The sequence below is a fragment of the Paenibacillus sp. Soil522 genome (assembly GCF_001428245.1).
Taxonomy (GTDB): Bacteria; Bacillota; Bacilli; order Paenibacillales; family Paenibacillaceae; genus Pristimantibacillus.
Map to the genome: position 1 here is coordinate 230,686 of NZ_LMRV01000055.1, position 57,671 is coordinate 288,356.

At 47.8% G+C, this 57,671-nt stretch carries 59 protein-coding genes and 1 pseudogene (2 of these 60 only partly in view); 54 read left to right on the plus strand and 6 right to left on the minus strand.

Annotated features, from left to right (window positions below):
• The 15 genes from ASG81_RS18710 to cysI all read left to right on the plus strand — a co-directional run.
• Window positions 1-21, plus strand: the 3' end of a protein-coding gene (locus tag ASG81_RS18710; protein ID WP_056637457.1) for a cobyric acid synthase. Its footprint begins 1,596 nt before the window's first position; the window shows 21 of its 1,617 coding nt (coding positions 1,597-1,617); its start codon lies beyond the left edge, outside the window; its stop codon occupies window positions 19-21.
• Window positions 18-728: an adenosylcobinamide amidohydrolase gene (locus ASG81_RS18715; RefSeq protein WP_056637461.1), complete on the plus strand. Its 711-nt coding sequence runs from the start codon at window positions 18-20 to the stop codon at window positions 726-728. The genes ASG81_RS18710 and ASG81_RS18715 overlap by 4 nt, the downstream gene beginning before the upstream one ends.
• A 146-nt stretch (window positions 729-874) precedes the next feature.
• Window positions 875-1,825 carry a magnesium/cobalt transporter CorA gene (gene corA / locus ASG81_RS18720; RefSeq protein ID WP_056637464.1) on the plus strand — a complete coding sequence of 317 codons (951 nt, stop codon included), beginning with the start codon at window positions 875-877 and terminating at the stop codon, window positions 1,823-1,825.
• A gap of 26 nt (window positions 1,826-1,851) precedes the next feature.
• Window positions 1,852-2,676, plus strand: a complete 825-nt coding sequence (locus ASG81_RS18725) for a hypothetical protein (RefSeq protein WP_056637470.1) — start codon at window positions 1,852-1,854, stop codon at window positions 2,674-2,676.
• A gap of 28 nt (window positions 2,677-2,704) precedes the next feature.
• A complete protein-coding gene (hrpB, locus tag ASG81_RS18730; protein ID WP_056637474.1) occupies window positions 2,705-5,233 on the plus strand; it encodes an ATP-dependent helicase HrpB in 2,529 nt (842 codons plus the stop codon).
• 65 nt (window positions 5,234-5,298) lie between these two features.
• Complete coding sequence (locus tag ASG81_RS18735) at window positions 5,299-5,589, plus strand: DUF1294 domain-containing protein (protein ID WP_056637732.1); 291 nt, start codon at window positions 5,299-5,301, stop codon at window positions 5,587-5,589.
• A gap of 81 nt (window positions 5,590-5,670) precedes the next feature.
• Entirely contained in the window at window positions 5,671-7,752 is a 2,082-nt protein-coding gene (locus tag ASG81_RS18740; protein WP_056637479.1) for a HelD family protein, read from the plus strand.
• 183 nt (window positions 7,753-7,935) lie between these two features.
• Window positions 7,936-8,781: an EcsC family protein gene (locus tag ASG81_RS18745; protein ID WP_056637482.1), complete on the plus strand. Its 846-nt coding sequence runs from the start codon at window positions 7,936-7,938 to the stop codon at window positions 8,779-8,781.
• A complete protein-coding gene (locus ASG81_RS18750; RefSeq protein ID WP_056637485.1) occupies window positions 8,778-9,872 on the plus strand; it encodes a nitric oxide synthase oxygenase in 1,095 nt (364 codons plus the stop codon). The genes ASG81_RS18745 and ASG81_RS18750 overlap by 4 nt, the downstream gene beginning before the upstream one ends.
• A 383-nt stretch (window positions 9,873-10,255) precedes the next feature.
• Window positions 10,256-11,404 carry a DUF3900 domain-containing protein gene (locus tag ASG81_RS18755; protein ID WP_056637488.1) on the plus strand — a complete coding sequence of 383 codons (1,149 nt, stop codon included), beginning with the start codon at window positions 10,256-10,258 and terminating at the stop codon, window positions 11,402-11,404.
• Between the two features lie 46 nt (window positions 11,405-11,450).
• Window positions 11,451-11,810 (plus strand): Lin0512 family protein, encoded by a 360-nt coding sequence (locus tag ASG81_RS18760; RefSeq protein ID WP_056637491.1) that lies wholly within the window; start codon window positions 11,451-11,453, stop codon window positions 11,808-11,810.
• 31 nt (window positions 11,811-11,841) lie between these two features.
• The gene (locus ASG81_RS18765; protein ID WP_056637494.1) at window positions 11,842-13,155 is read left to right on the plus strand and encodes a hemolysin family protein; all 1,314 of its coding nucleotides are present in this window, start codon (window positions 11,842-11,844) and stop codon (window positions 13,153-13,155) included.
• 51 nt (window positions 13,156-13,206) lie between these two features.
• Window positions 13,207-13,995, plus strand: coding sequence for an undecaprenyl-diphosphate phosphatase (locus ASG81_RS18770; RefSeq protein ID WP_056637496.1), 789 nt, complete (start codon window positions 13,207-13,209; stop codon window positions 13,993-13,995).
• 268 nt (window positions 13,996-14,263) lie between these two features.
• Window positions 14,264-16,117 (plus strand): assimilatory sulfite reductase (NADPH) flavoprotein subunit, encoded by a 1,854-nt coding sequence (locus ASG81_RS18775; RefSeq protein ID WP_056637499.1) that lies wholly within the window; start codon window positions 14,264-14,266, stop codon window positions 16,115-16,117.
• Between the two features lie 57 nt (window positions 16,118-16,174).
• Complete coding sequence (cysI, locus tag ASG81_RS18780; RefSeq protein ID WP_056637502.1) at window positions 16,175-17,896, plus strand: assimilatory sulfite reductase (NADPH) hemoprotein subunit; 1,722 nt, start codon at window positions 16,175-16,177, stop codon at window positions 17,894-17,896.
• A 77-nt stretch (window positions 17,897-17,973) separates the two neighbouring features.
• Here cysI and ASG81_RS18785 read toward each other — a convergent pair whose 3' ends face one another.
• On the minus strand, window positions 17,974-18,267 hold the full coding sequence (locus tag ASG81_RS18785) for a DUF3817 domain-containing protein (RefSeq protein ID WP_056637504.1): 294 nt from the start codon (window positions 18,265-18,267) through the stop codon (window positions 17,974-17,976).
• 303 nt (window positions 18,268-18,570) lie between these two features.
• Here ASG81_RS18785 and ASG81_RS18790 point away from each other — a divergent pair, with 303 nt between their 5' ends.
• The gene (locus ASG81_RS18790) at window positions 18,571-19,152 is read left to right on the plus strand and encodes a hypothetical protein (RefSeq protein ID WP_056637507.1); all 582 of its coding nucleotides are present in this window, start codon (window positions 18,571-18,573) and stop codon (window positions 19,150-19,152) included.
• Here the strand turns inward: ASG81_RS18790 and ASG81_RS18795 are convergent.
• A complete protein-coding gene (locus ASG81_RS18795; RefSeq protein WP_056637511.1) occupies window positions 19,136-20,548 on the minus strand; it encodes a hypothetical protein in 1,413 nt (470 codons plus the stop codon). The two genes, ASG81_RS18790 and ASG81_RS18795, sit on opposite strands and share 17 nt — an antisense overlap.
• A 121-nt stretch (window positions 20,549-20,669) precedes the next feature.
• Here ASG81_RS18795 and ASG81_RS18800 point away from each other — a divergent pair, with 121 nt between their 5' ends.
• Both ASG81_RS18800 and ASG81_RS18805 read left to right on the plus strand, forming a co-directional pair.
• Window positions 20,670-21,110, plus strand: coding sequence for a DUF6376 family protein (locus ASG81_RS18800; protein ID WP_056637515.1), 441 nt, complete (start codon window positions 20,670-20,672; stop codon window positions 21,108-21,110).
• A gap of 26 nt (window positions 21,111-21,136) precedes the next feature.
• Window positions 21,137-21,412 (plus strand): hypothetical protein, encoded by a 276-nt coding sequence (locus tag ASG81_RS18805; protein WP_327205178.1) that lies wholly within the window; start codon window positions 21,137-21,139, stop codon window positions 21,410-21,412.
• 81 nt (window positions 21,413-21,493) lie between these two features.
• Here the strand turns inward: ASG81_RS18805 and ASG81_RS18810 are convergent, their stop codons facing one another.
• Together ASG81_RS18810 and ASG81_RS18815 are read right to left on the minus strand one after the other, a co-directional pair.
• Window positions 21,494-22,945 carry a SulP family inorganic anion transporter gene (locus ASG81_RS18810; protein WP_056637518.1) on the minus strand — a complete coding sequence of 484 codons (1,452 nt, stop codon included), beginning with the start codon at window positions 22,943-22,945 and terminating at the stop codon, window positions 21,494-21,496.
• 274 nt (window positions 22,946-23,219) lie between these two features.
• Window positions 23,220-23,843, minus strand: coding sequence for a DedA family protein (locus ASG81_RS18815; RefSeq protein ID WP_056637521.1), 624 nt, complete (start codon window positions 23,841-23,843; stop codon window positions 23,220-23,222).
• Window positions 23,844-24,156: 313 nt separating this feature from the next.
• On the opposite strand from ASG81_RS18815, the gene ASG81_RS18820 reads away from it, so the two are divergent.
• From ASG81_RS18820 to ASG81_RS31660, 28 genes are all read left to right on the plus strand, one after another.
• Window positions 24,157-25,560 (plus strand): MDR family MFS transporter, encoded by a 1,404-nt coding sequence (locus ASG81_RS18820; protein WP_056637524.1) that lies wholly within the window; start codon window positions 24,157-24,159, stop codon window positions 25,558-25,560.
• 16 nt (window positions 25,561-25,576) lie between these two features.
• Window positions 25,577-26,518, plus strand: coding sequence for a serine hydrolase domain-containing protein (locus ASG81_RS18825; RefSeq protein ID WP_056637527.1), 942 nt, complete (start codon window positions 25,577-25,579; stop codon window positions 26,516-26,518).
• Window positions 26,519-27,118: 600 nt separating this feature from the next.
• Window positions 27,119-28,444, plus strand: coding sequence for a 5'-deoxyadenosine deaminase (locus ASG81_RS18830; protein ID WP_056637530.1), 1,326 nt, complete (start codon window positions 27,119-27,121; stop codon window positions 28,442-28,444).
• Between the two features lie 66 nt (window positions 28,445-28,510).
• Window positions 28,511-29,614 carry an XdhC family protein gene (locus tag ASG81_RS18835; protein ID WP_056637533.1) on the plus strand — a complete coding sequence of 368 codons (1,104 nt, stop codon included), beginning with the start codon at window positions 28,511-28,513 and terminating at the stop codon, window positions 29,612-29,614.
• Window positions 29,526-30,149, plus strand: coding sequence for a nucleotidyltransferase family protein (locus ASG81_RS18840; RefSeq protein ID WP_162255036.1), 624 nt, complete (start codon window positions 29,526-29,528; stop codon window positions 30,147-30,149). Before ASG81_RS18835 ends, ASG81_RS18840 begins: the two co-directional genes overlap by 89 nt.
• Window positions 30,150-30,436: 287 nt before the next feature.
• Window positions 30,437-31,579 carry a BMP family ABC transporter substrate-binding protein gene (locus tag ASG81_RS18845; protein WP_056637540.1) on the plus strand — a complete coding sequence of 381 codons (1,143 nt, stop codon included), beginning with the start codon at window positions 30,437-30,439 and terminating at the stop codon, window positions 31,577-31,579.
• A gap of 203 nt (window positions 31,580-31,782) precedes the next feature.
• Window positions 31,783-33,318 (plus strand): ABC transporter ATP-binding protein, encoded by a 1,536-nt coding sequence (locus ASG81_RS18850; RefSeq protein ID WP_056637544.1) that lies wholly within the window; start codon window positions 31,783-31,785, stop codon window positions 33,316-33,318.
• Window positions 33,315-34,445, plus strand: a complete 1,131-nt coding sequence (locus ASG81_RS18855) for an ABC transporter permease (RefSeq protein WP_056637547.1) — start codon at window positions 33,315-33,317, stop codon at window positions 34,443-34,445. The genes ASG81_RS18850 and ASG81_RS18855 overlap by 4 nt, the downstream gene beginning before the upstream one ends.
• Before the next feature lie 17 nt (window positions 34,446-34,462).
• The gene (locus ASG81_RS18860; RefSeq protein ID WP_056637550.1) at window positions 34,463-35,392 is read left to right on the plus strand and encodes an ABC transporter permease; all 930 of its coding nucleotides are present in this window, start codon (window positions 34,463-34,465) and stop codon (window positions 35,390-35,392) included.
• Window positions 35,393-35,413: 21 nt separating this feature from the next.
• On the plus strand, window positions 35,414-36,346 hold the full coding sequence (locus ASG81_RS18865) for an FAD binding domain-containing protein (RefSeq protein WP_056637553.1): 933 nt from the start codon (window positions 35,414-35,416) through the stop codon (window positions 36,344-36,346).
• 24 nt (window positions 36,347-36,370) lie between these two features.
• Window positions 36,371-38,647: a xanthine dehydrogenase subunit D gene (gene pucD / locus ASG81_RS18870; RefSeq protein WP_056637556.1), complete on the plus strand. Its 2,277-nt coding sequence runs from the start codon at window positions 36,371-36,373 to the stop codon at window positions 38,645-38,647.
• 6 nt (window positions 38,648-38,653) lie between these two features.
• Complete coding sequence (locus ASG81_RS18875; protein ID WP_056637560.1) at window positions 38,654-39,154, plus strand: (2Fe-2S)-binding protein; 501 nt, start codon at window positions 38,654-38,656, stop codon at window positions 39,152-39,154.
• Window positions 39,151-39,636, plus strand: coding sequence for a nucleoside deaminase (locus ASG81_RS18880; RefSeq protein WP_056637562.1), 486 nt, complete (start codon window positions 39,151-39,153; stop codon window positions 39,634-39,636). Before ASG81_RS18875 ends, ASG81_RS18880 begins: the two co-directional genes overlap by 4 nt.
• Entirely contained in the window at window positions 39,633-40,133 is a 501-nt protein-coding gene (uraD, locus tag ASG81_RS18885; protein WP_056637566.1) for a 2-oxo-4-hydroxy-4-carboxy-5-ureidoimidazoline decarboxylase, read from the plus strand. Before ASG81_RS18880 ends, uraD begins: the two co-directional genes overlap by 4 nt.
• 17 nt (window positions 40,134-40,150) lie before the next feature.
• On the plus strand, window positions 40,151-41,110 hold the full coding sequence (gene pucL, locus ASG81_RS18890; protein ID WP_056637570.1) for a factor-independent urate hydroxylase: 960 nt from the start codon (window positions 40,151-40,153) through the stop codon (window positions 41,108-41,110).
• On the plus strand, window positions 41,107-41,490 hold the full coding sequence (gene uraH / locus ASG81_RS18895) for a hydroxyisourate hydrolase (protein ID WP_056637573.1): 384 nt from the start codon (window positions 41,107-41,109) through the stop codon (window positions 41,488-41,490). Before pucL ends, uraH begins: the two co-directional genes overlap by 4 nt.
• A 71-nt stretch (window positions 41,491-41,561) precedes the next feature.
• Window positions 41,562-42,626 carry an adenosine deaminase gene (add, locus tag ASG81_RS18900; protein WP_056637576.1) on the plus strand — a complete coding sequence of 355 codons (1,065 nt, stop codon included), beginning with the start codon at window positions 41,562-41,564 and terminating at the stop codon, window positions 42,624-42,626.
• A 288-nt stretch (window positions 42,627-42,914) separates the two neighbouring features.
• Window positions 42,915-43,382 (plus strand): hypothetical protein, encoded by a 468-nt coding sequence (locus tag ASG81_RS18905; protein WP_155971643.1) that lies wholly within the window; start codon window positions 42,915-42,917, stop codon window positions 43,380-43,382.
• Window positions 43,383-43,465: 83 nt separating this feature from the next.
• Window positions 43,466-43,744 (plus strand): hypothetical protein, encoded by a 279-nt coding sequence (locus ASG81_RS18910; RefSeq protein WP_056637583.1) that lies wholly within the window; start codon window positions 43,466-43,468, stop codon window positions 43,742-43,744.
• 154 nt (window positions 43,745-43,898) lie between these two features.
• Entirely contained in the window at window positions 43,899-44,384 is a 486-nt protein-coding gene (locus ASG81_RS18915) for a hypothetical protein (protein ID WP_056637586.1), read from the plus strand.
• Window positions 44,385-44,527: 143 nt separating this feature from the next.
• Entirely contained in the window at window positions 44,528-45,253 is a 726-nt protein-coding gene (locus ASG81_RS18920; protein WP_056637588.1) for a class I SAM-dependent methyltransferase, read from the plus strand.
• A gap of 4 nt (window positions 45,254-45,257) precedes the next feature.
• Window positions 45,258-45,773 (plus strand): DUF6886 family protein, encoded by a 516-nt coding sequence (locus ASG81_RS18925; RefSeq protein WP_056637590.1) that lies wholly within the window; start codon window positions 45,258-45,260, stop codon window positions 45,771-45,773.
• 119 nt (window positions 45,774-45,892) lie between these two features.
• Complete coding sequence (locus tag ASG81_RS18930) at window positions 45,893-46,675, plus strand: DinB family protein (protein WP_162255037.1); 783 nt, start codon at window positions 45,893-45,895, stop codon at window positions 46,673-46,675.
• A 133-nt stretch (window positions 46,676-46,808) separates the two neighbouring features.
• Entirely contained in the window at window positions 46,809-47,186 is a 378-nt protein-coding gene (locus ASG81_RS18935) for a VOC family protein (RefSeq protein ID WP_056637595.1), read from the plus strand.
• Window positions 47,187-47,591: 405 nt separating this feature from the next.
• A complete protein-coding gene (locus ASG81_RS18940; RefSeq protein WP_056637598.1) occupies window positions 47,592-48,494 on the plus strand; it encodes an NAD(P)/FAD-dependent oxidoreductase in 903 nt (300 codons plus the stop codon).
• A gap of 156 nt (window positions 48,495-48,650) precedes the next feature.
• Entirely contained in the window at window positions 48,651-49,052 is a 402-nt protein-coding gene (locus ASG81_RS18945) for an Rrf2 family transcriptional regulator (RefSeq protein WP_056637602.1), read from the plus strand.
• A gap of 193 nt (window positions 49,053-49,245) precedes the next feature.
• Complete coding sequence (locus ASG81_RS18950; RefSeq protein WP_056637605.1) at window positions 49,246-49,956, plus strand: DUF421 domain-containing protein; 711 nt, start codon at window positions 49,246-49,248, stop codon at window positions 49,954-49,956.
• Window positions 49,957-50,220: 264 nt separating this feature from the next.
• Entirely contained in the window at window positions 50,221-50,448 is a 228-nt protein-coding gene (locus ASG81_RS31660) for a hypothetical protein (RefSeq protein ID WP_056637608.1), read from the plus strand.
• Here the strand turns inward: ASG81_RS31660 and ASG81_RS33725 are convergent.
• A complete protein-coding gene (locus tag ASG81_RS33725; protein ID WP_327205179.1) occupies window positions 50,408-50,563 on the minus strand; it encodes a DNA methyltransferase in 156 nt (51 codons plus the stop codon). The genes ASG81_RS31660 and ASG81_RS33725 overlap by 41 nt on opposite strands.
• Before the next feature lie 32 nt (window positions 50,564-50,595).
• Here ASG81_RS33725 and ASG81_RS32140 point away from each other — a divergent pair, with 32 nt between their 5' ends.
• The 7 genes and pseudogenes from ASG81_RS32140 (at window position 50,596) to fabI (ending at window position 55,674) form a co-directional block, all read left to right on the plus strand.
• Window positions 50,596-50,766, plus strand: coding sequence for a hypothetical protein (locus ASG81_RS32140; RefSeq protein WP_200961543.1), 171 nt, complete (start codon window positions 50,596-50,598; stop codon window positions 50,764-50,766).
• A gap of 313 nt (window positions 50,767-51,079) precedes the next feature.
• Window positions 51,080-51,586, plus strand: a complete 507-nt coding sequence (locus tag ASG81_RS18960; protein WP_056637611.1) for a hypothetical protein — start codon at window positions 51,080-51,082, stop codon at window positions 51,584-51,586.
• A 150-nt stretch (window positions 51,587-51,736) separates the two neighbouring features.
• Entirely contained in the window at window positions 51,737-52,138 is a 402-nt protein-coding gene (locus ASG81_RS18965) for a hypothetical protein (protein ID WP_056637614.1), read from the plus strand.
• A gap of 244 nt (window positions 52,139-52,382) precedes the next feature.
• Window positions 52,383-53,456 (plus strand): ankyrin repeat domain-containing protein, encoded by a 1,074-nt coding sequence (locus tag ASG81_RS18970; RefSeq protein ID WP_056637617.1) that lies wholly within the window; start codon window positions 52,383-52,385, stop codon window positions 53,454-53,456.
• A gap of 16 nt (window positions 53,457-53,472) precedes the next feature.
• Complete coding sequence (locus ASG81_RS18975; protein WP_056637620.1) at window positions 53,473-54,171, plus strand: SDR family NAD(P)-dependent oxidoreductase; 699 nt, start codon at window positions 53,473-53,475, stop codon at window positions 54,169-54,171.
• A 113-nt stretch (window positions 54,172-54,284) separates the two neighbouring features.
• Window positions 54,285-54,871: pseudogene (locus ASG81_RS18980) on the plus strand (AAA family ATPase).
• Window positions 54,872-54,897: 26 nt separating this feature from the next.
• Complete coding sequence (gene fabI / locus ASG81_RS18985) at window positions 54,898-55,674, plus strand: enoyl-ACP reductase FabI (protein ID WP_056637623.1); 777 nt, start codon at window positions 54,898-54,900, stop codon at window positions 55,672-55,674.
• Window positions 55,675-55,756: 82 nt separating this feature from the next.
• Here fabI and nagZ read toward each other — a convergent pair whose 3' ends face one another.
• Window positions 55,757-57,031: a beta-N-acetylhexosaminidase gene (gene nagZ, locus ASG81_RS18990; RefSeq protein ID WP_056637626.1), complete on the minus strand. Its 1,275-nt coding sequence runs from the start codon at window positions 57,029-57,031 to the stop codon at window positions 55,757-55,759.
• Window positions 57,032-57,242: 211 nt separating this feature from the next.
• Between nagZ and ASG81_RS18995 the strand changes: the two genes are divergently transcribed.
• Window positions 57,243-57,671: the 5' end (the start) of an oxalate decarboxylase family bicupin gene (locus ASG81_RS18995; protein ID WP_442952920.1), read on the plus strand. It continues 768 nt past the right edge of the window; the window shows 429 of its 1,197 coding nt (coding positions 1-429); it begins with the start codon at window positions 57,243-57,245; its stop codon lies off the right edge, out of view.

Below are 57,671 nucleotides of genomic sequence, written 5' to 3' on the forward strand. Positions count from 1 at the left end.
CCGGAGGAGGGCGCACGATGACTCAGCCTTTCCGTGGCGGCAGGCGATATGTTTCAACCATTTGGCGCGGCGTGAGCCTACAGCTGCTTGAGGACCGGATTGAAGCAAGCTGTCCGGATCGCCTATATACTCTAAGCAGCGCAGTTCATCCGGGAGGCTTCTCCTATTCGAACTGCATCATAAACTGGAAGGTGCCGCTCACCTATCAATGCGATGATCCCGTTCGCGAAATCGTGAGGAAATGCGGGGAATGGGGCTGCGATTCCAAGGATACGATCGGTCTGATCACCGCGGCGAAGCTGACGCATGCGTCCATCACCGAGCTTGAAGGCGACCGGTTTAAGCTGTTGTGCTGTACGACTGTCGGAACGCGTAACGCGGCGAGAGCAGGCTTGCAGCGCAGCACCTTTTCCGCTTATTCGCCGGGAACGATTAATACGATTATTATGATCGATGGCCAGATGACTGAAGCCGCGATGGTTAACGCAGTTATAACCGCGACAGAAGCAAAAACAGCCGCACTTCAGCAATTAGGCATCGTAGAGAGGGCGACCGGCGAATCGGCAACCGGCACCACGACAGACGCTATCGTGATCGGAGTAAGCCAGGCAGTAAGCTGGAATGCGGTACATGCTTATGCCGGCGCAGCGACTACGATCGGCTGCGCCATCGGCGAAGCCGTATATGAGACGGTGCTCGAAGCGGCCCGAACGCAGCAGGAGGACTAAGGCTGTCTTAGCCGGGAACGCTTGACAGAGAAGATTAAAATAATGAAGTATCCATTACAGCGGCAGCGATTTCATGTAAAATGAATAAGTTGAACTATCGTTCGGTGTTTCGATTATGCTGCGCTTAGAATGGGAGGATTTATCCTTTGATACGGATTATTGGCTATACCAAAAAAAAAGAGTGGCTGATGGACTTAACGCTCGAGGAGCTAAAGTCGGCGGAGCTGGATTGGTATTGGGTTGATTTTAACAACCCGAAGGAAGACGAATGCCGGCTGCTCGATACGTTTTTCCACTTTCATCCGCTGGCGATCGAGGATTGCTATCATTTGCTTCAACGGCCCAAATTGGATCATTACGACGACGTCCATTTTTTGGTGCTGCACGAAGTGGAACGGAAAACATTAACTGTTAATGAAATCAACATGTTCATCGGTCCGCAGTTTATCGTAACGTTTCACTATGAGCCTTCCCCGGAAATCGAGGATGCGCGGACAAAACTTACGTCTAAAAAGAAAATTGGCGAAAATGGCCACTTATATGCGGCATATCTCGTTATGGACAAGCTAGTCGATCAATATTTCCCTGCGGTTCACGAGCTGGAGGATCAGCTGCTGGATATGGAAATCGGCATCGGCGATGCGCAAAGCCAGACGGCGATGAGCGATATTTTTAACATCCGGTCCCGGCTGCTTCGGCTTCGCAAAACGATTGTGCCTATGCGGGACTTGTTGTATCGACTGATGAATTCGGACCGCATTGTAGGGCTGAAGCAATATTTGGCTTTCTATCATGATGTCTACGACCACCTGCTTAAGCTGTCGGAGATGATGGATTCCAGCAGAGAGATGACGGCTGACCTGCGCGACAACTATATTTCTTACAATTCCCATCGAATGAATTCGATTATGAAGACCCTTACCGTCATTACGACGATCTTTATGCCTTTGACTTTTTTGGCAGGTATATACGGGATGAACTTCAGCAATATGCCTGAGCTTAAATGGAGCTGGGGTTATTTTGCCGTAATATCGGTTATGTTCGTCATTGGAGTGGGGATGTATGCTTGGTTTAGGTCAAAGGGTTGGTTTAAATGAAGAAAGCTAAGGAGACTTTTACTGCAATGGAAATGAAAGAGACTGCCCGGATGAGCAGCAAACGTTTATTTGCGGTTATCGGTATTTTGGCGGGAATTCTGGCCGTTTTGGGAATCATGCTCTATCTGATGATAGTTGCGCTTGGCAACCGTACAGCAGCTGACGCCTTAGAAACGGGGCAAGAGCTGCACTATACCTATTATTCAGAGACAGCGCCCGGCGGTATGAAGCTTCATGTGCTACAAACGAAGGCAGCTTACGTTACGCTGGAAACGATCCATAATAATGTTACGCTTTCAGGCAAGGTCGGCATTAACGGCGGCTTTTTTTACGGCAATCAGCTGTTAAGCATCGGGGTGGTAAACAGCCTCCCGGTTAATAAGGAAGTTGGCAGCTTCGGAACGGGAACCGAAAATGTAAAGTTTGCGCGGGGGACACTCGTATGGGATGGCGCCTCGGATTCGTTAAGCGTGCAGGTCGTCAGCCATTCTTCTGAGCTGAAGGTAAAGGATCATACCCGCTTTTGGGCTCAAGGCGGCATTAGCATGAGTCTAGGCGATGATGCTAATTGGTACGGGCAAATGGTGAAGGAAAACGCGCCTTTCCCGGAGGATGACAGCTTGCGTTCAGCTGCGGTATATGATAATACCGGTGCATTATATTTAATCGTTAGTGAAACGAAGGGATCGTTAGCCGTATTTCGGGAAGCGATTGTTGCCAGCATCGGCGACGGGAAGCTTGTTGATGGCATTTTTCTGGATGGCGACGGCTCCTCGCAGCTTTTGAGCAGCGAGGCATCGCTGCCAGGTGACAGCAGGCCGGTCGTGCAAATGCTGCGAATAGTGAAATGAGACGGAATAAGATGAAGGAGCAATCAGCATGAAGCAACAGCAATTGCCCATTGATGCGGTAATGCCTCAGCTGCTGGGTTCGCTGCGCTGCGGAGTTAATGCCGTATTGGTTGCAGAGCCCGGAGCTGGGAAGACGACGCGCGTACCGCTTGCGCTGCTCGATCAGCCGTGGTTGTCGGGCAAAAAGATCATCATGCTCGAGCCGCGCAGGCTGGCTGCGCGCTCCGCTGCCCAGTTTATGGCGAAGTCGCTAGGGGAGCAGGTTGGCGGGACGGTTGGATACCGTGTAAGACTTGATTCGCGTGTCAGCCCGCGAACGCGCATCGAAGTCGTTACCGAGGGCGTGCTCACGCGCATGCTGCAGGAGGATCCGGCGCTTGAGCAGGTCGGAGCCGTCTTGTTCGACGAGTTTCACGAACGTCATTTGCACGGCGATCTTGGCCTTACGCTTTGCTTGCAGTCGCAGTCGCTGCTCCGTGAAGATTTGCGGCTGGTCGTCATGTCCGCAACGCTTGCTGCGGGGCCGATTGCTGAGCTGCTGGGCGGTGCGCCCGTCATACGAAGCGAAGGTCGGGTATTCCCGGTCGAGACGCATTATGCGCCAGCGAGGTTGACTGGACCGATCGAGCAGCACATGGCACGGACGATTGTAGAAGCACTTCGCGCGCATGAAGGGGATGTGCTGGCTTTTTTGCCGGGCGTCGCAGAAATACGCCGCACGGCCAGGCTGCTTAACGAGGCTGGACTCGCGGCACATATTCGAATCGAGGAGCTGCACGGCAGCTTACCGCTGGAGAAGCAGGATGCCGCTGTTGCTCCATGTCTTGATGGGGAGCGCAAGGTTGTCCTTGCTACTTCAATTGCGGAGTCCAGCTTAACGGTAGAGGGAGTTAAGATTGTTGTAGACGGCGGTCTGATGCGTGTTCCCCGCTTCTCGCCGCGAACGGGAATGACAAGGCTGGAAACGGTGCCTGTCTCCGCGGCATCGGCCGACCAACGGCGCGGCAGAGCGGGACGGCAGGCAGCAGGCAGCTGCTACCGGCTGTGGTCGGAGCTCGAGCATCCTTATTTGCCTGAGCAAAGCACGCCTGAGCTTCTCGAGGCGGATCTTGCATCGCTTGCGCTGGAGCTAGCGATTTGGGGCATCCAAGATCCGCTTGAGCTGGACTGGCTAACGGCGCCGCCCGCCGCGGCTTATGAACAAGCGATAGCCTTGCTGCGGCAGCTTAACGCGATCGATGACAGCTTCAAACCGACAGCGGCAGGCGCGAAAATGGCGCAGTTCGGTCTTCATCCGCGGCTTGGGGCAATGATTTTGCAGGCTTCTGAAATGGGATCAGCGAGGGCGGCTTGCGAGGTGGCTGCTTTGTTAAGCGAACGGGATATGCTTCCACAGGAGCGCAATGTAGACGTTCAGCTTCGGTTGGACCTGCTTTACCGGTTGACAGGACGAGATAGTAAAGCCCCAAAAAACGGGAGCGCCGAGCATCCCGGTATCGGAGCCGCGTACCGTATAATGGCTCAGGCAGATCAATGGGAGCGAGTCGTTTCGCAGCAATCTGCTGCTAAAAATGCCGATCGGCACTTGCAGCAAATTCCGCTTGGCGTCTTGCTCGCGTTCGCTTATCCCGATCGTATCGCACTGCGGCGCAGCGACGGCCGATATTTATTGGCAAACGGAAGAGGCGCGGTGCTGCCGGAGCTGCAGCCTTTATCGCGGTCGCCCTACCTCGCCGCTTGCGAGTTAGACGATGCGGGCACAGAGAGCCGGGTAAGGCTGGCGGCCGAGCTTCGGCAAAATGATATCGAGCAGTATTTAGCCGTATATATTACGGCCGAGGAAGCCGTGGAGTGGGATACGTCAGCCCAAGCGGTAAGGGCGAGGAAGCGTATGCGCCTAGGCTACATTGTGATGAAGGAATCGATGTTGCACCAGCCGGATGAAAATCGGGTGGCGGACACTTTAATTGCCGCGATTCGTCAGGCAGGCTTCGCTATGCTGCCGATGACGAAGCAAGCGCAGCAGCTGAAGGCCAGAATGAGACTAATGGCTCTAGCGGGCGATGATTGGCCGGACGCTTCCGATGAAGCGCTGCTGGATTCACTGGAGCAATGGTTAAAGCCGCATATTTACGGGATGAAGAGCCGCTCGGAGTTGCAGAAGCTGCAGATGCAGCAGCTGCTGGAAGGCAAGCTTAGCTGGAAGCAGAAGCAGGAGCTGGATGAGCAGGTTCCGACCCATATTGTCGTGCCTAGCGGATCACGCATTCCGGTTGATTATAGCGATCCCGAGTCTCCCGTGCTCGCCGTTCGATTGCAGGAGCTGTTCGGCTTGAAGAATACTCCTCTGCTCGCGAGAGGAAGACTTCCGGTGACGCTTCATTTGTTATCGCCGTCGCAGCGGCCGGTCCAAGTAACGAGAGATTTGAGCAGCTTTTGGGAGCATGCGTATTTCGAAGTGAGGAAGGATTTGAAGGGGCGCTATCCGAAGCATCATTGGCCGGATGATCCACACACAGCTGTGCCGACAAATAGAGCGAAGCCGAGACATACCTAAACGTCTCGGCTGATCTGTTAGTTTACGATAGGAGGCCCCTTTCGGAGAGGATGTGTTCTGAGCATATGGCTTATTACGTTTTGATGACCTATTTACTTGTGATTAACAGCTGCACATTCGCGTTAATGGGCTGGGATAAAAGGAGAGCCAAAAAACAGCGCCGCCGCGTACCGGAAAAACGTCTGTTTCTGTTTAGCGCGATAGGCGGCGCGGGCGGCACTTGGCTCGCGATGAAAGCTTGGCGCCATAAGACGATGCACCGCACTTTTACAGTAGGCATTCCCTTTTTGTTCGGTCTTAATCTATTGCTCATAATTGGAGTTGTCTGGCTCATTGGCGTGACCGTAAACTCATGATTGCTTTGGGAAGCCGTCCTATGGTATATTGGGGCTTCTCTTTTTTTTATCCAGCATACCAATACTTAGGAGGTAACTGACATGACAGTTCAAAGTGCCTATCAAGAAGAGCAAGAACGGTTAACAGAATCACTCCGTGACATTAAGACTCAGCTGCAAGCCATTGGTCCGCGCTACAAAGGCGACGATTTCACGGAGCAAATGCTCGATTTGCAGCAAGAGGAACGGAGACAAAGGCTTGAAATTTCGAAGCGCGAGCCTTATTTTGGCCGGATTGACTTTCAAGAGCTGCCAGCGGGCGAGCAGAAGCCATTATATATTGGTAAAGCGGGTGTCGCAAAGCAAGGCAGCAATGAGCTGCTTGTAATCGATTGGCGCGCGCCGGCAGCAAGCGTTTTCTATTCCTTCACAGGCGGCGAAGCGCCTGCTTCCTTCGAATCGCCTGACGGGGAAATCGAAGGCTTCATTCATTTAAAACGGAATTTCATGATTCGTCAGGGAGAGCTTATCCGTTTGGTCGACAGCTATGTGCGAGGCCAGGAAGAGGGCTCGGTCACTGACGAATTTCTTTTATATCGCCTCGGCGAGAATAAGGATAATAAGCTCCGCGATATCGTCTCGACGATTCAAGGCGAGCAGGACCGGATCATACGCGCGGACCGCAACAAAGCCTTGTTTATTCAAGGAGTAGCAGGGAGCGGTAAAACAACCGTTGCGCTGCATCGGCTCGCCTTTTTGCTCTATCAATACGCTGACCGGATGCGGGCGGAGCGTATGATTATTTTCGCCCCGAACCGCATGTTTCTCGACTACATATCCGGCGTATTGCCGGAGCTTGGCGTGGGCGATATCCAGCAGACAACGTTCAGCGACTGGACTCTTGAGCTGCTTGAGAATACGATAGCCGTCAGCGATCCTTCCGAAACGATGGCCTATTGGTTCGAGGAACGCCGGACAGCTGCCGAAATCGAGCATGCATCGGGCCGTTTTAAAGGGAATCTTGCTTTTAAAGCGATCGTCGATGAGCGAATTGCCGACTTCGAGCAGCGAATCGTACCGACGACGCCATTTGTGCCGGTCGACGGACTCATGCTATCGCCGAAGCAAATGCGTGAATGGTATGACACCGACTATGGCGAAGAAACGCTCATGAAAAAACGGGACCGATTGGTTAGCCGTATTCGCCGCTGGTTCGAGTCCGAGCTGAAGATGAAGGGCATCGCCGATAAGAAGGTTCGGGCGAAGGCGCTTACCAAGTTTAATAGCTATACCAAAAAAATTCCGGCCTACACGTCCGTTCAGCTCTATGCGTCTTTGTTCAGCGGGAAGCAACTCGCCGCCGGCATTCCTAAGCGGGTAGCAGCAGCTACCGCTGAGCGGATGAAAAATGGGAACGCGGCTGCGGAGGATTTGGCTCCGCTCGCTTATATTCAGCTTCAGCTGTTCGGCTTGCCGAAGCAGGCCTTCGATCATATCGTAATTGATGAAGCGCAGGATTATTCTCCATTCCAGCTTGAAGTGCTGCGCCTCTGCCAAAGAACGGCATCGATGACCGTGCTTGGCGATTTGCAGCAAGGGATACATGCTTATGCGGGGGTGCAAAGCTGGACGGAGCTTACGGCTTTGTTCGATGAAGAGCAGATTAGTTTTTATGAGCTGAATCGCAGCTATCGCTCGACGATGGAAATTATCGAATTCGCGAATAAAATATTAGGAAATATGACCGGCGGCGTCAAGCCTGCCGTCCCTGTCTTCCGCAGCGGCGATGCCGTACTTGCTGAACCCGTTTCGAGCGAGAAATGGCTTGCTGCGATAGAAGCCTCCGTTCGTGAATGGCAAGCGAAAGACGAATACGAAACGATATCCGTCATTGGCCGTACGGCTCATGAATGCGAAACAATCCACCGGCATTTGATTGATCGTGGAATGGAAGCATCGCTCGTGCAAAGCAAGCAGCCGGCTTACGGCGGCGGCTTGTCGGTCGTTCCCGTTTATTTATCGAAGGGACTAGAGTTCGACGCGGTTCTGGTTGCAGATGCAAGTGATGAAGCCTATACGCCTCTCGATGCCAAGCTGCTGTATGTCGGCTGCACGCGTGCCCTGCACAAGCTGAAGCTGTTTTATCGGGGAAATCTCTCTTCTCTGCTGGCAGGCGAAGCTTAACTTCGGTATGACATAAAGTTTTCTACTTGATCGCCGCGGTTATCGCGGCGGTCATTGCTGCGTTTCCGCTTCGGCATGAGCTGCTGCTGTATACGGGCAGCAAATTGGGTCAATAAAGTGAACGACGAATCCGAATACTGCACTTAAGCGTATTAGATGCGATAGAAGGAGAGTGATGCAAAAATGCAGCCTGTCATCGATACGCAACAAAATTTGCATGCAGCCTTGCGCGAGATTGAGGCGTGGGAACGTGATCAGAAGGATTTATGGTTTTGGGAGAAGCTTGGACGATTGCCTTTCATGCTGCTGGATAAAATAACGCCGAAGTTTGTGCAAGAAAAGCTTGGACAAGCCGTTGATGAGATTGGCAGCTATATTCAAAATGGCGGCAGGTATCTCATCTCGGAGCGCTCGATCATAGAGCGTATGCAGCGGAATGCAGCTCCGGACGGTGTGAGTGAACTGCCGGATGAAGAAGCGGCTTCGATAGAGCAGGTGGCAGTAATGCCTCTGGCTGTTATGAATTTAAGCGCTGAGCAGCTTGCAGCAAGCCGTAAGGCGGTGGCTACGCTGCAGGGCGCGACGACGGGCATCGGCGGAATATTCACCTTAGCGGTTGATATACCGGCTGTTCTTGGCTTATCGTTAAAGATCATACAGGAGATTGCGATCTGCTATGGCTTTGATCCGAAGAACAAGGAGGAACGCATATTTACCGTTAAGGTGATGCAGTTCGCGTCGTCGGATATCATTGGGAAGAAAGCGATTTTGGAGGAGCTCAGCGCATACGACAAAGCGGGCCGCGGCAATCAAATGATGTCACAGCTGCAGGGGTGGCGCGAGGTCGTAGCCGTATACCGGGATAATTTTGGCTGGAAGAAGCTGTTTCAAATGATACCGGTAGCAGGCATGCTGTTCGGAGCAATCATTAATCGCGGCATGCTGAACGATGTGGCGGAAGCTGCTGCGATGTTATATCGAAAGCGCAGAGTATTGTTGAAGCTGGCGGAGATCGAGGCGGGATCATGATAACGACTACCACGAGAAAAAGGATTGCCGGGCAAGCGAAAGCTTTTTTAGGCGAAGCCTATTTTGAGCTCGGAAAGAGCGAAGAAGAAGCAAAGCGCAGAATCGATGAGGTCCTGCAGCAAATCGAGCTGACCGGTTGCTATACACATACGTATGAAGAACTGAAGCACGGAACGAAAATGGCATGGCGCAACAATAACCGCTGCATAGGCCGGTTATTTTGGCAATCGCTTGAGGTATTCGATGCGCGCGATGTGCTCGATGAGCTTGACGCTGCTAACCGCATTTTCCAGCATATGAGCTATGCCACGAATAGCGGACGCATCCGTCCGGCGATTACAATCTTTCCCGCTAATCATTCGAATAACCGCATCCGAATATGGAACCATCAGCTCGTTCGCTATGCTGGCTATCGCAGGGATGAAGGGATTGTAGGAGATTCGGCATCGCTAGCCTTTACTGAAGTATGCGAGAATCTTGGCTGGAAGGGCGAGGGCACGCGATTCGACGTACTGCCCCTCGTCATTCACAAGGGAGGGGAAGCGCCGCATTGGTATCCATTGCCTAGGGAAACCGTACTTGAGGTTGCATTAACGCATCCTGAAAATAACGAGTTCGAGCAGTTAAAGCTGCAATGGTACAGCGTGCCGTTCATTTCCGATATGGAGCTTGAGATCGGCGGCATCGCCTATGCGGCGGCTCCATTTAACGGCTGGTATATGGGAACGGAAATCGGTGCGCGGAACCTGGCCGATTCTGACCGCTATAATCAATTGCCTAACGTCGCGAAGCTGTTCCAACTCGATATGACGACAAATACATCACTTTGGAAGGATCGCGCCTTAACAGAATTAAATATAGCTGTGCTTCATTCTTTCAAGAAGCACGGCGTCAGTATTGTAGATCATCATACAGCTGCAGAGCAGTTCCTTCGCTTTGAGAAGCAAGAGCAGGATCAGGGCAGGTCGGTGACCGGCCGTTGGTCATGGCTCATCCCGCCGCTGTCTCCCGCTACGACCGGCATTTGGCATCGCAGCTATGACGATGCGGAGCGCACGCCAGCCTACCGTTATCAGTCCGCACCCTATTAGGCTTACAAAATAACAGCTTGCAGCATCAGCCTCCGCGTATCAGATCAGATCAGACCGGGACCGGGGGTTAATGAGGCTTCATCCTCACCTTCTGGTATACCTCCAACATTTTATGCTTACCGCCCTCAAATTATATAGATTCCTAGTCCCATCTCAACATAAATGAACGAAAGACAGCGCACGTCTTATGACCCCCCCTCCTTTTATTTTGAAAGAAAGGATGCAGCATTCTAATGGTGTTCAGCTGCATTCCAAATGCAAATTATCCATGTATTTTCGTTCAGCGCTGCATGCCGTGCGAGGTTCTCTCGTCTGATGTCGCGAAGAGGCGGGATGTGCTATTCTAAGGTGATGACATTCACTAGCTTGGAGGAAATATAAACGTGGATTTTAATATGCAATATTTATCCTTTTTTGTCATTCACACCGATGGAGAGGAGAGTGCCGCCTCATCAGGCAAACGGTTCAAGCACTATCAGACACTTGAAGAGGATACATATGAGGACAGCGAAATTCAAAAGTTTTTGGATGATGAATTTAAGCGAATCGTCAAAAGAAAGGTAGAGCGCAATCCGAATTCCGCAAACGCTCCAACGAAAATCGGACGTTTTATGGTCGAGCCCGGCTATGAGCTGGGAAGCAATCAAAACTACAATTTATTTCAAAGGCTTCGCGAGGCAGATTCGAAGGAGCGTTTTATCGGTATCGCGGATGAACTCGTTCGGATCTACATGGACACGAGCGCCGTACGGGGTGGAGCCTTTATTATTGCACTCTCCAAGCTGAATACGTATTTCGACGAACCCTTTTTGTTTTTGCTGAAATGTGATTTTGAGCCGAAGATTGCCCGCATTTCCGATGAGCGAAGCTTGGTCTCGCAGGTAGAGATGGCGATTAGCGCACGCAGCATTAAGTCGATCCAGTACCCGCATATGCCGGAGGAAGGGATGCTCGAGCATTGGGAGCTTAAGATCCACCAAGCGTCGCATGCCAGATATTTCGAGGATTTTTTGAAATATGTGTCCTATGAGAAGCCTCTGCCCGAGGTAATGGGGGAACAGGTCGTCGAAATGGTGCATCAATATATCGCCGACAAATGGCAGGAGGATGAGAGCACCGAGCGCCGAGAGGAGGAAAATGCGGTTGAGGTGTGGGCGGCAAGCGAAAAGCGCGATCTGCAGGAGTGGTGGACGCCGGAGCAGGTAGAGGTTGCGGCGGCAGCTTTAGTTGAGCAGAAGCCGGATTTGGCGTTTTCGTTCAAGCTGGGAGACGTAACCGTGAAAGGACTGCTTGCAGACTTCGGCGGCGCTATTCATTTCGCCAAGCATAACGGCCGTTACGTTGTCGTGATCGAGGGCGACGCTTTTCAATTCGAAAAAGGCATGTCGCCGGTTGAGCTTGTTCAGCCTCTCGATTTGGTTGATGTCATGCCTCGTATTGGAAGCAGGAAGCCTCCTGAGGATGCTGATTCCGAATACAGCTACACACCGGCAGGCGAGGGCCCAAGTCATAATGATGATGTACCTTGGTAACAAATACGCATGTATTGAATTTATCAATAAGGGAGAGGATATTTAAGTGGACAACTTATTTTTTATAGAAATTGGCATGGGATGCGATCTGCACGGTCAAAATATTACAAAGGCATCGGTGCGTGCGGTACAAAACGCCATACACCACAATTCGATGCCGGGACTGCGGTCAGTGCTGCCAGGCGGGACGCTGGATAACATGAAGGTGCGGGTAAAGCTTGCGCTTCCTTGTGATCATGAGCTTCTTGATATCGAGCAGGTGAAGGCGGTGCTGCCATACGGTCAAGTGACTGTAGAGATTATGGACGGCGGCATGCTCACGACAAGCGGTGTAGTTCTTCCGGATAAAGATGACAAGAACGATTTGATTTACATCGTTAATGCATCGGTTGAGGTAGGCTGCTGATAGCATCTCCATTGCAAAAAGGGAGACAGATATGGTTTTAAAGCTCGTACTATTCGCGTTATTGCTTGTATTTACTGCATTCTTCGTTGCGACGGAGTTCTCCATCATTCGGATGCGCGCAAGCCGCGTCAATCAGATGGTAGCGGAGGGCATGAAAAATGCCAGAGCCGTTGAACAAGTGACGAGCAAGCTGGATGGTTATTTATCCGCTTGCCAGCTCGGCATTACCATTACCGCGCTTGGCCTCGGCTGGCTTGGTGAGCCGACGATTGAACTCATTTTGCATCCATTGTTCGATCGGCTGCATTTGGGAGTCGATATAAGCACCGTGCTGTCCTTCGTCATCTCATTTCTCATTGTGACCTATTTGCATGTCGTGCTTGGAGAGCTCGCTCCAAAGACGCTGGCCATTATCAAATCGGAGGAAGTCAGTCAATGGACAGCGCCGATTATTATCATATTTTACAAGGTGATGTATCCATTCATATGGCTGCTTAACGGCTCCGCGAACGGTCTAGTGCGTCTTTTGGGGTTTAAGCCGGCAAGCGAGCATGAGGCGCATTCAGAGGAAGAGATTCGGATGATTCTGTCGGAGAGCTATGAGAGCGGGAAAATCAACAAGAGTGAATACGGCTATGTTAACCGGATTTTTGCCTTTGATGAACGGCTTGCGCGCGAAATAATGGTGCCGAGAACGGATATGGTCTGTTTATTTGTGGAGCATACCCGCGATGAGAACTTGGCGGTTATCAAGAAAGAGCAGTATACGCGGTTTCCGGTTGCCAAGGGAAGCAAGGACAACATTATCGGGATTCTTAATACGAAACAATTTTTTCTGCGCTATGACACAGACCGGAATTCGGACATAACGATGGTCCTTCAGAGCGTCATGTCGGTGCCTGAGGTCATGCCGATCAATAAGCTGCTGCGAAAGATGCAGCAGGAGCGCGTACATATTGCGATACTGCTCGATGAGTACGGAGGCACGGCAGGTCTTATAACGATAGAGGACATCATCGAGGAGATCGTCGGGGAAATTCGCGATGAGTTCGATGCGGATGAAGTGAAGGAAATCGAACTCATTGAGCAGCAGCGTTATTTGGTCAATGGCAAAGCTTTAATAAGCGACTGGAACGAAGCTGCCGGAACTGATCTCGAAAGCAACGAGATGGATTCGATAGGAGGCTGGCTCTTTAATCAGAAGCCGGATTTGCCGATTGGGGAACCCTGGACGTTTGGAAAAATGACGTTCATCATTCGCGAACGCGACGATAACCGGATCCGTAAAATTGAAATTCAAACCGATTTGCTGGAAAATGAATTGGGTACATACGGACATGCCTAAGCTTGTATAAAATCAGCAAGCATTCGTTAATTAGTGTGGGGGAATCGGACGTTGGGAGATTTAATTAATGCCATCATTATGGGCATTGTGGAAGGGCTGACCGAGTTTTTGCCCGTATCATCAACCGGACATTTAATTTTGACGGCGGAGCTGCTGAATTTCACCGGCGACCGCGCGAAAACCTTTGAGGTGGTCATTCAGTTCGGAGCGGTGCTGGCCGTGCTGGTCCTGTACCGGAAGCGATTTGTTAAGCTGCTTAATTTCAAGATTGGAAATGGATCTGGGCTAAATGCTTTACATATACTGCTCGCAATGGCTCCTGCCGGTATCTTCGCTGTACTGCTGCATTCTTTGATCAAAGATTACTTGTTTAGACCGCAGACCGTGCTCATCGGCCTGATCGCCGGGGGGATTCTGATGATTATCGCCGATCGGGTAAAGAAGAAACCCGCTGCCGAGGAGCTCGACGATATTTCGTATAAGCAAGCCTTCGCGATAGGCTGCTTCCAGGTGCTGTCCCTCTGGCCGGGCTTCTCGAGATCAGGCTCGACGATATCAGGAGGCATGTTGTTTGGCACAAGCCAGAAGGCAGCGGCGGAATTTACATTTATCGTATCCGTACCGATCATGGCCGGAGCGAGCGGAATCGATCTTCTCAAAAGCCGGGAGTTTCTAACGCTTTCTGATCTTCCCTTATTCCTGATCGGACTCCTTGCTGCCTTCATCGTCGGGATGATCGCTGTCGTCACCTTCATCAACATGATGAAAAAAATTAAGCTTTCCTGGTTTGCATATTATCGGTTTGCGCTTGCCGCACTATTTTCTTTTATTATCTTATAAGGCAAAATTACGGGCTTTTCAGCTATCATTTTTTCATATCCAAACGATCATTTTTTCTAATAAATTTGCAGAAATCAGGGCATATAGCCCTGATTTCTTTATTTTGCAGTGAGTTTATTTGCTTTCACATAAAAATGGTTGTTTTTGTGTGACAAATCAGCGTTGAACGTTTTGTCTGATTATGTTAGGTTATGTAGTGATGTATTACTATTTTTTATCTGACTTTTAAAATAAAAAGTGATTTTATGTTTATGAGAGGTGGATATTGTTGCAACTTCAGGTAACGAACAGTCCTTTTAGTCAAGAGCAAGTCGAGCTTCTTAATCGTCTTCTGCCATCCCTAACCGAGTCGCAGCAAATATGGCTTACAGGCTATATGTTCGCTCGTCAGTCATCGCTATCAGCCGGTGCTGGCATGCAAGCTATTTCCGAGCCTGCTGGTACAGCGGAGATTGTCTCTCTAGCCAGTCAGCCTGCTGTATCCCGCGAGGTTACCGTCCTTTTTGGTTCCCAAACCGGAAACAGCCAAAGAATCGCTACAAGCCTAACACGCAAGCTGGAAGAGCAAGGGTTTCAAGTGACGCTCTCCGCAATGAACAAATTTAAGCCAAATGGCTTGAAAAAAGTTGAAAATCTGCTTTTGGTTGTCAGTACTCATGGTGAAGGTGAGCCTCCGGATAATGCACGGGCTTTCTATGAATTCATCTACAGCAAGAGAGCGCCTCAATTGGATGGATTGCATTTCTCCGTGTTGGCACTGGGAGATACCTCTTATGAGTTTTTCTGCCAAACGGGTAAAGATTTCGACAAGCGTCTTGAGGAGCTTGGCGGTCAGCGCCTAAGTCCGCGCGTCGATTGTGATCTTGATTACGATGAGCTTGTTGCCGGCTGGTCTGGTCAGGTTTTGAACGCTTTAAATGAACGCTTGAATGCTTCTTCGGGTGCGGCTGTTGCAGTCAACGTGACGAGCAGCGTTACAGCGACAGAGGAATCGTCTTATTCGCGAACCAATCCTTTTAAGGCTGAGGTGCTTGCGAATCTGAACTTGAACGGTCGCGGTTCAGATCGGGAAACCCGCCACTTGGAGCTGTCCCTTGAGGGCTCCAATTTACAATATGAGCCAGGCGATAGTCTCGGTATTTACCCGGAGAATCATCCTGATCTTGTGGATGCGATTATTAAGGAAATGAATTGGAATCCTGACGAGATCGTTCCCGTCAACAAAAATGGCGAACAGGGCTCATTGCGCGAAGCGCTTCTGAAGCATTATGAAATAACTGCATTGACGAAGCCGCTGCTTACGCAAGCAGCTGAGCTTACTGCAAATTCGGCTTTGAAGGAACTGTTAGCGCCAGGTCAAGAGCAGGGACTAAAGAACTATATTAATGGCCGGGATCTTCTCGACTTGGTTCAAGATTTCTCTCCTTGGCAAGCAACGCCAAGCAGCTTTGTAGCCATTTTGAGAAAACTGCCTGCACGCCTGTATTCGATTGCGAGCAGTTTCAAAGCAAATAATGATGAAGTTCATCTGACGATCAGAGCTGTCCGCTATGAAGCTCATGGACGCGACCGCTACGGCGTTTGCTCGATTCATTGTGCTGAGCGGGTGCAGCCGGGTGACAGCTTGCCTATCTATATCCAGCAAAATCCTAACTTCAAGCTTCCTGCAAATCCGGATACACCGATCATCATGGTTGGGCCGGGTACGGGAGTCGCTCCGTTTAGAGCATTCCTTGAGGAGAGAGAGGAACTTGGAGCGGAAGGAAAATCATGGCTATTCTATGGCGATCGTCATTTCGTTACAGATTTCTTGTATCAAACCGATTGGCAGAGAATGCTTAAGGACGGCGTGCTGACGAAGCTGGATGTTGCTTTCTCACGTGATACGGATGAAAAGGTTTATGTACAGCATCGTCTACTGGAGAGAAGCCGTGAGCTATACGAATGGCTGCAGGAAGGCGCTTATGTTTATATTTGCGGTGACGAGAAGCACATGGCGCATGATGTGCATGCTGCTCTGATTACCGTTATCCAGCAGGAAGGCGGCAAGAGTCCGGAAGAAGCGGCAGCTTATTTGGACGATTTGCAGCAGCAGCAGCGGTACCAGCGCGACGTATATTAAGAAACAGTTATACAGCAGCAAGAGTAAGCGAAAGATTGCGAGAGGAGACAGCAACAAATGGCGAAAGAGCAATTGGTTAAACCTATCGGCGGGCCGCCAAGCGAGGTTGAGCATATTAAGATCGAGAGCAACTACCTGCGCGGCGCGCTAGTCGATACCTTAAGAAATCCGATTACTGGCGGTTTGCCGGAGGATGACAATCGGCTGATGAAATTTCATGGAAGTTATATGCAGGATGACAGAGATTTGCGCAACGAGCGCGAACGTCAAAAGCTGGAGCCGGCTTACCAGTTCATGATTCGGGTGGTGCTGCCAAGCGGTGTAGCGAGCTCGGAGCAATGGCTGGCTATGGATAGTCTGGCGCATAAGTACGGCAATGGAACGCTTCGTTTGACGACTCGTCAAACGTTCCAGCTGCATGGTATTTTAAAGTGGAATTTGAAGCCGACCATTCAAAAAATCAACAGCGGGCTGATGACTACATTGGCGGCTTGCGGCGACGTAAACCGTAACGTAATGTGCAGTCCTAATCCTTTCCAATCCGAAGTTCATGATGAGGTAAGCTACTGGGCACGTGAGGTCAATGATCATCTGGCTCCGCGCACACCGGCTTATCACGAAATTTGGCTGGATGGCGAGAAAGTGGTTGATGGCAAGCAAGACGGAGAAGTAGAACCGATTTATGGACCCGTTTATTTGCCGCGTAAGTTCAAAATCGGCTTTGCGATCCCTCCTCATAACGATGTAGATGTTTTCTCGCAGGATATCGGTTACATTGCGGTTGTGGAAGACGGCAAGCTGAAAGGCTTTAATATCTCAGTTGGCGGCGGTATGGGGATGACGCATGGCGATTCAGCTACTTATCCGCAGTTGGGTAAAGTAATCGGCTTCTGCCCGCCAGAGCGTATTGTCGATTTGGCTGAGAAGACCGTTATGATCCAGCGTGACTACGGCAATCGTTCAATCCGTAAAAATGCGCGGTTTAAGTACACGATTGACCGTCACGGCATTGAGTGGTTCAAAACCGAACTTCAAAACAGAATGGGATATCAGCTTGAAGCCGTTCGCCCGTACCAATTCGAAAACAGCGGCGACCGCTATGGCTGGCTGAAGGGCAGCAACGGCAAATGGAATTTGACGATTTATATCCAAAGCGGCCGTATTGAGGACAATGAAAACCTGCCTCTGATGACCGGACTGCGGGAAATCGCTAAGGTTCATACTGGGGACTTCCGGATTACGCCGAATCAGAATCTTATCATCGGTAATGTAACTACTCAGAAGAAACGCAAAATTACCGAATTGGCTGAGCAGTACGGACTCACGGACGGTGCGCATCTTTCTGCGCTGCGCAAAAGCGCAATCTCCTGCGTGTCCTTGCCGACATGCGGACTTGCTATGGCGGAAGCAGAGCGCTACCTGCCTACCTTGATCGACAAGCTGGAGCCGATTATTAATGAAGCGGGTCTTCGCGATAAAGAGATCAACATTCGTATGACCGGCTGCCCTAACGGCTGTGCTAGACCGGCACTCGGTGAAATCTCGTTTATTGGCAAGGCAGTCGGCAAATATAACATGTACATGGGTGCAGGTTTTGCCGGAGAAAGACTGAATAAGCTGTATCGGGAAAATATCGATGAAACAGAGATTTTGGATACGCTCAAGCCGATTATTCACCAGTATGCGAAAGAACGGCAGCCGGGTGAGAATTTTGGAGATTTTGTTATTCGTGCAGGTTATGTTAATGCGGTTCATGATGGACAGGAATTTCATAACTAATTAGCTGTAGCAAGGTAAGCATAAGAAGACCAGGGCGTTCTGCCCTGGTCTTTTGTCTGTTCATGGAGTATGATGCTTTAGGCTTGATTACGCAGCAGCTTCTTATCGAGTACAAAAGTGCCGAAAGGGAGGAAGGCAGCTATAAAGGCGGCTGCTACCTTGAATATGGACCACCGATGAGAAATCCATACGTGAAGCAAGGCAAGCATATAAAGAACGAATAATAGCCCGTGCAGTCCGCCTACAACGGTTACAGCCTGCGGGATATCGGCCCAGTATTTAAGCGGCATCGCAATGAGCAGCAGCACTAGAAAGGATATCCCTTCATAGAATCCGACGATACGCAGTCGGCCTAATGCGGATTTAAACATTTAATGACCTCCATCTGAAATGAAATCGGGCGCGGCTCCAAGCCAGTCCACTATAGTTGTACGAATTCGGAGACCGCTTGTTCCAATGTTTTTTTCAGTATTTATGGGCAGCTTAGGCCTAATTAGTCGGAGAGTTTAAGAAGCGCTAATAGGCTAGCCAAAGAGGGGCTGATTCTAAGCAGCTCATGCTGCTGCAGAATCAGCCCCTTATGTGTTTCCATCGTTGCAACATTTTCCCATAAAACTCCGTCTTATCTTCAAGGTCTATTTGCCTATTACAGAGAAAAGGTCGGGGAACGAGTTATGTTGAACAAAAAGCGTTGGATTAGTATTTTTCTGGTTTCGATCGTATTTGCCGGAAGTTTACTCGCCTTCCCGAAGAAAGCTTGGGCATGCTCTTGCGCAGAATCAGGGTCTGTTCAAGAAAACAAAAGCAGAAGCGACGCCGTATTTGAAGGAACTGCAGCCTCAGTAAAGCCATCCTCTTTATCTTTGTTTGGATCGCCCGCAAAGGCAGTGAAAGCAAGCTTTCAAGTAAATGAAGTATGGAAAGGGCAAGTAGCGCCATCTATCGAGGTGTTGACGGCTGGAAGCGGCGAAACCTGCGGCTATGAATTCCAGGAGGGTGAGCGTTATTTGGTCTATGCGACTGCAACGGGCACTTCGCTTGATGTCAGCTTATGCAGCGGAACGATTTTAACGAGCGAAGCGAATGAGCAAATGACATTGCTGGGCAGCGGTTCGCTGCCGCCGCAGCCCTCCTTTGCCAATAAGCAGACGAGCGCGTATCCGCGCAATCTCTATCTATCGATTGGAGCAGTTGTCGCTATCGCGCTTGCATTCTTTCTTTACAGGAAGCGTAAGCAGCCTATATCAAAAACATAGCGACAATGGTCGTAACGGCAAGGCCGATAAGCACGGGCTTCAAATTGCGGCGCGCGAGCTCGAACGGATCAACTCCGCAAATGGCTGCTGCAGGAATAAGCGCCCAAGGAATAATCGTACCGCCGCCAACCCATATTGCGGCAACTTGCCCAAGGGCAGTTAATGTGGCAAGGCCTGATCCGATCGCATGGCCAAACAGCTGGGCGATAGAGCCTGCCAGTGAAATGCCGGAGAAGCCTGAGCCATCAAGTCCGGTAACGGCCCCTACAATCGTTAACGTGATCGAGCCTACGGCACCATTTACCGGAACGACATGCGCAAGCGCGATACCCAAATCGTTAACGATCCCATGTGACGCTTCGGGCAGTTTTTCGCCAAACATCGCCAGAAATCCGGAATCGCCCAAATAGAAGAAAGCCGCAATCGGAATGACGGGTCCAAAAACTTTGAAGCCAAACAAGAAGCCTTCAATTAAATAGCTGGTTGTTTTCTCAAAGCCCTTTCCTTTATGCGTCAGCATCGTAATAAATAGCATGATGAGAATCGCGGTCCCGCCGATAAGTGCAGTTGCATCTCCGCCTTGAAGTTTAAGCACGAACATGGCAGCGACATCGAGCGCAAATAAAATAGGAATGATCGCGGCGAGCAGCCGCTTCGTTCTTAAGGATAATAAATAGCGATCGGCAAAGGCAAAAGTGTTTGAATCCTGTGCCGTATCTTTCGTTGAGACGATAAGCCCGTCACGCCAAGTGCCTAATTTCTGATCGCGGCGCATCATCCAGTAGGCGACGACTGTCGTTACCGCGCCCATCACGATGACTAATGGAATGCTGGCCTGCATGACAGAGCTGACAGGTATTCCTGCGGCATCCGCTGTAAGCTTAGGCGCTCCTTGAATGATATAATCACCCGATAAGGCGATGCCGTGCCCGAAGAGGTTCATGGCAACTGCTGCTCCAAGTGCAGGCAGACCAACCCTGATCGCAACCGGAAGCAGCACGGCTCCGATGAGGGCGACCGCTGGAGATGGCCAGAAAAACCACGATGTTACCATCATGATCAATCCGATACCCCAGAAGGCGAGCGCAGGCGTTCGCAGAAAACGGGTGAACGGAGAAATCATAATTTCGTTTATGCCGGTCCGGATGAGTATACGACTCATAGCGACGATAATAGAAATGATTAGAATGGTTCCCAGCAATTCTGTTATTGCATAAATAAAGCTGTTAAAAATACCGCTTACAGAACCGCTTGCCGAAGTGGTTGCAAGTATGCCGATTCCTAAAATCCCCGCAATACTGATAAGCGTAGTATCGCGTCGCATCAGCATAAATCCAATAATGGCGATTATAAAGCCTAAGTACACCCAGTGAAGCGCCGATAATTGAATTTCCATCCCGATCATCTCCTTGTGACATACACGAAACCAGCAAGAGCTGATAACGTATAGTAATGTATGCATGAATACAGATAGGCGTTCGTCACGGTAAATTGATAAGATAACGAGGAGGGATTGGATGATTAAACGAAGCGTAACGGCGTTGATGCTCTCTATAATGCTTCTAACAGCCGGCTGTGGTATTATTGAAGAAGCAGGCCAAACTTTAAATTTTGCAACGGAAACGACGGATTACTTACAATCGTTAACGGAGTTCGGACAAGATATGAATGCACTCGCGGAGCAGGCGGTAACAGACTTGGATGCTAGAACTGATTTAAAGGAGCGGCTTCTCGCGCTTAAGGAGCAGGTTATCAATTATGAAGGGCTCCAAGTGCCGGACTACGCCAAGGATCTTCATCAATCAATTGCCGAATACAACGCAACGCTTCAACAGGGACTCGATCAAGCTCTCACTAATTTAGAGCAGGGAAGAGCTGTGTTCGATTCAACGGGTATTCCGGATACAATCAGCAAAATTAACGAGCTGTTAAATCAAATCAATCAGCTCGCGCCGTGACGACCGAATAGGAAGGAAGAACATAAGTGATTAACATCAATGTACTGGAAGCTTCTATGACACATTCGAAGGAAGACGGGTACGTAGGCAAGGTTCATTTCGGAGTAGAAGGACATGTAAATGAGTACGAAATAGCCTTACATAGCAAGAAAGGCAAAGAGTGGGGCTATGGATTGTTTTTCTTGCATGAATCAGGCAAGGAAGAAGAATTGCTGGCGCTGGAGGATTTATTGGAAGAGGATGATGAGCTGTTCGACTTTCTCGTAGATACTGCGAAGGAAAAGCTCGTAAAATCTGAATAGCTATAGAAAAGCTCAAGCTGCAGCACCTTATCGGTGAAGCAGCTTGAGCTTTATTTGTTATTAGAGGCCAGCCGTTCCGGCTTAATGTCCGCTAGAGGAGGTCAAGCCTAAATCCCGGATAATGACCTTGCTCTCTTCATTAAGTCCAATGAAGGATACTTGCTTATTTAATTGCTCGTATTTGCTCTTTACTTTCGCAATTGCAGTTACAGCGGATTGATCCCAAATATGAGAGCTGCTGAAGTCAAGAGTTACGCGGGCTGGATCATTTTGATAATCGAACTGGGAGACAAAGCGGCTAGTCGTTCCGAAAAACAGCTGGCCGGACACGCTGTAAGTGCGAACTTCTGATTTACCCGCAGCGGCGGATACGTGTATTTTAGCCATTTTTCCAACGAATACAAATGCGCTTAATACGACGCCGGCAAAGACGCCTTTGGATAGGTCATGAGTGAAGAGAACAACGATTACGGTAACGATCATAATTAGCGCATCCGTTCGCGGAACTTTATGAATTTGGTAAACGGACTTCCAATCGAATGTGCTGATGGAGACCATAATCATTACACCGACCAAAGCGGCCATCGGAATTTTATTTACGACATCACTTAAGGCCATAATAAGAAAGAGCAGAAATGATCCCGCTACTAAGGTTGACAGCCTTGAACGGCCGCCGGATTTGACGTTAATGACCGATTGTCCAATCAATGCGCAGCCAGCCATACCGCCGAAGAAGCCGTTGACGATGTTCGCAATCCCTTGTCCCCGCACCTCTTTATTCTTGTTGCTAGTCGTGTCTGTCATTTCATCGAGAACCGAAGCGGTTAACAGAGACTCCAATATGCCGACTAATGCAAGCGAGAAGGAATAAGGCAAAATGATCCAAAGCGTTTTAAGCGAGAATAGCACCTCCGGGATGTGAAACAGGGGCAAAGTGCTCTCGATTAAGCCTCTATCGCCAACCGTTTTAAGATCAGCCCCGATAGCAACGGCAATAATGGAAACGATAATTATCGCAGCTAACGGTGATGGAATGGCCTTCGTGAATTTAGGCAGCGTATAGATGATAACTAACGTTAAAGCAACAAGGGCGTACATGATCCAGGATGCTCCGACAAAATGAACAAGCTGAGTCGTAAAGATTAGAATGCCGAGCGCATTGACAAAGCCAAGCATGACTGAATGCGGAACAAATTGTATGAGCTGTCCCAGCTTCAGAACACCCATTAAATATTGGATTACGCCTGCCAAAATCGTAGCTGCAAACATATATTCGATGCCATGGTCTTTGACTAGAGAGACCAATAACAACGCCATCGCACCCGTCGCAGCCGAGATCATGCCGGGTCTGCCGCCAACTATAGAAATAATGACAGCGATACAGAAGGAGGCATAAAGCCCAACCATCGGACCGACTCCAACCATTAACGAGAACGAGATCGATTCGGGAATGAGGGCTAGAGCAACAGTTATGCCAGCAAGTATATCACCCCGCACATTAGAAAACCATGATTTTTTAATTTTTTCAAGCACAGCAAAGAAACCTCCTAAACGTATTTTTTGTAAAACAAAATGACTTCGCAAGAAAACTTTCGTTGACTTTCCACTCTCAGAAAAGTCGGGGCCGATGCACACTAAGCGTAATTATACATCAAACGAAAAGAATAGATCTTATATCGACAGTTTGATTAAGCGCTTACATATTAGATTTTCAGAGGTTTTCTTTCATTTTCGCCCTTTTCGATAAAAATGTTGCTAAATGAAAAGAACCACCGCAATTCGCGATGGTTCCTTATGAGGAGATGTCCTACATTGGCCGTTCAACATGTTCCTGATCCTTCTTGCTTCTTCCTTTAATATACTTGTAAGCCATTAAGCCTAATCCGATTATCGCAAGCGCATAAATCATCCAAATACCGTAATTGTAGATGTGTTCAGAAAGAGCTTGCACCTGATCTCCAACGATTGAACCGATAATGAAGTAAATGAGCGTCCAAACGAAAGCAGATGGGTAGGCGAAAAGAATAAATCGTTTAAAGGGCATCCGATTCAGCCCCATGACATAAGGCGTGACATGTCTTAGAAAAGGAAGGCATAGGCTAAGACAAATCGCATAGCCGCCGTATCGTTCGCTTAACTGCTCGGACTTGGCGACGAATTTGCTTATGTTCTTTTTGCTGCTAAACCAGTTGGACAGCTTGCTGCCTGCGAATCTTCCGATGCTATATCCAAATGTCATAGCTGAGCAAATGCCGAGGCATGTCATTATAAAGGCAGGTAAGGGCAATAAAACGCCGGATTCCGCTAATGCGCCGCCCGTCATCACGACGGCTTCATTTGGAATGGGTAATCCGATTAAGCCAAGGCATAAGACGAGAAATAAGGCGAAATAGCCGATCTCTTCTATTATATTCAACAATAACTCATACATTGAGCAGCATCCTAACTTTCCAAATTATAGAAGTTCGATTAAATCACTTCAAATATGGTAACACATCCGAAACAGAAAGAATACCATTCATACGAATGACAATCGAGAAGGATTCAAAAATTAACCATTTCATAACTAATTTTTTGGTACAAGCAGATACAATAGGGGATGGTTTAAACGTATGAAGAGGTGGCTAATTTCATGTTTGATTTGAATATAATCGTTGATATTTCACGCTGACAGCGATCATAATAAGAAGGAAATTATTATGATTTATTTATTTTTCTGCAAGGAATGACCAAAAGGAGGAACAATGAACGCGAATCAGACTCGTAAAAAAGTAACAATCGCCCTGTTCGTCGCCACATTTCTCGCTGCAATCGAGGGGACGATCGTCAGCACGGCAATGCCCAGCATTACCGGAGAGCTTCATGGCATTCAACAGTATAGCTGGATTATATCGCTTTATTTGTTGGCAACTGTCATTACGACACCCGTATACGGCAAGCTGTCCGACCTATATGGACGCAAAAAGATGTTCATCATTGGAGCATTGATTTTTCTAGCAGGCTCTATGCTGTCCGGTGTGTCACAAACGATGAATCAGCTCATTTGGTACCGAGCGCTGCAAGGCTTGGGAGCGGGAGCGCTTACGACGATTCCGTATACGATCATCGGGGATTTATATCCGTTTGAACAGCGCGCCAAGGTACAGGGCTGGATGTCAAGCATATGGGGAATCGCAGGCATATCGGGTCCATTGTTAGGCGGCCTGTTGGTCGATTACGTATCCTGGCGCGCTATATTTTACATGAACCTTCCGTTTGGCATTGTGGCGATCTATTTGCTGTCAACTTCACTGCGGGAAGTTTTGAAAAAGAAAAAGAGGCATATTGATTACCCGGGTATCGTCACCTTTGCGATCGCGATGTTCAGCTTCCTGTATGCGATGGCGCTCATCCGCGATGACGAAGGTGGATGCGGCACTGATTGGATGATCAGTTTGTTATTTGCCATTGCTGTTCTATTTTTCGTCCTGTTTGTCCGTATTGAAAGTCGTTCGCCTGAACCGATTATCCCTTTCCAGCTATTCCGGAACCGGATTATCAGCATGGCGAATTTGAACAGCTTATTGTTATGCGTCATAAATGTCGTCGTCATTTTTTATTTGCCACTATGGATTCAGGGCGTGTACGGCAAACCGGCTACTTATTCGGGACTTGCCATGATTCCGCTCTCGATCGCTTGGCCGCTTGGCTCGATTTTGGCAGGGAATTGGATCTCCAAAAAAGGATTACGTTTCATCAGCGTAGCGGGTGCTTGTTTCTTGCTCGCTGGCAGCATTGGCTTTTCTTTCATGTCAGCTACAACACCAATTGCCTTATTCGTCGTTTATACGTTCATGTCGGGGCTTTCGTTCGGCTTATCGCTGACCTCCTTAACAGTTGCGGTATCTTCGGCGGTTGGATGGGAGCTTCGCGGCTCGGCTGTTGCCAGCAACAACTTCATCCGTACGTTAGGCCAGACAATTGGAATTACGGTATTCGGCATGCTGCTTCAAACAGGCCAGGCAGATGCGCTCGAGTCAACCGTGCTTGAAGGAAGCTTACATAACATTTTTGTTTGGGTAGCCGTATTGTCGGTTTTTGTCGTGTTTGTTTCTATTGGTTTGCCTAAGCTTAAGCAGACTGAACTCCAGCAAGGAAACGCTTCATAGAAAGGTCGTTTAAACGATGAAACAATTGGATTTGGAAGCAAATCACGGGCTGCTGTCAGAATGGAAAATGAAGTCGGTCATCGTACTTCGGGGACAGCGCCTCCTTGATGAATGGTATGAGAGCGGGAAAGATTCGATCGGCCCGCTCTATTCCTGCACCAAAAGCATTTTATCCGCATTGATCGGTATCGCCATCGATAAAGGTTTTATAACGAGCGTGGAACAGCCGATAACGGACTGCTTGGACCATCCGGCGGAAATCAGCGATGCGCTCGGTCAAATAACGATCAAGCATCTGCTTACGATGACGCCAGGCTTTGATTGGCCTGATTTTGACAAGCCTTACAAAGCATTAAAGGCTGCTGAGGAGCCGATCAGATTCGTGCTCGAGCAGCCGTTGATTTCTGAGCCGGGAACGGCTTTTGCCTATAATTCGGGAGGCTCGCACTTATTGTCGGCGATTCTGACGAAAGCGACGGGCCTATCGGCGCTCTCGTTTGCCAAGGATTATTTATTTGGTCCGCTCGGATTTCAAAGCGCTCGCTGGATGGAGCGAGCAGGCATTAATGAAGGGGGCGCGGGGCTCTATTTGTACGGCAGAGATCTTGCGAGGATAGGCAGCCTTTTTGTGCAAAAGGGACAATTCGAGCAGGAACAGCTGCTATCCTCCTCATGGGTGGAGCAATCGACGAAGCTGCATCATCGCGGATTGCTGCATTATGAGCCGCCGATTTATGGGGGATATGGCTACCATTGGTGGCATTCGCCTGAGAGCCACAACGGTCAATGCGACTGTTATTTCGCTTTTGGCCATGGCGGTCAATATTTGTTGGTGGCACCCGGACATGAGCTCGTCATCGTTATCCGGAAGAAAGTGACGAAGCGGAATGATGCAATATGGTCGAGGAGACTAATATTCGAGCATATTATTCCTGCTTGCATAGATAGGAACCGTTGATTTATTTATGCCTGAAATAGAGAGGCGCCTCGCCAAAGGCCGATGTCTTTTTTTGTTGTGTTTAATGTAATGTAATTGTAAGGTGCGAGCGTGAAATGGATAAAGAACATATAAATATTTAGCCGAATGTATTGCCTATCGTTTCATTCTGTTTTATGATGTTAGATAAACTTACACATCGAAAGCGAAAGATCATATTTTCTTTCTGTTTGGCAAAAACGATTCTTTACATTAGCGGCCGCGCTGGTCCATTCGATAGAGTTGAAAAGATATCGATTGATGCTGATGGAATGATGAGGCTTGGGGTTGCATTCGCAAAGCTGCGGAAATTATAGTCAGATTATTCTGCAAATTTAAGCAAGCAGTATGCTTAATGGCTTGAAAATCGTCCCGGGCGATGGAATTCCAGTTCAAATGGATGCGTTGGACTGGTATGCGAATGGAAATCGGTATGCAATTATGAATTAGTGGGTTGCTGAATAACAATTGTGAATATGCTAGTGTGAAGCTGCTTTCGTTTAAGGCTTATACAGTAAAAGTTGTAGTATTTATACACAGCGGCCGCTAATAAAGCTGGGTCGGCACGAGGAGGAGCAACATATGTCAACGATACTTATTCGGAACGCCGTGGTGATGACAATGAATAATCAAGACCATATTTTCACGGGCGATGTATTTATAGATGGCAATCGGATATCGCAAATGGGAGAACGGCTGGAAATACAAGCGGCAGACCGCATTATTGAGGCGGGAGGGAAGGTGCTGCTGCCCGGTTTCGTGCAAACGCACATCCATCTTTGTCAAACGCTATTCCGGGGAAGAGCCGATGACTTATCGCTGATTGAATGGTTAAAAGAGAAAATTTGGCCGCTCGAAGCTGCGCACAGCGAGGACTCGGTATACTACTCTGCCATGCTTGGGATCGGCGAATTGATAAGAAGCGGCACGACGACGATTCTAGATATGGAAACGGTCCATTATACACATTCCGCATTTCAAGCGATTAAGGAAAGCGGTATTCGAGCTCTCTCGGGTAAAGTGATGATGGACCACGGTACGGAGGTGCCGGTTGCCTTGCAGGAGAATACCCAAAAATCGCTTCAGGACAGTGTGGATTTATTGGAAAAATGGCATGGTGCCGAGAATGGACGGATTCAATACGCGTTTTGTCCGCGCTTCGTTGTTTCCTGTACGGAAGAGCTGCTGGTTGGCGTGCGTGATCTTTCTGCTGAGTATGGCGTAATGGTGCATACTCATGCATCGGAAAATTTAGGTGAAATCGCGATGGTGGAAGCGGAACGCGGCATGAGAAATGTCGTTTATTTGGATCACATCGGGTTGGCAAAGCCGAATTTGATTTTGGCCCATAGCATTTGGCTCGATGACGAGGAGAAACGAATCATTCGGGATAGAGGCGTTAAGGTTACGCATTGTCCGGGATCCAATATGAAGCTTGCTTCGGGCATAGCGGAGATTCCGCTCCTGCTGGAGCAAGGCATTGATATCGGCATCGGAGCGGACGGGGCGCCTTGCAACAACAACCTGGATATGTTTCAGGAGATGCGATTGACTGCCTATATGCAAAAGGTCAAGCATGGTCCGACGATTATGAACGCAAAAACGGTGCTGCGGATGGCGACAATGGGCGGAGCTAAGGTGCTTGGCTTAGAGGAGGAGATCGGCAGCATCGAGATAGGCAAGCTTGCTGATTTGCAGCTTCTGGATTTGGAGGACTTTCATGTGTATCCGTCATTCGATGCCGACTGGTATTCGAGAGTCGTCTATGCGGCGACAAGAGGCGATGTCGATACGGTCCTTATCGACGGGCAAATCGTGATGGAGAACAAGCTTGTGAGAACGGTCGATAAGAAGGTTGTCTTAAAAGAAGCGGATCGCTCTTTGCGGAAATTGATAGAAAGACTGTAGCATTTGGAATTCGTTCTAACCGTAAAATAACCCTTTCGAGTGTTGATGCTTAGGGAGGAATAATTAATGGATATGTATGATGTACTGGCAGCGGTAAAGGCTGACGATCAACGCGGCGTACTGGCAACAATCGTTTGTGCAGAGGGCCATTCTTACCGGAAGGCAGGAGCAGCGATGCTGTTCAAACAGAGCGGCGAGCAAATTGGAACGGTTAGTCCGGGCTGCCTGGAGCATGATCTGCTGGAGAGAGCGGCAAGCATCATACATTCAGGTCAGTTTGAATTTATAGATTATAATTTGAATCCCGATGAGGATGTGATTTGGGGTGAGGCTGTCGGCTGCGGCGGGGAAATGCGCGTGCTGCTTGAGCCGATTGATGGACCATTGCGAATGATTCTGCTTGAGGCGAAGGAGAGGACCGATGCTGGTGTGCCGGTCAGGCTGCTTCGAAGCTGGAATGAAAAGGAAATCAGCTACAGTCTTGTCGATGACGTAGATACCGGACAATCGCTGGAAACTTCAGATGCGAAAGACGGGGTCTCCAATCATATGTCGTTTGTGATTAGCCCTAGGCCCCGGCTGGTCATATTCGGTGTCGGTAAGGACGCAGAGGCGGTCTATTCGCTGGTCAAGCAAATCGGATTTCATGTTGTGGTAGCGGATTGGCGGCCGTCACTATGCACGAAGGAGCGGTTCCCGGATGCGGAGATCGTCATTGGTTCGCCTGAGCAAATTACTGAGCAGCTTCAATTCCGCTCGGATGATTATTTGATCGTGTGCAGTCACAATCTGCACCAGGATAAGGATATGATTCGGCTCGCACTGCCGCTTCAGCTTGTATATATCGGCATTATGGGCTCGAAGAAACGAATTCGCATGCTGTTTGAGACGTTTCTCATTCCATCCAATGTAAGGGCGCCGATCGGGCTTTCAGTTGGCGCGGACGGCCCGTATGAAATAGCGGTGAGCATTGCGGCTGAGCTTATTGCCATACGCGCAGGCCGCAAAGCGCATCCGAGGAAGGAGAGGGGAAGAGATGCTTATTTCAGCCCTTTATTTAGCGGCAGGCCAGAGCTTACGCATGGGAGTACGCAAGCAGTCGCTCGAGCTGGCGAAGGGCAAGCCGCTCGCAATCGTGGGGCTGCATACTCTTTTGTCCAGCCCACTTAAAAATGTGATGGCTGTCGTCCATCCGGAGGATCCTTTAGAATGGTTATCTGTGGAAGGAGGGGCAGCAGGCCATGCTGCTCCTTCTGATGTTAAAGCTGTCCGTTTAGTTGCATGCCCGGAAGCTTCGCAAGGCATGTCTTATTCGATTCGATGCGGCCTTAAAGCGCTCATGGCCGATGAGCCCGCTCTTGATGCCATTGTGGTTGCTCTCGCAGACCAGCCATTTATTACATCCGAAATGATTGCCGAACTTATTCATTATTGGAGCGAGCGGCCGGAGCTGGATTTCGTTGCGACTGCGGCGCATGATGCAGGAGGCAAGTCAATCGTTTTAATGCCTCCTGCTGTTTTGTCTCGTTCAATGTTCGCATCAGTGCTGCTGCTAGAGGGGGATACGGGTGCGCGAAAACTGTTTCAGTCACCGGATTTTAAAGGCTGCGGTTTAGTGGCTGCGGATCGGACAACCTTGCTCGATATCGATACGCCTGCTGATATGGAACTGGCGAAAAAACATTATTCGGCCTATTTCATTTAGTGATAGATGAAGTCCATGTGAATATATATAACACAAATTGACGATTATTTCGTGCATGCTGCACAAAATGTGTCGTTCATTTATGTATGTTATATATGTTGACGTACAATTGACATGGATATATATTGAAGTTACGTTATTGGTCATAACCAAAACTAGCGAAAGCGACAGAAGCCGTTCCAGTGCGGCAGGCGTAAGCATTTTGCGTGGAGAGAATGGCAGCGTACATACGGGAAACCTTGTATCTGTTCATCTTTCGAGAAAATAGTGAGTCGGGGAGGAACGGTATGAAGCAGCACAAAAAAGTATTTTTCGCAGGTGCAGCACTTCTTTTAACGGTCGTATTAGTCATTAGCGGTTGTTCCAGCAGCAAGACGGACAAGGCAGAAAAGAATGCAAATGAGGGTGCGGTAAATTCGGCAACGGATGAGCCGGCGAAGCTGCCGCGTGTCGCATTCGTTTATATCGGGCCTCCTGGAGACGGCGGTTGGACATTCGAGCATGACAAGGGCAGATTGTACATGGAGGAGAAGCTGGGCATTAAAGCGGACACGGTCGAAAATGTACCGGAGAGCGCTGATGCGGAACGAATCATTACGGAGCTCGCGCAAAACCACGACATTATATTTACGACAAGCTTCGGTTATATGGATTACACGCTTAATGTCGCTAAAAAATTTCCGGATGTGAAGTTTCTTCATACCGCCGGCTACAAAACAAACGACAACATGGGCACGTATTTCGGAAAAAACTTTGATGCCAGCTATTTAAGCGGAATTGCAGCAGGAAAAATGACGAAGAAAAACGTGATCGGCTATGTCGGCGCGTTCCCGATTCCTGAAGTCATTTATAACATAAACGCTTTTACGCTAGGCGTGCAAAGCGTCAATCCGGATGCCAAGGTCAGCGTCGTATGGACGAATACCTGGTATGATCCTACAACCGAACGTCAGGCGGCAGTAAGCCTGCTTGATAAAGGAGCGGACATATTGCTCGCTTATCAGGATTCGCCGGCAACGCTGCAGGCCGCGGCTGAACGGGGCGCTATGGCGGGGGGTAACGACTCCGATATGACCCGGTTCGCGCCTGACGCATACTTAACGAACCCGATCTGGAACTGGGGCCCTTATTATACAAAGGCCGTTCAATCCGTAATCGACGGCACTTGGAAAGCCGAGCAATATTCAGGCTCGCTCGCTGACGGAATGGTTGATATTGCGCCGCTTGGGCCAAGCGTGCCAGAGGATGTGAAGACGTTAGTGAACGATACGAAAGCGAAGCTCATCAGCGGCAAGGTCAATGTTTTTACCGGTCCGATTTCGGACGCATCCGGCGCGGTCAAGGTGGAGGAAGGCAAAACATTGACGCTGGATGAAATTTTGGTTATGGATTGGTTCGTTAAAGGAGTAGTGGGTACGATTCCGAAATAAGCGGATTTGAACATACGGCTAAATTAACAAATCCCTGAATTAAGGGATTTGTTGATTTATTCACACCTATTTCACGAATGAAATGGCTTTCGTAGCGGTTTGCTTCGCAAACCTTAAGCTTATGCTTTCGTAGTGGTTTGCTTCGCAAACCTTAAGCTTATGCTTTCGTAGTGGTTTGCTTCGCAAACCTTAGGAGGGATGTTATGAATGATAGCTATTCGGTAGAAATGCGCCAGATCGTGAAGCATTTCGGTACGGTCGTGGCGAATGATTTTGTAGATTTCCGCGCGAAGCCGGGACAGATCCATGCTTTGCTCGGAGAGAACGGAGCGGGGAAAAGTACGATGATGTGCATGCTTTCTGGCGTATATAGGCCGACCAGCGGTGAAATTTTCATTCATGGTGAGCCGGCAAAAATCCGGTCTCCGAAGGATGCCATGAAGCTTGGCGTTGGCATGGTCTTTCAAAACTTCCGTCTCGTTCAAAATTTAACCGCCGCCGAAAATATCGTGCTGGGGGAGAAATCGTCGTTTTGGCGGGGAGCCAAATGGATGAACAATAAGCAGCATGAAATCGAAGCGATTGCGGAGCATTTTGGCTTATCCTTCCCGGTAAACCGTCCGATCTGGCAGCTCTCCGTTGGGGAGCAGCAGCGGGTGGAAATTGTTAAGACGCTTTATCGCGGCGCTGATCTTATTATTTTGGATGAGCCGACATCGGTGTTGACGCCCGGCGAGGCGGAGCAGCTGTTCGCAACGCTGCAGCGCATGAAGGCGGAGGGTAAGACGGTCATACTGACTACTCACAAGCTGAAGGAGGTTATGGTCGCATCGGATCATATCTCGGTCATGCGCAAAGGAAAGCTGATTCATTCCATGGGCAAAACAGACACGAATGAGCGCGAGCTTGCCAAGCTGATGGTCGGCAAGGAGCTCGGGGAAAGCCGTCCATTCCTTCCCCGCCCGCAAGGCAAGCGTTTGCTCGAAGTACAGCAAGTCGATGTATATGCGGATCATGGCAGGAAATCGCTTGATCATTTCTCGCTGCATGTGAATGAAGGAGAAATTGTCGGGGTGGCGGGTGTCGCGGGCAACGGGCAGAAGGAGCTTGCCGAGGTGCTTACTGGTCTGCGTTCGTGGAAGCGGGGGACGATTTATTTTAACGGAAAAGTACTGAAGAATGGATCTGTGAGGGCGGCAATCGAGTCGGGGATCGCCCATGTGCCTGAGAATCGGATGAAAAGCGGTCTCGCCGGAAGCCTCGGCATCGTTGACAATTTGTTGTTGAAATCGTACCGGACGAAAGAGCGGTCGCGCTTCGGTTTTCTGCGAATCGGCGTGAATCGCTCATGGTCGCAAAGTTTGGTCGAGCAATTTGATGTGAAAACGCCTGGACTCGATACGCCGGTTCAGCAATTATCCGGAGGGAACCAGCAGAAGCTGTTATTTGCAAGAGAGGTTCATCAGGAGCCGCTGCTCATGGTTGCCGTACATCCGACGCAGGGACTAGATGTCGGAGCGACCGAAGGGGTTCATCGTTTAATGGCCGAAATGCGGGATGAAGGCAAAAGCGTCTTGCTTATTTCAGAGGACTTAGACGAGGTCATCCAGCTCTCTGACCGGATTCTTGTCATTTATAACGGTCAAATCGCAGCTGAAGTGATAAGAGAGGAAGCGGATCGGGAGAAGATCGGCATGTATATGGCAGGTCTTCAGGATGCGGAGGAGGAAGCGGGATGAGTGAGCAAAAGCCCGTATTAAATAAAGGCGGAACGCTTTCAGCTGAGGCTGCTCATGAGCCTGGTAAATGGAATCGGCGCTCCTATCGTATTGAAATGGACAGCTCAAAGAGAGGCAGCGCCTGGTGGATACCTATCGTATCGGTGCTGCTGGCACTTGCCGTATGCGGCATTTTTATTGCAGCCAACGGAATGAACCCGTTTCCCGTATACAAAAAAATGTTCACAGGTGCTTTCGGCACTTCTTACGGGTTAACTGAAACGCTCGTAAAAACGATCCCGCTGCTGTTATGCGGACTTGGCGTAGCGATTGCTTACCGGATTTCGGTGTGGAATATCGGAGCGGAAGGGCAGTTTGCGGCAGGAGCGATGGCAGCGACTGCGGTGACGATTTATTTTCCGAATATGCCGGGTATCCTCATTATTCCTGCTATGATCGTTTTCAGTATCGTAGCGGGCGGCATATGGGGGCTGTTAACGGCAATTCCCCGCACCTACTTTCAAGTGAATGAGCTGGTCACTTCGCTGATGCTCAATTATGTTGCTTTGCTGGCGATGGATTATTTCGTGTTCGGTCCTTGGAAGGATCCGAAGGGCATGAATTTTCCGGGAACGCCGATGTTTACGGATGCGCAGTCGCTGCCCGTTTTGGGCGATACGAGGCTGCATCTCGGTCTATTGTTCGGCATCATCGCGATTGTCCTCTATGGCTTCTTCATTAAATACACGCGCTGGGGCTATGAGCTTCGGCTGATCGGCGCCAATTCTGAAGCTGCCAAAAATGCGGGCATCCGGATCAGCAGACATATTTTGCTGGTCATGATCATTAGCGGGGGATTGGCCGGACTGGCTGGGATGGCCGAGGTATCCGGAGTGACGCACCGTCTGATGTACGGCTTATCGCCGGGCTACGGCTATACCGCCATCATTGTGGCATGGCTCGCCAAACTGCATCCGATCGGGCTTGTCGTTTCCTCGTTCTTATTTGGAGGACTAATCGTTGGAGGATACAGCGTACAAACGATCGGCTTGCCTTCCTCGATTTCCGAAATGCTGCAGGGCGCCATTTTGTTTTTCCTTATTGCAGGCGGCACGATCAGTAAATTCCGGCTTCGCAGAATTCGTTGAAAAGGAGCGCATAAACGATGGAAATCGTGTATCAAATGCTGCTGGCCGCCATATCCTCTGGTACACCGCTATTATTTGCAACGCTGGGCGGCATATTGATCGAACGTTCAGGCATCATCCAGCTTGGCGCGGAAGGCCTAATGCTGATGGGAGCCGTTACGGCATGCCTGACATTTCTGCAAACCGGAAGCTTGCCGGTAACGCTGCTGGCCGTTTGCGGCATAAGTATTTTGCTGGGCGCCGTTCATGCATTTCTTAGCGTAACGCTTCGGGCGAATCAAATCGTATGCGGACTCGCGATGACTTTATTCGGAGCTGGGCTTAGCGCTTACCTGGGCAAGCCAATCAGCGGCCTTCCTGTCCCCGGAGCTGTGCCGAAGCTTGATATGCCGTGGCTTGAAGCCGTTCCGTTCGCAGGCCGAATCTTTGCTCATTTGGATGTATTAACCTGGTTCAGCTTCCTGCTTGTCATTGTTCTTCATCTCTTCATTCATCGTACCTCGTGGGGACTTCATCTGCGGGCGATAGGCGACAATCCGGCTACCGCGGATGTTATGGGAATACGCGTTCAAGCGTTTCGTTACGGCTATATCGTTATCGGCTCGATCCTTATTGGATTAGCAGGGGCGGATTTGCTGCTCGTTTATTCTCCGACTTGGACGGAGGGGATGATTTCGGGACGAGGCTGGATTGCGGTCGCTTTAATTATTTTTGCCAGATGGAATCCGATCCGTGCGCTATTATGCGCTTATTTCTTTGGAGCGCTCGACATGCTGGGCTTCCGCATTCAATTAATAGGGAGCGAAATACCGTCCTACTTCTTAAAAATGATTCCTTATATCGTAACGATTCTAGTCCTTATGTTTCTCGGCTGGCGAAATCGCAATAAGCCATCCGGCTCGCCGGAATCGCTAGGTACGCCTTACGTTCGGGAGCAACGATTTTAACGACAACTGGAGGGGAGCAGGATGGGCATGAATGTACAGGAGACCATGTCGTCTCCTCTTGTGTGGCATCCGCAAACGGCTGCGGAAGCATGGATATTGAAACAAAATTTTGGGATAGAAAGCGTATATATATCCGGTGGAACCTTACTTCGTACGCATTGGGAGTCAGGGGTAGCTGCAATGCCGCAGCATTTGATCGATTTGAGCGCCATTCGCGGTTTGAATGACTGCAAAATCGGCGAGCAAGACCTGCTAATAGGCGGCCAAATGAGCCTTCAGGCCTGTCGTACGAACTTATTTCTGCAGCGTCATTTTCCAATGGTCACCGAGGCGATTCGAACGATTGCAGCGCCATCCATTCGTCAAATTGCTACGATCGGGGGCAATGTGGCCTCCAATATCGGCGATTCGATACCTGCGCTGCTGGTATATGACGCCGAAGTGAGCTGGTATGACGGTTCGGCCGAGCTTCAGACGCCTTTATCGGAATGGCTGCTGCATGCAAACGACTCGAGCCGGGAAAATGAGCGTTTGCTGCTTAGTTTACAGCTTCCTTTTAAGAAAAGCGAGGACGATTCAATACATGATAGTGATGAAGAGAAGGATTCGAATGCGAAAATGAAGCGTTTTAGCGCTTACCATAAAGTGGGACGCCGCGAAGCGTTCACGCCTTCTGTCGTTACGGCAGCCATTAAAGGATCGCTTACGAAATCCGGCGTTTTGAAGGAAATTCGAATAGCGCTCGGAGGAGGACAGACGATTCCTCAGCGGATAGAACAATTAGAAAAAGAAATAATCGAAGCGGCCGTGGATGCCCGGCTTCTGCAGCATGTATATGACCGAATCCTTCAGCTTTATGAGCCTCGGGAGGATATATTCGCATCGGCCGCCTATCGGAAGACGACAGCAGCAAATTTAATCGTTACCGAGCTGTGGAAAGCAGCCAAAGTTTAGACGTGTATGGGGAGGATGAGGCTTATGCTTTTAAACCGCGCTAGCAGTGGGGGACGATGGCGAATCCGCCCTGACGGTCCGGGTAAGGTGACGGGCAGCTTAGCCTATTTAACGGATATGTCTAAGGAAGATATGCTTTATGGACTAGTGCTGCGCAGCGAGCATCCGCATGCCCGAATCGTCTCGATTCATACGGATAAGGCGAAGCAATTGCCGGGAGTTCATGCGGTGCTCACGTATTTGGACATCCCCGGATTAAATGCTTTCGGCATCGCTCATCCGGATCAGCCTGTTTTGTGCGAGGACCGGGTGCGGTATGTGGGGGACGCGCTGGCGACAGTGGCAGCTGATAATATAGCAATTGCCCAGCATGCGATTGAATTAATTGAAGTCGAATACGATATTTTGCAGATCGCAGATGATCCCGAGCAGGCGCTATTGGCGGATGCGCCGCAGCTTCACCCTCGCGGGAATGCGATGCATCGTACATCGTTCACTAGAGGCGACATAGAAGAAGGTTTCGCGAAATGCGCGCATATTATAGAAGAAACCTATTATACACCTCGTCAAATGCACACATACATGGAAACGGAAGGCGGCTTGTTTGTTCCTGAGGACAACGGACGATTGACGGTCTATTCACCGACACAGCACGGTTTCATGGATCGGATGCAGTTATCCCGTATTTTGGCGAAGCCGCAGGAAGAAATCCGAATCGTCTCAAGTCCAATCGGCGGCTCGTTCGGCGGGAAAGACGAATTGAACGTACAGCCATACGGCGCGCTGCTTGCGTTAAATACAGGGAAGCCCATCAAGATGCATAACTCCAGACAGGAATCCGTGCGGGCAGGCTTAAAGCGGCATCCGATGAAAATTACGATGAAAACGGGCACGGATGCTGCGGGCAAATTGCGGGCCCATCAAGTCACCATTATCTCGGATACCGGCCCCTATTCGACACTGGGAGCTGAGGTGTTAAACTTTGCGACCGAGCATGTCATTGGTCCTTATAAGTACGAGCATTTGGATGTAAAAGGCGTATCGGTGTTTACGAATAACGGCATGTCCGGCGAATTCCGGGGCTTCGGCGGCAATCAAGCGATCTTCGCGCTGGAAGGACAAATGGAACGGCTGGCTGAACGGCTTTGCATGGAGCCTTGGGCGTTCCGTCGACTGAATATGCGTCAGGTGGATGATCCCGGCCCTTTCGATCAGCCTATCGCGATGACGGAAGGCGCCGAACAAGTGTGGAGGGCCATAGCGGGATGTCCGCTGTGGCTGGAGAGAGGACGCTTGGAAGCATCCGGCCAGCAATCCGCCGAGCCTTGGATTAAGACGGGAATTGGCGCCGCCTTTACGATGCATGGCGCAGGGCTCGGCGTCGGCATTCCCGATCCGGCCGGCGGACGGTTAGAACTGGCGGCAGACGGGAAAATCGAAGCGGTATTCGGCTACGAGGAATTTGGGCAAGGCCTGATTGCAACGCTGGAGCAGATGCTGATCGAGCAGTTCGGTTTAGCCGCGGCAGATATCCGGATCATTATCGGGGACACCGATGTCGTGCCGGATAGCGGATCAACGACCGCATCGCGCGCAACCGCGATGATGTGGAAATCGCTGCAAAGATTGAGGAACCCGTTTACTGAGCAAATGCTGAAGAGGGCAGCAGCTTTGGCCCTACGTCCGGCAGAACAGCTGCGGCTTAGCGAAGGCGGTATTCGGGAAAAAACAGGCGCTCCGCTGCTGCTTACGTATGAAGAGCTCGCGAAAGAGGATGGCGCACCGATCCGCTGCGAAACGTCATTTTCATTTCCAACATCTCCTACAGACCGGGTGGGCGCCCATTTTATGTACACCTACTCGGCCGTTGTTGCTAAGGTAGAGCTCAATACGTTAACCGGGCGGGTTCAGGTGCTTCAGCAATATCATGCCGTTGCGGCAGGACCGGTTGTAAATCCGCAGGGCTTCCTCGGACAAATCGAAGGCGGAAGCAGCATGGCGCTTGGTTTTACGCTGATGGAAGATGCGGTTATGGATAAGGGGCATTACATGACGCGAAATTTGGATACGTATCTCGTTCCGACAATAGCCGATCAAAGAGGGCTGGTTGAGGTCGAGCCGATTGAGCATTTGCCGGAAAACGATGACTACGGTCCGCGGGGAATTGGCGAGGTCGGATCTGTTACGCTGGCACCAGCTATAGCGGCAGCCATTCGGCAGGCAAGCGGCAAATGGATAACGAAATTGCCGGTTGAGCCAAGCTTTCTGCAGGAAGCGCCATTTTTTCTAACGAAGGGGTGAGTAGGAATGAGTGATAAGGGTGCGGAATCTCAGACGCCGTTTGCGCTGCAATGCTTCATTAATGGAGGAGAGAAAACGATCGAGGCTGCGCCCTCGACCAGGCTGCTAACGATTTTGCGGGAGGATCTGGCGCTTACCGGCACGAAGCGTTCTTGTGAAGTCGGACGATGCGGCGCATGTATGGTGCTGATCGATGGCAAAGCGGTCAATTCCTGCTTATCGATGGCCTATCAATGCTCTGGAAAACAAATCACGACGATCGAAGGCGTAGCGGTAAGCGGAATGGATCCGATCCAGCAGGCATTTCTGGAGGAGGGCGGCTTTCAATGCGGCTATTGCACTCCGGGCATGGTCATTTCCGTCAAAGCGATGCTGGACGAAAATCCAAATCCATCCGAGGATGAAATAGCTGAAGCGTTGTCCGGCAATATATGCCGCTGTACCGGTTATGGTGGAATATGGCGTGCGGTTAAGCGAGCGATTGAAGGGAGGCGTGCTGCGACATGATCGATAAGGATAAGCATTTATTTTATTTATTACGCAGTATTGAAGTGTCGCGAAAGGCCAGAGAAGCCGGAAATACACCATTTGGAGCCATTCTTGTGTGCCCTGATGGCCAGATCGTGCTTGAGCAGGGCAATGTGGAGATTACGGAATCGAACTGTACCGGCCATGCGGAAAGAACGCTGATGGAGGAAGCCTCTAAGCGGTACGGTAGAGATGAGCTTTGGCATTTTACGCTTTATACGACGGCGGAACCCTGTGCGATGTGCGCAGGCTCGATTTATTGGGGAAATGTAGGCACAGTCGTTTATGGCATTACGGAGAAGCGCTTAGCCCAGCTTACAGGCGACGATGAACAAAACCCGACGCTGGATTTGCCCTGCCGCATCGTATTTCAGCAGGGCCGCAAACCAATTCAAGTAATCGGTCCGTTTCCGGAGGTTGAGGCGGCGGCGGTTGCGGTTCATGAGGGGTATTGGAGATGAAGATAACGATTGAAAAAATAAATGAAAGCAGCCGCGAGCAATTCGTCGAGTTTTTGGGCGACATTTTTGAGCATTCGCCGTGGATCGCCGTTTCAGCTTATGGAGCACGACCATTCGCTTCGGTTGACGCTCTGCATACAGCCATGATCAATGTCGTGCGTGAGTCAAGGGTGGAAACGATCGTCGACCTATTCCGTGCTCATCCCGATCTTGGAACGAGGCTTGCAGTCGCTGAATATTCCGCGCAGGAACAGCAAGGCGCTGGCCTGAATCAGCTAACGCCCGAAGAATATGAGCGTTTTTACAGTTTGAATCAAACGTATATGAGGACCTTCGGTTTTCCTTTTATTTTAGCGGTGAGAGGGAAGAAGAAGGAGGATATATTGGATGCGATGAATGCGAGAATATGGAACACGGCTAGTGAAGAAGCGGAGCAGGCACTTCTTGAAATCGAAAAAATAACCAGGTTCCGATTAAGAGATCTCATCATAGAGTAGAGAAAGGAAGAAGCATCATGTTAAAATTACGCAGCGGACGCACGCTTTATTATGGTAAAGGGGACGTACTGAGCTATCGGACATATGCGGCTCCGCTCTCCGTCAAATCGATACCGGAATCGCCATATAAGGGCGATACAAACGTTATTTTTGCTCATAACATAACCTTTTCGGTGAGCAGCGAGGTGCTGCTTACCTCCTTCACGGAAGGGGACAATACGCAGGTCGTAGCTACGGACTCCATGAAAAATTTTATTTTGCGCCAAACGGCGAATTATGATGGAAGCACGACAGAGGGGCTTCTTGCCTTCATCAGTGAACGGTTTCTGGAGCGTTATCCGCATATCGATGCCATCGAAATTAGTGCTGACCGGCTGCCGTTCAGCTCCGTCACTTTAGCGGCAGGAAGCGGTTGGAGTGATAGCCAGCTCGTATTCCGCAGGTCGCATAACGAGCATGCCAGCGCCTTTCAAAAATGGGTCCGTACCGCTAATGGCGCAGCACTTGCCGAGCAAGAAAGCGCCTTGTCGCAAATTCAGCTTATTAAGGTTAGCGGCAGCTCCTTCTATGGCTTCATTCGCGATGAATATACGACTTTGCCTGAAAGCTTTGACCGGCCTTTATTTATTTTTTTAGATATCTTTTGGACGTATGAAGACGCAGAGGATGCTTTCGACAGCGAGCGCGGCCGGTACGTTCCTTCCGAGCAGGTCCATGATCTTGCTCATACGCTGTTCCATTCGGCGAATTCGCCGTCTATCCAATATTTGATCTATCGAATTGGGAAAAGCATCTTAACGAGCTTTCCGCAGCTGGCCGAAGTCCGCTTCGAATCAAACAACCGTACATGGGAGACGGTAGTGGAGCCGGATCATTCCGCAGCAGCCGGCGTTTACACAGAGCCGCGTCCTCCTTATGGCTTCCAAGGCTTTACGCTGACAAGAGCTGATCTGGAGGAAGGGACGGAATCCTCATGAGCGGACGGATAACGACTCATGTTCTTGATCTTGCAGGCGGAAAACCGGTTGTCGGCATAGCAATCGAGCTTTGGTATTTAGGGGAGAAAGCTGGAAATACGGATGAAGAGTACATGCCGAAACTGATAGGCGCATATAAGACGAATGATGACGGGCGCGTTGATCAGCCATTGCTTGAAGGTGAGGAGGTCCAGCCAGGCGTGTATGAGCTTATATTCGCGGCTGGCGAATTTTTCAGGCGTACGGAGCATTTGGCAGCATTCTCAAATAGCTTATTCGATCTGATTCCGATCCGTTTCCAGATTCGAGACGCAACATTGCATTATCATGTTCCGTTATTAGTCGCTCCCGGCGGGTACAGCACATATCGCGGGAGCTAGACATGCATGGGAATGTATATAAGCCTTAGCGGAAGTGTATGAATAGATATATATGGAGAGGAGATTTGGCGATGACATTAGTAAATGAACAATCGGCAGCAGTTAGGGCGTTATTGCCGCAGCTGCCAAAGGTCGATTTGCATGTGCATCTGGACGGAAGTGTAAAGCCGGAAACGTTAATGGAGCTTGCGAGGGAACAGGGAAGCCCTTTGCCGATAGTCTCGGAAGATGAGCTGCTTGCTCATATGCAAGCCGGAGAGCATTGTGAGAGCTTGAAGGAATATTTAAGTAAATTCAGCTTTGTATTGCCCTATTTGCAAACGGGAGCGGCTTTAGAAAGAGTCGCTTTCGAGGTGGTTGAGCAAGCCGCCAAGGAGGGGGTACACTATATTGAAGTGCGATTCGCGCCTCAGCTGCATCGCCTGCAGGGCTTAACCATACACGAAGCTATCCATCATGTCGTAGAGGGCTTGAGGCGTGGCGAGCAAGTATTCGGAACGGTAGCGAGAGCGATCATTATTTGTTTGAGAAGCCATTCGTACCCATGGAATAAGGACGTTGTTGAAGAAGCGGCGCAATTTTATAGAAAAGGGGTCGTTGCAGTCGATTTGGCCGGGGATGAAGCTTCGTTTCCCGCGCATCTGTTCCTCCAGCTGTTCGAAGGGGCTCAGTTGCTTGGCTTGCCGATTACGATTCATGCGGGAGAAGCCGCAGGTGCGGAAAACGTTCACGTAGCCATCACAGATCTTGGCGCAGTTCGAATCGGTCATGGCGTACGGATGCTGGAGGATCCCGAGGTAGTTGCGCTAGTAAAGGAACGGCAAATACCGCTTGAGATGTGCCCGGTCAGCAACATCCAGACGAAAGCCGTCTCGGACTGGGATGCCTACCCGATACGACGCTATTTGGAGCAAGGCATCATGGTTACCGTAAATACGGATAATATGACCGTCTCCGATACGTCGTTACAGAAGGAATATGAGCATTTAATCGAGTATTGCGGCATCACGCTGGACGAGATTGCGAGAATCATAATGAACGGCGTGAAAGCGGCTTTTTTGGAAGAAGATGAGAAAAAGGCGATGATTGCGAGGTTTGAAAGTGAATTCGCAGCATTGGGCCTGCGTGTATCATAATCGCGATAAGTTAGTGTGCTGGGGGAGGCTTCACGTCTGTGATTGACGTGAAGCCTTTCTTTGTTCGCGCTTTTCGAGGCGCATCCGAGTTAAGCTTTACCATTCAAGCTTTGGCTTTTGTTTCCAAATGAATCTGACGTTGTTATACTGGAAGGAAGGACGGAGCAAGCTTTCATTGTAGAACATGAAACGAGAATATGATGAGCAGATCAAGGCGGCGATAAGATGGATCACACCACTCCAAGAGCAAAAGAGCTTTTTACCTTATATTTCGGGAGCCACTTTCAGATGCACCGTGATGGAAAGCTAGAGGAATATAAAAGCTATAACATTTCAAAGGAAGAGGAAGCCGGGTGGTTCGAGGAAATGATTGCAAAATATACGGGCGAGCTGTCCATAAGGAGCTGGGATCCCGTTATCGGTCTATTGACCGTTGCTAAAAACTATCCGGACAGCCGAATTCTGGACAACGTTATTACTTTTGCTTCCAGGCATGTCATGTCATCAGACAGCATCGTCAAGCTTATGTATGCCGAGAACATCATCGCGATTATTAAGCTGGTTAGCAATAAATGTTCCACCGAGCAGCTGCACCGTGCTTACAAAGTAACTGCGCTTATATTGGAGGACATTATTTCCAAGCCGTTAATTATCGACCCGGGCCATGAGCTGCACGAATTCCATTTGAAAGACAAGAGGTCATTAAATAATCGAGCGTCCAAAAGCATTGAAGTCATAAAGGAAATGCTTAATTGAGCTGGTTTCATTATTACAAGCGCCGGCTTTGCTTCAAAAGGGAAATAGCATATTGAACAGTCGTGGATGCTATGGGGGTCTATATGAAAAAGAAGAATAAAATGCTCCTTTTTATCGGCATGATTATCCTGCTGCTCGCTTTATTTCGATGGAATTCTACTACAAAGATAACAACAGCGCTGGTGATGGTGATCGACGTAAAAGCAAATGAAATCCTTGTACAGGATTTGAGCGGAAACCGCGAAACCGTTCAAATACCAGAGGGTATTTATAAATTAATTGTAGTGAATAGACAATATTGGATCAAATACGAGCACCGGGAATGGGAGAAACCGGAATTGCTCTCCATTGAACCTCAATAGGGAATGCAGCATTTTATTTGACTAAGTTGAGTCAAGGAGGCTGTCTCAGCAGGGTTAATGTCTAGTGAGACCGCTATCCTGTAAATTGATAATGATGCAACAACTGAAGCAGACACTTCGTTTGAAAGGTAACTGACAATAGGGGGCCTTTTTAATGAAAATAAAATTTGGAATACTGTCATGTGCAATTTTGGTCGTTTTAACAGGCTGCTTGGCTAATCCATCGGATAAACGGCCGGAAAATGTGAAAGTAGAAGCGAATTGGGTCGTTGACGAAGATAAGCTTACATTGGATCATGTGAAAAAAGCAATTGAAGCAGAGGGAGTTGAGCTGTTTCTGAGAGATGAGAAGAATGATTGGGTATTGAATCAGGTAAAGCCCAATAGATTTTCGATCGGCTGGCCAACGGAAAAAACGGTACGTCCAGAATACATTTCGATTTATATATATAAGACAGAGCAAGCACGCAAAGAAGGCTTAGATGATTTTAACATGCAAAAGGAAAAGTATGATATGCAAATACCGAATATTTACGAGCACAAAAATGCTCTTATTTTGTATTGGCATCATGAGAATGTCGACAATGCTCACAACAGTAAGTTTGGTTCACAAATTGAAGCGGCTATTCAAAAAATATGATTATAAGCCCCTTTGTCCGTTGCAGCCGGTGCTCGGAGGAACAGCAAGCTGAAGAATGAAATAAATAAGAGCCGCGGTTAGAAAAGACGAGTGCTCTTATGTGCTTGTGTTTCGATAATTCTTCAGCGGTTAGGAGAGTCCATATGAATGATAGGTTAGACCGGATACGAACGGCCGAGAAAAAATATCATGAGGCCTGTTATGATGATTATAAATTGTTTGAGGAAGGATCATGGCTTCATAAACCGGTGAAAACAGTAATGGCAAACCTCTCTTTACTGGAAAACAAAGAGGAACTGCAAATTCTGGATCTTGGCTGCGGAGTTGGAAGAAACAGCATTCCGATTGCGGAAGTTTTGCGGAATAGTCGGGGTCAGGTCGTATGTGTCGATCTGCTGGAGTCAGCATTAAGCAAATTAATGAGCTATGGCGAGCAATATGGCCTGAACAATCATCTATTGCCTGTGCTTTGCGATATTGGCCATTATACGATTCCCGTCAACGAATTTGATTATATAGTCGCCGTATCCTCGCTTGAACATGTGAACTCTGAAGCTGTGCTGGTGGATGTTTTAGATCAAATGAGAGCAGGAACAAAAGAACAAGGCATAAACTGCATGATCATTAATACGAACATTCAAGAAATGGATATTCAGACCGGTGAAAGCTTAGAGCCGTATGTCGAAATAAACAAATGCACGGAAGCGATGATCGAGCTGTTGAATAATGCTTATAAAGGGTGGGAAGTATTGGATTCTCACGTAAAAGAGCTGGAATTTCCAATTAGTCGAAATGAGCAGGAAATTTTACTGAAAAGTGATTGCTTAACTTATGTCGTTCGGAATATAGCGAAAAAGAGGGAGCTATAAGAGCATGCTCTATCATTTTAGCGAGGAATCGGCTATCAAACGGTTTACTCCAAGGGCACAAAAAGCATATCCGGATCTGGAGCCGGTCGTATTCGCGATTCATGAGGAGAAAGCGGTGCATTACTATTTTCCAAGAGACTGCCCCCGGGTCATTTACTGGAAAGCAGACTGGAGCAGCGAGGAGGACATTCAACGATTTTTCTCTGACAGCATCGTGAATAAAATCATCGTTGTGGAAAATGATTGGCTGAACCGCATTCGTCACACTCAGCTATATAGATATACATTCGCCGAGGACACCTTTAAATGGTTTGATGAAGCGAGCACTGCAGGCTATTACATTTCTTATGATGAGGTTAAACCCTTGAAGGTCGAGCGAGTCAGCGATCTGATCGGACAAATTGTAGAGAAAGCGGTCGAATTAAGATTTACACCGAATTTATATCCGCTTAAAGACCGTATTATCGCATCCACGCTCGACTATTCCATCATTCGTTTTCGAAATGCCCAGCCGTTATAGCATGCAATAATGAAGCAGATCACCTGGAAATGGGGTCAACGGCGATGAATCTTAAACCTTCAAGGACGTTTCGTTTAGCGCTAATATCGAGTTTCTTATTTATTATGAGTGACGTATTCTTGTTAATAAACCAATATACGAATGATGGTCCGGTGGCATTAGGCTTCTTGTACTTTTTAACCGGGATCATTATGCTAGACCTGTTTATTATATTAATCGTTGATTTAGTCAATAAAAATCATCATGTTATCCAAGCCAGATTGATCAGTAAGCATGGTCATGTCATTTACGTACTTCGATCGAACGGAAAGGTAAATAAGATTAAAATTGCTGTTCCTGAAATTTTAGTACAATTAGTACCGGAGCAGCAGGTGGAGATCACGTTATCCTCACTCACTCATATACCTTTGCATATTGTTTCGATTAATAAGCCTCAAGTGGCTCCTAAGCTCCGAAGCTTTGACCATATCGATTGGGCGAATCATCTGATTAATAAAGCATTGCAAGTCTGTAACGGTTCCGTCGAAAAGCCACTGCGCCTGCTCGCCCATATTCTCGCTGCGGAGAAGGTGTGGCTTGCCCGGATAAATGGCGAGGATGCAGCCGCAATTTCCATATGGCCTGAATATACGCTTGAGCAATGCGAGCATGTACGCGAACACAATAAAATCGGTTATCAGACCTTTCTTTCACAGCTAAAGGAAGCTGATTTCACTAAAATAATCTCCTATCAAAACAGTAAGGGTATTGCTTTTAACACAACGATAAGCGACATACTGACCCATGTTTCACTTCATGGCAGCTATCATCGCGGACAGATTGCTGCGCTTCTCAGGCAGGCTGGTGAAGCTATGGTCAATACGGACTATATCGCCTATGTAAGACAGCTGGAAATAGAGTGAAACAATTAAGCTAACGTCCAGGATAATTGAACTAAATTGTAATATTTGGTATAATAAAAATATCAACATAATAATGGAGTGTTTCGATAAAAATTGAAATATATACAAAATTAAAAGAAATGGAGAACTGCAAATGATTAATAAAGTCGGGCAAATTATGTTATATGTGTATGACCAAGATGAGTCACTGAAATTTTGGACAGAAAAAGCAGGGTTTAGCTTAGTTGCTGAGGAAAATAACGGGCAAATGAGATGGATTGAAATTGCTCCAACAAACGAAATACAAACGAGTATTGTGCTCCACAATAAGGAACTAATTGCTAAAATGCAGCCTGAATTAAATCTCAATACACCATCGTTATTGTTTTTCTCGGAAGAACTCGATAGCTTATATAAAGAATTTACAGACAAAAATATCACAGTCGGAGAACTTGTAAATATGCCTTCTGGAAGAGTATTCAACTTTGCTGATAATGAAGGAAATTACTTTGCGGTTATGGAAAAAAAGTAATCACAATTAGGCATACGTCATATTTACTCTTAATAAGGCTCAATGGTTAAGCTAATGGGGAACTAGATAGTGTAATAAGAACAGGCTGCCGATTATATCGGCAGCCTATTCAGCTGACGGTCAGGATTGCGCGGCGAAAACTTTAGTGGTTAGGTTGGTTGTATTAAGAAAGGGCAGGATGATTTCAACATAAACGATATGGATATAGAGCTTGAATCCCTCGCAGAATTTATGGCCGTTCGACTGCTCCAAAGCATACGCAGTATAAAAAAGAGCACCTAAAGTACTATGGCAAAAGAATTCAAAGGGAGGAATCGTTTATCGCATGTTGTATTATAGATATAAAGAGTCTATAATATACCTTATTCAAGGATACATGAACATACTGTGAAAGGAATGATAACTATGACTTATGATTGTGCCATTATAGGTGGAGGTCCGGCAGGACTAAATGCGGCATTGGTGCTGGGAAGGGCAAGAAGAACTGTGGCTCTGTTCGATAACAATCAACCCCGAAATGCGGTTACGCATGCCTCTCATGGTTTTCTTACTCGGGATGGCATTACACCGACTGAATTCCGACGAATTGCTTACGAAGAGGTACTGCGATATCCTTCGGTAGAGCACCATTCCCCAAAAGTAACGGATATACGCAAGCTTCATGACGGATTCGAGATCATCACGGATAGGGATGAGCCGATCCAATCCCGCAAGTTATTAATCGCCACCGGTCTAAAGGAGATTTTACCAGATATTCCGGGCCTTGCAGACCTATATGGCAAAAGCCTTTTCTACTGTCCCTATTGCGATGGTTGGGAGCTCAAGGACCAGCCGTTGATCGTGTTGTCGGAGAATCCAAGCGTGTATCACATGGCCAAGCTGCTCTACAATTGGAGTCGTGATCTCGTAATCTGTACCAATGGCCGTAGCGTTCTTACGGTTGAACAAAAACAGATACTGGCTTCTCGAAATATCATCGTGTCGGAACAAACGGTAACAGCTTTCCACGGCAGTGAGGGCAAGCTGCGGCAGGTGGAATTTACAGACGGCTCGCGAATTGACATAACGGGTGGATTCGTAACGCCTCAATGGCTACCGCAGGCTGCTTTCCAAGAGCTTGGTTTTGAAACAACAGAATTAGGCGGGATCGTGACCGATGGAATGGGAAAAAGTATGGTACCCGGGTTGTTTGCGGCCGGAGAAGCTACTTCCGGAGCTCCCTCGCATCTGATTGTTTCTGCAGCCGCTGGTAGTGTTGCAGCTGTCGGCATCAATATGGAATTGATGGAGGAGGATTTCTCCTCTTAAAATAATACCCAAACTGATTATGCATCGTTTTGGACAATATTTTGCGATTTCAAGTTTTATTTATCCTTATTTCGGGAGTATGAAATACTTGACGATGCCTATATATAAAATCTATTATAGATAAATAAAATCTTTTATTGAGGAAGATGGTTTAGCATGAAGTACTCGAAAGCAACGAACTATGCCCTACACACCATGCTCTTTCTTGTAGCAGCCACTCCGAATAAACCTGTTGGTGTGCAGCAGTTGGCGGAGCGGCAAGAGGTTTCCCCTACCTATCTATCCAAAATATTAACCAAGCTAGTTAAGGCGGGAATGATTGAATCGGCATCAGGCGCTAATGGCGGGTATAGGTTAAAACGAAATTGGGAAGACATTTCGTTCCTTGATATTATTCATGCCATTGAAGGGACTGCCTCCTTGTTCGATTGTAGCTTGGATCATGGACCGGAATGTCCGATTCAGCATGTGGTACTATCTGCAGAAAAAAAGATGGAAGAACATTTAAGAAATCAGACCATGTCTGAGCTCGCCCAAAAAATGAAGATAGTTCTGTAAAAAATTATCTTTTTTTAATTAATTGCAGATATCATGAATCTTTAAAATCTATTTTATTTACTGATCAAACTTTCAATCTTGTTCGAGCCGTTTAGGCAGCTGCCGTCATGGAGGGTTTATGCCAGCTGTATGGTTTGGGTAGAGATAGGGGAACCTAAAGCCTGGAAATAAGGGGAACGGAGGGAAAGTACGCGTGGATTTTTTCAAAAGCCAAGAGTCATTGACGGCAATGGAATGGATTTTGCGCAGCATTGTTGGATTTGTTTTTCTGCTAATTGCTGCAAAAATGATGGGCCAGCGTTCCATATCGCAGCTAAGGTTTCTTGATTTCATTATCGCGCTGACGCTCGGCAATATTATTGCTCATCCGCTGTCGGACGAGCATCTTGGGCTGAAAGGCTCGATGATTACGACCGTTTCGATCGTTTTTCTGTACATAGTCGCGATCTGGCTCAGTCTGAAGATCCCGCTGCTCAAACAATTTTTCGATCCGCCGGCGGTTACCCTTATTCAGGATGGGAAGCTTGATTATCGAAACCTCTCGAAAGTGAAGCTACCTATTGAATTCTTGTACGCAGAGCTGCGAAAATCGAACGTAGAGGATATCTCGAAGGTTGCCTTTGCTGCATGGGAGCCAGGCGGTACGCTATCTGTCTTCGTAAATACGGCTTATCAGCCTGTAACTCCGGCGGACCTGAAGATGCCCACGCAACCCTTTAACCTGACCAAACCGATCATTACCGATGGCCACATGGAACATGCGCTGCTGCGCGAGATCGGCAAGGACCAAGCATGGCTGGAAACGAAAATTCGGCCCCTCGCATTGAACAATGTTATCTTGGCGACGGTAGACAGCAAGCTAAACGTGCAGGTGCATGTGGTTCAGGAGCCAAAGACTCCCTAGTTTTTTATGGGAAGTTATCAAACAAATTAGTGTAAAAGAGAAAGGCAGTCGAATCAATCGGCTGCCTTTCACCCACTAACGGGCTGGTCTTCCTCATCATTGGGTGCGGTCAACAGTCAGCAAATAGTCCGTCGCAGCTGAATAGTGGTGAAGGTGAATTCATTTTTCGATTTCATTCAAAAATGTATGGAACATGGGACGATTCCATTCATATTGCTAATATTCCAAGTATCTTGATTGCTCAATACCGATCAAGAAGCGCCTATGGGGTTTCAGACAGCTTTAGTCAGATCAAATGGGGAAGCCCATCTGGAGCCGGAGACTGATCACGGCGGTGAACAAAGCGAGCAAAAAAACGGCGTTATCCATGGTTTGGCAAAATTCAACCTGACAACTACCGACATAACACAGCTTCAAATTATGATTACGGACTGGTCCAAACGGATCAGCTCTAAGGTTCGGTATGTCCGGTCCTCTGCGCACAAGTCATAAGCGTTGAGCCGCTCCCACTGAAAAAGTCTAAAACAATATCTCCGTGCTGGCTGCTGTTACGATGTGCTGGATTGCAGTTAGTTTCAGACAACTGGGATAAAATACAAGCCTCCATCTCATACTAACTATGAGATGGAGGTGAACGCTATGCCCAAAAATGACGCAGATCCCAAGCATGACCGTGAAGATAATCGAGCAGATAAGAAAGACAATCAGCAGAATAACGCTAATTTCACTGAAGAAGCACAAACCCTAACGAGCAACAAGGCCGCTGATTACGTCCCAAGTTTAAATGGTATCCCCAAAAATCAAGTTTAAGTAACTGCAGGCTGCTCTTCTCGTCATTATATGATGGAAGAGCGGCCTTTTAAGTGAAGATTAAAACGCCAAATTTAGTCTAATAGTCTAGTTTATCATGCCATTATCAAAATGCTATCTGGTGCATTATCAGCAGAAAGAGGTTATGAGGTTGGGTATGATATCTGCTTAGAGGAACTCATCAACCTCAATCCGCATGTTTTGAGTGCTGATCAGTCTGCCGAAGGTTCTTCTACGGGGCGTCATTACGGGTAGGATAATGTAATAGATAATCGAATAATTATTAATAAATCTTGGTAAAGGAGCGGTCTTAATGAGCAATCATTTACTCGAATTTACGCGTATTTCGGTTTTTAGGATGTGTGAACATTACCTTCCTAAATTGAAAATAACTTTAGATGGTTTGGATAAAGGGGTTCTTTGGACACATGAAAAAGAGACTCTTAATTCAATCGGAAGCATTGTGCTACACGTTGGACAGCACATTCAACGGCATGTTATCAGATATTCAAATAATGGGAAGGTCGAAGGTGGTATAGAAAATCACTTTCCTGATGAAACTGCTCTTTCCTCATTGGACTTAATTCTATTTATTTCTGACCACTTTAGTTCTTGGAGAGAGATAATGACCGATTACATGGAAGGGAATAGGGACGAGGAAAACCTCGATATGTTTGATATTTATCATTTAGTTGAACATACGGGGTATCATTTAGGACAAATTATCGACCGAGTACAAAGAATGACCGATAGAAGGTTCCAATTTGTTCAAAATGGAATCAATGAAAAAAGTTTAAAAGAGCTTACTTATAAAGATTAAAGAGGATACTGTTTATTAAACTAATGAGAAACAAGAGCTAATAAAAATGAGGTTGCCGATCCTAGTGCAGCCTTTGCTCAACTAACGTGCAGAATAGTGTAATGATTTTCCTCTTTAGGGAAAGCTAGCCCCAAATAATGAGGTGGAATAATGAAAAGAAAATTGTACGTGTTGCTGGTTATCTCCCTTCTGGTTAGTGCTTCCACTGCTTTTGCTGATTCATCCCCATTTAATACACCCCCAGGTAGTTCTGATATGCGAGTGTTTAGATTGACTGCAAATGAAGTCCAATCAGTACATGTAAAATGGGGTCCTAGATTTCGTTGGATGCTAACAAGAAATGAGATTGATTCACTTCTTACAATATTACGAAAAGCAAGAAAGGAAGATATAAAACCATATTACGGACCTATGCCAAAAGGAGGGCCATTTCAAGTAAGTTTAATGACGAAATCAAATGAACATTTCACTTTCACGGTTGGTGCTGGTGGAGAGGGGTATGTTCTTTGCGAGGGGGCAAGGTATTTCTGCCGGAGTTTCGTTACTTTATGAAACCATTTATCGTTCGAAGAGCCAATGAAGCTGTTATGGGCAGCACAACAATCAACACCACACTGCGTCTAAACTAGCGAGTAAAGTAATTGGACGATTAGAGGTTTATATGACAACAACTACGAACTAAGGTATAGTACACCACGAGGCTGCTGGGGATTGTTTTGGCAGTCTAGCTGTGGGTTAACGAGCAGGATAGTAGGATGGAATAACAAATTCAATCTTAAAGGGAAGCTGATATTTCGTGACGGATCCACAAATGATGGAAGCTATTAAAAATAAGGACATTGATTCTGTTAGCTCAATAATTAAATCGGGCATTGATTTGAACCTCCGCACCCCAGGATCGGTTACATACTTAAATCAGGTATGGTGTGGTTACAGCGATTATGATTTTGAAATGGTCAAACTTTTGATTGAAAATGGAGCGTACTTGAATGATCCCGCTTATCCTGCAATCGTGTGCGCTTCGAGTAGGGGGAGAGTTGAAGAAATTGAATATGTGCTTGAACGAGGAGCTAATATTAATGCCATTACCCATGTAGGAACTTCTGCCCTGTGGCAGGCATCTTACCATGGATATTTAGATGTAATAAAGTTTTTACTTCAAGCTGGTTTAGACATTAACCAACACGGAGGTCACGCAGTTCAAATCGCATCTTCGAACGGGAACCTTGAAGTTGTACAGCTACTGGTAGCTGAACAAGCCAATATTAATTATCAAGTGTTCGACAGGAATAAACAAGATCTGTCCTCAACTCCGCTTCATAAGTCAGCTTTATTTGGACATTTAGAAATTATGCGATTTTTGCTTGAAAATGGAGCGAATCCGGTCTTGAAGGACTATTACGGATATCGCCCATATACATTGGTTAAGAAACGTAAAAATAAAGATGCCATGGACTTAATAGCTTCTTACGAACCAAAAGAGCTACATGATTTGGAAAAAAGGGCTGATGAGTTGAAGAAACGCGGTCTTCCGACAGCAATTTTGAAAGATTTAGGTGAGGTAAGGAAACGGATTGATCTCAGTGGATCAAATTATATGAATTTTATTGAATATTGCTCAATAGAAGATGTAACGGAGATGGATTTAAATGGAGTAGCAATGTTAAATCTTCTATTTGATACAGATGCATACGATGCGTTAGGTTTCCTGGTATGGGTTCCTTCAAGGAAGGTTTTAGCAAGTTATGATGTTGAGCATGAGAAATTAGTAATTCTAAGTGATACCACTTGGAAAGGTTTTAGAAAATCACCTAGTGTTTTCATTGATCGTGTACTCAATGGAGAATACGATGAGATATTTGGTAACTAGATGAGAGAGGTGTAATATGAAAGCTTTTATTGTAACAGGTACGTCTCGTGGATTAGGCTTCGAGATCTGTAAACAACTTATTAAGCGTAATCATCTTATCATTTCTATAGCTAGGAACAATAATGATACTCTATTAGAATTAGCCGCCCAAAACAATTGTGAAATGCATTTTGTGAAATATGATCTGCAGTACACAGAGGGTATCTCAGACTTAATTCAAGGGATTCTTAAACTGGTGATTAATACCAAGTTAGAATCAATAACATTGATCAATAACGCAGCTCAAGTAACTCCATTAGGCTCTATAGATTGCTGCACACCTGAAGAAACTGTAAGAAATGTACAAACAAACTTATTAGCTCCAATCTTACTGACCCAATCTTTAATAAAGCAGACGGAGCAGTGGGGTATTCATAGAGTCATAGTAAATATCTCTTCAGGTTCAGCAAAGCAAGCAGCAGCTGGAATGAGCGTATACTGCGCCTCGAAGGCTGCATTAAATATGTTCACATCTTGCATACAACTTGAGAGCCATAGATCGTTAACGACTTACACAGTGGATCCAGGCATGGTTGACACCGATATGCAAGCTGTGGCACGTATCGAAGAAGGTCTACCAATGTCAGATTTTTTTAGGGAAGTTAAAGAAACAGGTTCTTTAAAATCTGCCGATGATGTTGCGAAAAAAATTGTTAAAAGGGTCTTAACTTCTTAAGGAAAAGCATTACGCTCCCTCGGGGACGAAAGTTCATTAAAGCTGCGGCAGTCTAGTACTTTATTTTCCTTGAAACATAGAACAATGATTTGATTGGTGTCGAGGTGACAATCGTGATCGTATGGATTAACGGTGCTTTTGGAGCGGGAAAAACGCAGACGTCACATGAATTGCATAGAAGAACGGAAAACTCATACGTATATGATCCGGAGAATGCTGGTTATTTTATAAGAAAAAATGTACCGGTAGCGATCCAACAGGATGATTTTCAAAACTACCCGATGTGGCGTGAGTTTAATTATGTTATGCTTAAGCATCTTGACGAAACCTATGACGGTATGATCATCGCGCCTATGACGATTGTGAATCCTCAATATTTTTATGAAATTGTAGGCCGCTTGAGGCATGATGGCGTAGCTGTTTACCACTTTGCTTTGTGTGCATCAGAAGCCACTTTAAAAAAGAGACTTCGAGGCAGAGGAGAGCGGAATAACTCTTGGGCGGAGCAGCAAATTGAGCGATGTGTTGCAGGCTTGTCGGAAGAAACTTTTCAGCATCATCTGGATACGGAACATACGACCATTCAGGATAATGTGGAGCGTATCGCTTCGATGTCAAATATCAACCGGATCATAGAGGTCCGATAAAAAAAGCGTATGACCGTGTACTCACACAGGTTAAACATATACGATTCTTATGATTTATGAACCAACTAGGAGGAGCAGCATGTCTAACTTAATGCAAAACAAAGTAATCGTTATTATGGGTGTAGCGAATGATCGCAGCATTGCATGGGGAGTGGCAAAATCACTTCATCAACAAGGAGCTAAGCTTATTTTCACTTACCGTAAGGAAAGATCATTAGATAAGCTGAACAAGCTATTAGAGCAGCATCAAATCGAAGCGCTGCAGACGGTATCCTGTGACGTGCTCGATGATAGCAGCATAACAGCTGCGTTTCATGAAATTGGGCAAACCTCAGGCGTTATTCACGGTGTGGTGCATTCGGTTGCTTTTGCCGAGAAGGATGAGCTGCAGGGAGAATATGTTGATACGACAAGAGAAGGGTATATGCTGGCTCAGAACTCAAGCTCGTATTCCTTGGTAGCCGTTGCGCGTGAAGCGAAGAAGTTGATGACTGAAGGCGGCAGCATCGTTACTCAAACTTATATTGGCGCGGAGCGGGTCGTTAAAAATTATAATGTAATGGGGGTAGCGAAGGCAGCGCTGGAAGCAAGCGTGATGTATTTAGCCGAGGATTTGGGGAAATACGGCATTCGCGTAAATGCGGTTTCAGCAGGACCTATCCGCACGCTCGCCGCAAAAGGCGTTTCGGGCTTTAATGACATTATGTCCACGATTGAAGAAAGAGCCCCGCTGCGCCGAAATATCGACCAGGAGGAAGTGGGCGATGCCACGATGTTCCTTTTGAGCCATTTATCCAGAGGAATAACGGGAGAAGTTCTTCACGTTGATGCAGGTTATCATATCCTTGGCTTGTAAACGGCTGAGTGGACAATAAGAGAACTAAACAAGGCTCAGATCTCTGCATGAGGTCTGAGCCTTGTTTTGGATGCGATCATTGCTATTCATTCTTCTTGTTCTTCGAATGTAATGCAGCTCCGATTTGCCGGTTGACGGCTTTCACATCAATGGTTTTTATAGCGCTATCTTTAAGCTGATATTTCTTCTTTAAACTCAATATGCGATAGACGCTCTGATCCAGCATATCCCTCGTAATTGCTCCTGCTTGCGCGCTTTTTCTTAGCGCTTTGATCACAGCTAATTGCTTATCATATTCATGCCCGACTAGTATAATATCGCTGCCGGCTTGAACGGATTTGACAGCTGCTTCGCCGATATTGTAATGCTTCGTAATTCCGCCCATGGTCATATCGTCTGTTATGATAACACCATCAAAGCCCAGACTGCCGCGCAGCAAATTCGTAATCAAATATTTGGACAGGGAGGCCGGATACTTGTCATCCACTTGCGGAATTAATAAGTGGGCAATCATAATCGCGTCTGCATCCTGGCGAATGGCTTCGACGAAGGGAAGCAGCTCGAATGCCTCGAGCTCTTTTACGGTTTTGTTAACGACGGGCAAATCGAGATGCGAGTCGACCGTCGTATCGCCATGGCCTGGAAAATGCTTGACCACTACCGCGACATGCGTCGATTGTATAGCTTTCATCGTTTCTATGCCATGAGTTATGACGGTTTCGGGTTTCGAACCAAAGGACCTGTTGCCGATAACAGGATTATTGGGATTACTGTTAATATCTAATACAGGCGCAAAATCCATATTAAAGCCAAGGGAATGCACCTCTACGCCCAGCGATTGGCCAATTTGATACGTGTAATCCAAATCGTTTGCTCGACCGACGTCTGCTGCTGGCGGAAGTTGGGTAAATTCGGCAGGCATGCGGCTGACTTTTCCGCCTTCCTGATCAATGCTTAACCACAGAGGGGCAGCTTCTGCATGATTGGCGGCTTTCAATTGGTTAAGAAGCTTAACTGCTTGCGAAGCGCCTGTAATATTATCTTTGTACAAAATAAATCCGCCAACGTGATACTTTACGATCATTTCTTTTGAATTGGCTCCCATAGAAGTGCCATCTAAACCTACCATCACCATTTGTCCTATTTTATCATCTAAACTCATGGCAGATATTTGCTCTTTGATAGGGGCGGTCGTTTCGGTTGGTTCGACGCTCGGCCAGGCCGTGGGTTGTGAGCTCGGGCTAATAGTCGGGCTTGCGGATGGAGCCGTCTTTATCGGGACCGCACTACTACCGCAGCTAATGATCGGTGACACCATAATAAATAGTGATAGGATTGCGGCTATATGCTTCGTCATCCATAATTCCCCCCTTGTTGCAATATCCCCTTGAACGGTGCAAAGCATACCATTAATGGATTTAATGTTGCTGAAATTTCGCTGTCGTTGTTTGCAGATCATCATCCTGAGGAGATGAGGCTTTAGCATCATATTGCTCTGTTTCCAATCATAAACTGTATAGGTCTTGAAATCTATTGTCAGGCTCATTCGATTGATGAGGAGGATCATGATGGAGAATTCGCCTCGGGATCAAGCCAGCTCGAATGTTGTCCCGCAGCCTATAAGAATGAGCGATGGAGCGGGAGCTACCGATCTAGGCCCTCGTGATATTATGCGTGATAGAGAGAATCCTGATATGCTCGTACCGCCTGTTACGGATGCGGGCTTGCTTCCTAATATGAAATTCTCGTTTTCAGATACGCATATGCAGTTAAATCAGGGAGGCTGGTCGCGTGAGATAACCGTCCGGGATTTTCCAATTGCTACTACGCTTGCTGGTGTAAACATGAGATTGACGGCTGGCGGAGTTCGGGAATTGCATTGGCATCAACAAGCGGAATGGGCATATATGCTTTTAGGCAAGGCACGTATTACCTCTGTGGATCAAGCGGGGCGAAATTTTATCGCTGATGTTGGAGAAGGTGATCTTTGGTATTTT

Bases quoted from the DNA above. Each gene is read 5' to 3' on its own strand.
- ASG81_RS18715 (WP_056637461.1), top strand. From the start codon at position 18: ATGACTCAGCCTTTCCGTGGCGGCAGGCGATATGTTTCAACCATTTGG.
- ASG81_RS18725 (WP_056637470.1), top strand. From the start codon at position 1,852: ATGGAAATGAAAGAGACTGCCCGGATGAGCAGCAAACGTTTATTTGCG.
- hrpB (WP_056637474.1), top strand. From the start codon at position 2,705: ATGAAGCAACAGCAATTGCCCATTGATGCGGTAATGCCTCAGCTGCTG.
- ASG81_RS18735 (WP_056637732.1), top strand. From the start codon at position 5,299: ATGGCTTATTACGTTTTGATGACCTATTTACTTGTGATTAACAGCTGC.
- ASG81_RS18740 (WP_056637479.1), top strand. From the start codon at position 5,671: ATGACAGTTCAAAGTGCCTATCAAGAAGAGCAAGAACGGTTAACAGAA.
- ASG81_RS18745 (WP_056637482.1), top strand. From the start codon at position 7,936: ATGCAGCCTGTCATCGATACGCAACAAAATTTGCATGCAGCCTTGCGC.
- ASG81_RS18750 (WP_056637485.1), top strand. From the start codon at position 8,778: ATGATAACGACTACCACGAGAAAAAGGATTGCCGGGCAAGCGAAAGCT.
- ASG81_RS18765 (WP_056637494.1), top strand. From the start codon at position 11,842: ATGGTTTTAAAGCTCGTACTATTCGCGTTATTGCTTGTATTTACTGCA.
- cysI (WP_056637502.1), top strand. From the start codon at position 16,175: ATGGCGAAAGAGCAATTGGTTAAACCTATCGGCGGGCCGCCAAGCGAG.
- ASG81_RS18785 (WP_056637504.1), bottom strand. From the start codon at position 18,267: ATGTTTAAATCCGCATTAGGCCGACTGCGTATCGTCGGATTCTATGAA.
- ASG81_RS18790 (WP_056637507.1), top strand. From the start codon at position 18,571: ATGTTGAACAAAAAGCGTTGGATTAGTATTTTTCTGGTTTCGATCGTA.
- ASG81_RS18795 (WP_056637511.1), bottom strand. From the start codon at position 20,548: ATGGAAATTCAATTATCGGCGCTTCACTGGGTGTACTTAGGCTTTATA.
- ASG81_RS18800 (WP_056637515.1), top strand. From the start codon at position 20,670: ATGATTAAACGAAGCGTAACGGCGTTGATGCTCTCTATAATGCTTCTA.
- ASG81_RS18815 (WP_056637521.1), bottom strand. From the start codon at position 23,843: ATGTATGAGTTATTGTTGAATATAATAGAAGAGATCGGCTATTTCGCC.
- ASG81_RS18820 (WP_056637524.1), top strand. From the start codon at position 24,157: ATGAACGCGAATCAGACTCGTAAAAAAGTAACAATCGCCCTGTTCGTC.
- ASG81_RS18825 (WP_056637527.1), top strand. From the start codon at position 25,577: ATGAAACAATTGGATTTGGAAGCAAATCACGGGCTGCTGTCAGAATGG.
- ASG81_RS18830 (WP_056637530.1), top strand. From the start codon at position 27,119: ATGTCAACGATACTTATTCGGAACGCCGTGGTGATGACAATGAATAAT.
- ASG81_RS18835 (WP_056637533.1), top strand. From the start codon at position 28,511: ATGGATATGTATGATGTACTGGCAGCGGTAAAGGCTGACGATCAACGC.
- ASG81_RS18840 (WP_162255036.1), top strand. From the start codon at position 29,526: ATGGGAGTACGCAAGCAGTCGCTCGAGCTGGCGAAGGGCAAGCCGCTC.
- ASG81_RS18845 (WP_056637540.1), top strand. From the start codon at position 30,437: ATGAAGCAGCACAAAAAAGTATTTTTCGCAGGTGCAGCACTTCTTTTA.
- ASG81_RS18850 (WP_056637544.1), top strand. From the start codon at position 31,783: ATGAATGATAGCTATTCGGTAGAAATGCGCCAGATCGTGAAGCATTTC.
- ASG81_RS18855 (WP_056637547.1), top strand. From the start codon at position 33,315: ATGAGTGAGCAAAAGCCCGTATTAAATAAAGGCGGAACGCTTTCAGCT.
- ASG81_RS18860 (WP_056637550.1), top strand. From the start codon at position 34,463: ATGGAAATCGTGTATCAAATGCTGCTGGCCGCCATATCCTCTGGTACA.
- ASG81_RS18865 (WP_056637553.1), top strand. From the start codon at position 35,414: ATGGGCATGAATGTACAGGAGACCATGTCGTCTCCTCTTGTGTGGCAT.
- pucD (WP_056637556.1), top strand. From the start codon at position 36,371: ATGCTTTTAAACCGCGCTAGCAGTGGGGGACGATGGCGAATCCGCCCT.
- ASG81_RS18875 (WP_056637560.1), top strand. From the start codon at position 38,654: ATGAGTGATAAGGGTGCGGAATCTCAGACGCCGTTTGCGCTGCAATGC.
- ASG81_RS18880 (WP_056637562.1), top strand. From the start codon at position 39,151: ATGATCGATAAGGATAAGCATTTATTTTATTTATTACGCAGTATTGAA.
- uraD (WP_056637566.1), top strand. From the start codon at position 39,633: ATGAAGATAACGATTGAAAAAATAAATGAAAGCAGCCGCGAGCAATTC.
- pucL (WP_056637570.1), top strand. From the start codon at position 40,151: ATGTTAAAATTACGCAGCGGACGCACGCTTTATTATGGTAAAGGGGAC.
- uraH (WP_056637573.1), top strand. From the start codon at position 41,107: ATGAGCGGACGGATAACGACTCATGTTCTTGATCTTGCAGGCGGAAAA.
- add (WP_056637576.1), top strand. From the start codon at position 41,562: ATGACATTAGTAAATGAACAATCGGCAGCAGTTAGGGCGTTATTGCCG.
- ASG81_RS18905 (WP_155971643.1), top strand. From the start codon at position 42,915: ATGCACCGTGATGGAAAGCTAGAGGAATATAAAAGCTATAACATTTCA.
- ASG81_RS18910 (WP_056637583.1), top strand. From the start codon at position 43,466: ATGAAAAAGAAGAATAAAATGCTCCTTTTTATCGGCATGATTATCCTG.
- ASG81_RS18915 (WP_056637586.1), top strand. From the start codon at position 43,899: ATGAAAATAAAATTTGGAATACTGTCATGTGCAATTTTGGTCGTTTTA.
- ASG81_RS18920 (WP_056637588.1), top strand. From the start codon at position 44,528: ATGAATGATAGGTTAGACCGGATACGAACGGCCGAGAAAAAATATCAT.
- ASG81_RS18925 (WP_056637590.1), top strand. From the start codon at position 45,258: ATGCTCTATCATTTTAGCGAGGAATCGGCTATCAAACGGTTTACTCCA.
- ASG81_RS18935 (WP_056637595.1), top strand. From the start codon at position 46,809: ATGATTAATAAAGTCGGGCAAATTATGTTATATGTGTATGACCAAGAT.
- ASG81_RS18940 (WP_056637598.1), top strand. From the start codon at position 47,592: ATGACTTATGATTGTGCCATTATAGGTGGAGGTCCGGCAGGACTAAAT.
- ASG81_RS18945 (WP_056637602.1), top strand. From the start codon at position 48,651: ATGAAGTACTCGAAAGCAACGAACTATGCCCTACACACCATGCTCTTT.
- ASG81_RS31660 (WP_056637608.1), top strand. From the start codon at position 50,221: ATGGGGTTTCAGACAGCTTTAGTCAGATCAAATGGGGAAGCCCATCTG.
- ASG81_RS33725 (WP_327205179.1), bottom strand. From the start codon at position 50,563: ATGGAGGCTTGTATTTTATCCCAGTTGTCTGAAACTAACTGCAATCCA.
- ASG81_RS32140 (WP_200961543.1), top strand. From the start codon at position 50,596: ATGCCCAAAAATGACGCAGATCCCAAGCATGACCGTGAAGATAATCGA.
- ASG81_RS18960 (WP_056637611.1), top strand. From the start codon at position 51,080: ATGAGCAATCATTTACTCGAATTTACGCGTATTTCGGTTTTTAGGATG.
- ASG81_RS18965 (WP_056637614.1), top strand. From the start codon at position 51,737: ATGAAAAGAAAATTGTACGTGTTGCTGGTTATCTCCCTTCTGGTTAGT.
- ASG81_RS18975 (WP_056637620.1), top strand. From the start codon at position 53,473: ATGAAAGCTTTTATTGTAACAGGTACGTCTCGTGGATTAGGCTTCGAG.
- fabI (WP_056637623.1), top strand. From the start codon at position 54,898: ATGTCTAACTTAATGCAAAACAAAGTAATCGTTATTATGGGTGTAGCG.
- nagZ (WP_056637626.1), bottom strand. From the start codon at position 57,031: ATGACGAAGCATATAGCCGCAATCCTATCACTATTTATTATGGTGTCA.